The organism is Planctomycetia bacterium, assembly GCA_021413845.1.
Taxonomy (GTDB): Bacteria; Planctomycetota; Planctomycetia; order Pirellulales; family PNKZ01; genus PNKZ01.
Genome location: JAIOPP010000166.1, coordinates 1 through 53,132, shown reverse-complemented (window position 1 = coordinate 53,132; position 53,132 = coordinate 1). Strand labels below are relative to the sequence as shown.

General features: G+C 61.0%; 41 protein-coding genes. 24 read left to right on the top strand and 17 right to left on the bottom strand.

Annotated features, from left to right (window positions below):
• A partial coding sequence (locus K8U03_27085) for a hypothetical protein (protein MCE9608567.1) occupies nt 1–1,252 on the top strand: 1,252 nt, incomplete at its 5' end.
• Nucleotides 1,253–1,297: 45 nt separating this feature from the next.
• Here K8U03_27085 and K8U03_27080 read toward each other — a convergent pair.
• The gene (locus tag K8U03_27080) at nt 1,298–4,378 is read right to left on the bottom strand and encodes a CHAT domain-containing protein (protein MCE9608566.1); all 3,081 of its coding nucleotides are present in this window, start codon (nt 4,376–4,378) and stop codon (nt 1,298–1,300) included.
• Nucleotides 4,379–4,567: 189 nt separating this feature from the next.
• On the opposite strand from K8U03_27080, the gene K8U03_27075 reads away from it, so the two are divergent.
• Both K8U03_27075 and K8U03_27070 read left to right on the top strand, forming a co-directional pair.
• Nucleotides 4,568–5,428 carry a transglutaminase family protein gene (locus tag K8U03_27075; protein ID MCE9608565.1) on the top strand — a complete coding sequence of 287 codons (861 nt, stop codon included), beginning with the start codon at nt 4,568–4,570 and terminating at the stop codon, nt 5,426–5,428.
• 12 nt (nt 5,429–5,440) lie between these two features.
• A complete protein-coding gene (locus K8U03_27070; GenBank protein ID MCE9608564.1) occupies nt 5,441–6,307 on the top strand; it encodes a transglutaminase family protein in 867 nt (288 codons plus the stop codon).
• Nucleotides 6,308–6,310: 3 nt separating this feature from the next.
• On the opposite strand, the gene K8U03_27065 is transcribed toward K8U03_27070, so the two are convergent.
• A complete protein-coding gene (locus tag K8U03_27065) occupies nt 6,311–10,354 on the bottom strand; it encodes a hypothetical protein (protein ID MCE9608563.1) in 4,044 nt (1,347 codons plus the stop codon).
• Nucleotides 10,355–10,474: 120 nt separating this feature from the next.
• Between K8U03_27065 and K8U03_27060 the strand changes: the two genes are divergently transcribed.
• From K8U03_27060 to K8U03_27035, 6 genes are all read left to right on the top strand, one after another.
• Nucleotides 10,475–12,847, top strand: coding sequence for a DUF1592 domain-containing protein (locus tag K8U03_27060; protein ID MCE9608562.1), 2,373 nt, complete (start codon nt 10,475–10,477; stop codon nt 12,845–12,847).
• Nucleotides 12,848–12,880: 33 nt separating this feature from the next.
• Nucleotides 12,881–14,137 (top strand): DUF1552 domain-containing protein, encoded by a 1,257-nt coding sequence (locus K8U03_27055; protein MCE9608561.1) that lies wholly within the window; start codon nt 12,881–12,883, stop codon nt 14,135–14,137.
• Nucleotides 14,138–14,295: 158 nt separating this feature from the next.
• Complete coding sequence (locus tag K8U03_27050; protein ID MCE9608560.1) at nt 14,296–14,712, top strand: transposase; 417 nt, start codon at nt 14,296–14,298, stop codon at nt 14,710–14,712.
• Nucleotides 14,637–15,035 (top strand): transposase, encoded by a 399-nt coding sequence (locus K8U03_27045; protein MCE9608559.1) that lies wholly within the window; start codon nt 14,637–14,639, stop codon nt 15,033–15,035. Before K8U03_27050 ends, K8U03_27045 begins: the two co-directional genes overlap by 76 nt.
• A complete protein-coding gene (locus tag K8U03_27040) occupies nt 15,032–16,492 on the top strand; it encodes a response regulator (GenBank protein ID MCE9608558.1) in 1,461 nt (486 codons plus the stop codon). Before K8U03_27045 ends, K8U03_27040 begins: the two co-directional genes overlap by 4 nt.
• Before the next feature lie 121 nt (nt 16,493–16,613).
• Entirely contained in the window at nt 16,614–18,932 is a 2,319-nt protein-coding gene (locus K8U03_27035) for a hypothetical protein (protein ID MCE9608557.1), read from the top strand.
• A gap of 87 nt (nt 18,933–19,019) precedes the next feature.
• On the opposite strand, the gene K8U03_27030 is transcribed toward K8U03_27035, so the two are convergent.
• Nucleotides 19,020–19,718, bottom strand: coding sequence for a response regulator transcription factor (locus K8U03_27030; GenBank protein ID MCE9608556.1), 699 nt, complete (start codon nt 19,716–19,718; stop codon nt 19,020–19,022).
• A 346-nt stretch (nt 19,719–20,064) separates the two neighbouring features.
• Here K8U03_27030 and K8U03_27025 point away from each other — a divergent pair, with 346 nt between their 5' ends.
• The 4 genes from K8U03_27025 to K8U03_27010 all read left to right on the top strand — a co-directional run bounded on the left by K8U03_27025 (nt 20,065) and on the right by K8U03_27010 (nt 23,878).
• A complete protein-coding gene (locus tag K8U03_27025; GenBank protein MCE9608555.1) occupies nt 20,065–20,580 on the top strand; it encodes a DUF421 domain-containing protein in 516 nt (171 codons plus the stop codon).
• Nucleotides 20,581–20,769: 189 nt separating this feature from the next.
• Nucleotides 20,770–22,104 carry a DUF1501 domain-containing protein gene (locus tag K8U03_27020; GenBank protein ID MCE9608554.1) on the top strand — a complete coding sequence of 445 codons (1,335 nt, stop codon included), beginning with the start codon at nt 20,770–20,772 and terminating at the stop codon, nt 22,102–22,104.
• An 83-nt stretch (nt 22,105–22,187) separates the two neighbouring features.
• The gene (locus K8U03_27015; GenBank protein ID MCE9608553.1) at nt 22,188–22,598 is read left to right on the top strand and encodes a hypothetical protein; all 411 of its coding nucleotides are present in this window, start codon (nt 22,188–22,190) and stop codon (nt 22,596–22,598) included.
• Nucleotides 22,599–22,870: 272 nt separating this feature from the next.
• The gene (locus K8U03_27010; GenBank protein ID MCE9608552.1) at nt 22,871–23,878 is read left to right on the top strand and encodes a hypothetical protein; all 1,008 of its coding nucleotides are present in this window, start codon (nt 22,871–22,873) and stop codon (nt 23,876–23,878) included.
• Nucleotides 23,879–23,909: 31 nt separating this feature from the next.
• Here the strand turns inward: K8U03_27010 and K8U03_27005 are convergent, their stop codons facing one another.
• The 3 genes from K8U03_27005 to K8U03_26995 all read right to left on the bottom strand — a co-directional run bounded on the left by K8U03_27005 (nt 23,910) and on the right by K8U03_26995 (nt 27,032).
• Nucleotides 23,910–24,977: a lipid-binding SYLF domain-containing protein gene (locus tag K8U03_27005; GenBank protein MCE9608551.1), complete on the bottom strand. Its 1,068-nt coding sequence runs from the start codon at nt 24,975–24,977 to the stop codon at nt 23,910–23,912.
• 91 nt (nt 24,978–25,068) lie between these two features.
• Entirely contained in the window at nt 25,069–26,583 is a 1,515-nt protein-coding gene (locus K8U03_27000) for an ascorbate-dependent monooxygenase (protein MCE9608550.1), read from the bottom strand.
• Nucleotides 26,584–26,693: 110 nt separating this feature from the next.
• Nucleotides 26,694–27,032 (bottom strand): hypothetical protein, encoded by a 339-nt coding sequence (locus K8U03_26995; protein ID MCE9608549.1) that lies wholly within the window; start codon nt 27,030–27,032, stop codon nt 26,694–26,696.
• 277 nt (nt 27,033–27,309) lie between these two features.
• Between K8U03_26995 and K8U03_26990 the strand changes: the two genes are divergently transcribed.
• Nucleotides 27,310–28,329 (top strand): hypothetical protein, encoded by a 1,020-nt coding sequence (locus K8U03_26990; protein ID MCE9608548.1) that lies wholly within the window; start codon nt 27,310–27,312, stop codon nt 28,327–28,329.
• Between the two features lie 109 nt (nt 28,330–28,438).
• Nucleotides 28,439–29,185: an LssY C-terminal domain-containing protein gene (locus tag K8U03_26985; GenBank protein MCE9608547.1), complete on the top strand. Its 747-nt coding sequence runs from the start codon at nt 28,439–28,441 to the stop codon at nt 29,183–29,185.
• A gap of 15 nt (nt 29,186–29,200) precedes the next feature.
• On the opposite strand, the gene K8U03_26980 is transcribed toward K8U03_26985, so the two are convergent.
• Both K8U03_26980 and K8U03_26975 read right to left on the bottom strand, forming a co-directional pair.
• A complete protein-coding gene (locus K8U03_26980) occupies nt 29,201–30,280 on the bottom strand; it encodes an alpha/beta hydrolase (protein MCE9608546.1) in 1,080 nt (359 codons plus the stop codon).
• A gap of 186 nt (nt 30,281–30,466) precedes the next feature.
• Entirely contained in the window at nt 30,467–30,892 is a 426-nt protein-coding gene (locus tag K8U03_26975; GenBank protein ID MCE9608545.1) for a DoxX family protein, read from the bottom strand.
• Between the two features lie 244 nt (nt 30,893–31,136).
• On the opposite strand from K8U03_26975, the gene K8U03_26970 reads away from it, so the two are divergent.
• From K8U03_26970 to K8U03_26960, 3 genes are all read left to right on the top strand, one after another.
• Nucleotides 31,137–31,913, top strand: a complete 777-nt coding sequence (locus K8U03_26970) for a methyltransferase domain-containing protein (GenBank protein ID MCE9608544.1) — start codon at nt 31,137–31,139, stop codon at nt 31,911–31,913.
• A gap of 598 nt (nt 31,914–32,511) precedes the next feature.
• The gene (kdsA, locus tag K8U03_26965; protein ID MCE9608543.1) at nt 32,512–33,390 is read left to right on the top strand and encodes a 3-deoxy-8-phosphooctulonate synthase; all 879 of its coding nucleotides are present in this window, start codon (nt 32,512–32,514) and stop codon (nt 33,388–33,390) included.
• A 53-nt stretch (nt 33,391–33,443) separates the two neighbouring features.
• A complete protein-coding gene (locus K8U03_26960) occupies nt 33,444–35,054 on the top strand; it encodes a hypothetical protein (GenBank protein ID MCE9608542.1) in 1,611 nt (536 codons plus the stop codon).
• A gap of 15 nt (nt 35,055–35,069) precedes the next feature.
• Here K8U03_26960 and K8U03_26955 read toward each other — a convergent pair whose 3' ends face one another.
• From K8U03_26955 to K8U03_26930, 6 genes are all read right to left on the bottom strand, one after another.
• On the bottom strand, nt 35,070–36,257 hold the full coding sequence (locus tag K8U03_26955; GenBank protein MCE9608541.1) for a hypothetical protein: 1,188 nt from the start codon (nt 36,255–36,257) through the stop codon (nt 35,070–35,072).
• Between the two features lie 7 nt (nt 36,258–36,264).
• The gene (locus tag K8U03_26950; GenBank protein MCE9608540.1) at nt 36,265–37,122 is read right to left on the bottom strand and encodes a hypothetical protein; all 858 of its coding nucleotides are present in this window, start codon (nt 37,120–37,122) and stop codon (nt 36,265–36,267) included.
• Between the two features lie 61 nt (nt 37,123–37,183).
• Entirely contained in the window at nt 37,184–37,885 is a 702-nt protein-coding gene (locus K8U03_26945; protein MCE9608539.1) for a DUF4190 domain-containing protein, read from the bottom strand.
• Nucleotides 37,886–38,032: 147 nt separating this feature from the next.
• On the bottom strand, nt 38,033–39,316 hold the full coding sequence (locus K8U03_26940) for a hypothetical protein (protein ID MCE9608538.1): 1,284 nt from the start codon (nt 39,314–39,316) through the stop codon (nt 38,033–38,035).
• A gap of 66 nt (nt 39,317–39,382) precedes the next feature.
• On the bottom strand, nt 39,383–40,897 hold the full coding sequence (locus K8U03_26935) for an ABC transporter permease (protein ID MCE9608537.1): 1,515 nt from the start codon (nt 40,895–40,897) through the stop codon (nt 39,383–39,385).
• A 118-nt stretch (nt 40,898–41,015) separates the two neighbouring features.
• A complete protein-coding gene (locus tag K8U03_26930; protein MCE9608536.1) occupies nt 41,016–41,696 on the bottom strand; it encodes an ABC transporter ATP-binding protein in 681 nt (226 codons plus the stop codon).
• A gap of 242 nt (nt 41,697–41,938) precedes the next feature.
• On the opposite strand from K8U03_26930, the gene K8U03_26925 reads away from it, so the two are divergent.
• Entirely contained in the window at nt 41,939–43,009 is a 1,071-nt protein-coding gene (locus tag K8U03_26925; protein MCE9608535.1) for a tartrate dehydrogenase, read from the top strand.
• Between the two features lie 28 nt (nt 43,010–43,037).
• Here K8U03_26925 and K8U03_26920 read toward each other — a convergent pair whose 3' ends face one another.
• Together K8U03_26920 and K8U03_26915 are read right to left on the bottom strand one after the other, a co-directional pair.
• The gene (locus K8U03_26920; protein ID MCE9608534.1) at nt 43,038–44,084 is read right to left on the bottom strand and encodes a transglutaminase-like domain-containing protein; all 1,047 of its coding nucleotides are present in this window, start codon (nt 44,082–44,084) and stop codon (nt 43,038–43,040) included.
• 32 nt (nt 44,085–44,116) lie between these two features.
• Nucleotides 44,117–45,943, bottom strand: a complete 1,827-nt coding sequence (locus K8U03_26915; protein MCE9608533.1) for an ABC-F family ATP-binding cassette domain-containing protein — start codon at nt 45,941–45,943, stop codon at nt 44,117–44,119.
• Nucleotides 45,944–46,138: 195 nt separating this feature from the next.
• Here K8U03_26915 and K8U03_26910 point away from each other — a divergent pair, with 195 nt between their 5' ends.
• The 5 genes from K8U03_26910 to K8U03_26890 all read left to right on the top strand — a co-directional run bounded on the left by K8U03_26910 (nt 46,139) and on the right by K8U03_26890 (nt 51,811).
• Complete coding sequence (locus K8U03_26910) at nt 46,139–47,656, top strand: sulfatase (GenBank protein ID MCE9608532.1); 1,518 nt, start codon at nt 46,139–46,141, stop codon at nt 47,654–47,656.
• A 175-nt stretch (nt 47,657–47,831) separates the two neighbouring features.
• Entirely contained in the window at nt 47,832–49,001 is a 1,170-nt protein-coding gene (locus K8U03_26905; protein MCE9608531.1) for a sugar phosphate isomerase/epimerase, read from the top strand.
• Between the two features lie 220 nt (nt 49,002–49,221).
• Nucleotides 49,222–50,289 (top strand): deoxyhypusine synthase, encoded by a 1,068-nt coding sequence (locus tag K8U03_26900; GenBank protein ID MCE9608530.1) that lies wholly within the window; start codon nt 49,222–49,224, stop codon nt 50,287–50,289.
• A gap of 420 nt (nt 50,290–50,709) precedes the next feature.
• The gene (locus K8U03_26895; protein ID MCE9608529.1) at nt 50,710–51,069 is read left to right on the top strand and encodes a four helix bundle protein; all 360 of its coding nucleotides are present in this window, start codon (nt 50,710–50,712) and stop codon (nt 51,067–51,069) included.
• A 139-nt stretch (nt 51,070–51,208) separates the two neighbouring features.
• Nucleotides 51,209–51,811, top strand: coding sequence for a hypothetical protein (locus K8U03_26890; protein ID MCE9608528.1), 603 nt, complete (start codon nt 51,209–51,211; stop codon nt 51,809–51,811).
• Nucleotides 51,812–52,270: 459 nt separating this feature from the next.
• On the opposite strand, the gene K8U03_26885 is transcribed toward K8U03_26890, so the two are convergent.
• Nucleotides 52,271–53,132: DUF4976 domain-containing protein (locus K8U03_26885; GenBank protein ID MCE9608527.1), on the bottom strand; the 862-nt coding region annotated here is incomplete at its 5' end.

The window sequence follows — 53,132 nt, the reverse complement described above, 5'->3', positions numbered from 1 at the left end:
TTGGCCGGCCGCGTTCCCGCGCTACGCCAAGAGCGGCGACGAAACGCTCGCCGGACTCGGCGCGAAGAGCGTCAAGGCCTTGGAAAACACGGCGGCTCAGAGCGCCGCCGGCGACGCCTGGTGGGACGCCGCGCAAGCCGCGAAGGCGCCGCAGAAGCCGGAGCTCCTCGCCGCGGCGAACTATTGGTACGGCCGCGCCGCACCGCTGCTCAGCGGATTGCAGAAGACCCGCATCGAAAAACGGCTCGCCGAAACGGCCTTGTCGCTGCCGACCCGCAAGATCGCCCCTTCGACGCTCCCCGGCCTGAAAATCGACCTCTCGGCCGTGCCGGCAGTCGGTACCGTACCGGCAAGCACCGATCGTGTGATGCCCAACCGCACCTTCGGCGAACCCGCGACGACCAGCGGCTCTCCTAAGCCGCGCAGCAACGTGCCCGCGCCGGCAGTCGGCGACGAGCGCCAACTCGTGCAATACATTCAATCGCTGGGCGGCAGCGCGAGTTTGCAGATTGCTAACACGTCCAATTTCGTGCAACTATCGGCTGGATCTCCGCTGCCCACCGAAAAGTTCACGATCTTCGGTGTGCATCTTTCCAATCGAAAGAACGTCGGCGATGACGAATTGCTTCCCTTGCGGGGCTTGAAAGAGTTGCGGGTGCTGTTGCTCAACGGCACCTCGATCAGCAATCAAGGCTTGGTCCCCTTGCAAGGGATGAGCATCCATCAATTGAATCTGACGGGCATGCCTCATCTCACGGACGAAATCATCGTCTCCTTGCGGGGGCTCCCGGAGCTTCGATTGTTGTCGCTCAACGATGCCCGCATCACCGACGCAGGCTTAGCTCAACTTAAGGATTGCACGAATCTCCATACTTTGGATCTTGCCGGAACGCAGGTCACCGGCGCCGGTCTTTCGCAATTCACCGAGCTCACGAAACTCGACTCCGTTCAGTTCTCGAACACACCGCTCGACGACGCCGGATTGGATAACTTGCTTCGCTTTCGCGCGCTCCGTAATCTGACGATCGCGCGAACCCAGATCACGGATCGCGGCTTGAGAAAGCTTCAGGACCTAGAGAAACTGGTCACGATCGATCTGACGCTGACGAACACGTCGGACGCGCCGCTGCGCCTCCTGGAGAAATTGCCGAACCTGACCAGCGTTCGAGTCGGCGTCCAAGCGACCTCGAACGGCATGCAATCGCTGCAGAACGCTTTGCCGAAATGCAGAGTCGAGCAGCGCACCAATTAGCGGCGATCCCGCTTGGGCAAGTCGGTGTTCGAACGACGGTCGCGCCTACCGCCAATCGCCCGATAGCGTGAACGCCGCCCAATAACGCGGGCTCGCGCGGAGGTTCGTTTCCTCGGGAGCATCGCTTCCCCGCAGCGCTTCGGGATGATTGAGAATGTAGAGCTGCGCTTCGCGAAGAGCGTCGAGGCGCGGCATCTCTTTGTCCCAGAGGTTGCGGTAGAAGCGTTCCATCAAGAGTCGGGTCACGAGATCGTCGACCTTCCAAAAGCTCGCGACGGTCGTGCGCGCGCCGGCGATCTGAAACGCGCGCTGCACGCCGAGCAACCCTTCGCCGCCGGCCGTTTCGCCGAGACCGGTATCGCAAGCGCTCAGCACGACGGTATCGACGCCGCTCAAGTCGAGCACGCCGATTTCTTGCGCCGTGAGAATTCCATCGTCGCCGTCCGAAGTCGGTTCTCGATTCGCCCCTGCGAGTGCGAGGCCCGAGAGAATGCCCGGATTGTTCCCTACGAGCGGCGTCTCGCGACTGCCGAGCATCGCGCGGTCGCGCCCGGTGCGCGTGTCGGCTGCTTGCGCGATCGAGGCATGTTCGGCGCCGGCGAAAAAGCCGTGGGTCGCAAGGTGCAGATGCCGATAGCGAGGCGCAAGCGCGCGGAAGCGGCCTTCCCCGGCTTCTTGTCGCACGAGCGTGCGAGGATCGTCGACCTTCGTTTCGAACAAGCCGGCGTAAAGCGTTTGGATCGCCGCGATCTCGCCGGCGGTGTTGGCGAGCGGATCGAACAATCGTCCGTCGGCCGGGGCCCGATTCTCGCCGGGGCGACGGGGCTGCTTCTTCTTCGCGGGAGCCGCACCAGGCCCGGAAGCCGCATCGTAGTCGACATCGCCGAGCAGCAAGAGCTCTTGCGACAGCTTCCGCTTTCCCGCGGCGTTGACCAACGTCGGCAACAGTTGCGGCACCGGCAGCATTGCGAGGCGATGTTCTTCCAAGAGATACTTGCCGGGCTCACGGCCCGGCAGAGCGCCGAGCGGCAACCGGCCCAGCGCGCCGTCGGTCGAAACGAGAATCGTCTTCGCGCCGGCGATCGATTTCAGCAACGGTTCCCAGATCACGGTGCGCAATCGATTGCCGGCCTGCATCCCTGCTGGATCCATGCCGAACGCTTTGCGCCAAGCATCGATCGCCGAGGCGATCGGCTCGGCGGGGCCAAGCGCGTGCATCGTCACTTGACCGTCGGGATGTTCCGCATGGCGTACCGTGAAGGCTACCCATTGCCGTTCGTAAGTCGGCGGCTTGTCTTTTTCGCGCGGCGGTGTGCTACGCGTGAATTCCAAGAAATCGACGAGCACGGTATCCGGCGGCAACGCCGCCAAGAGATCGTCGAGCGTCACCTCGTTCGTCGCTAAGCGAAACGCGGCGCTCTTGGCGCTGAGTTCCGCTTCCAGCCGCTCCTTCTCGGCCGAGAGTTCGACGATCCTCTCGCGCCACCCGACCTGCCGCTCGGCCGTTTCCGGATAGGCCCGACTCAACGACGAGAGTTGCCCGGTCGTGGCTTGCAGCTTCGCGAAATGCTCGGCGATCGTGGGATCATCGGCCGCGAGCCGCATTCCGCGCTGCCGCACCAACGTCGCTCCTTTCCAAGTGAGTACGTTGCCGAAGATGTTTCGCGCGAACCGGCCCGAGTTCACCCCGAGCGAAACGTAGTTGTCGAGCTGATAGCGCAGGCTCTGACCCATCGCCAGTTGTTGCCGCTCCGATTGGATCGCGGCGGTCGTTTCCAAAGAACGGCGCGAGATGGCGAGTGCCTCTCGATAGAGAGGGTCGGCCTTCGCCGGCTCGCCGATGGTCGCATAGAGAAACGCGAGCAAGTTCACATTCAACGCATATTCCGGGTGCCGCTCGCTGAGCGCGACCTTGCGAATCTCGCGGGCTTCGAGATAGAGCGCTTCGCAGCGAGCGTAGTCGCCGCGGCTGTAATACAGCGCCCCGAGAGCGGCTATGCTGCGCGCGTAGTTCGGATCGAGTCCGCCGAGCGTGTGCTTCCGGATGTCGCGAGACTCGATGAACATCGGCTCCGCTTTAGCGTATTCTCCGCGACAATAGGAAAGCATTCCGAGAAAATACTGGCTCTGCGCATAATCGGGCGAGAGGTTGCTCGTCGTGCGGCGAAAGACGTCGCGCGCCTCGACGCCGAGCGACTCCGCGCGCCCGATGTCGCCGACGCTGAAATACATCGCCGCCAGCGCGATCACGCTGCGCGCGTATTCCTGATGATTTTCACCCAGCGTGCGTTTCTTGATCTCGCACGCGCGCAGATACAACGGCTCGGCTCGAGCGTAGTCTCCCATGGTTTCGTAGAGACCAGCCAGATTGTGCAGCGTTTGTGCATATGCGGGATGATTCTCACCGACGAGCTGCCGATAGATTTCACGCGCTTCGAGGTACAGCGGTTCGGCAAGCGGTAAGTTGCCTAAGAGAAAGTGCAGCAAAGCCAAATTGTTCAGGCTCGTCGCATACAACGAGTGCTTCTCGCCGAGAATCCGCTTGCGAATCTCGCGCACCTGCTCCGCTTTCGCCAGCGTGACGGTCAGGTTTTCCAGTTCGTATTGCAAACCGATGCGGGTCGCGTAATGGAGCTCCTGTCGTTCGCGCGCCGTGAGAGAGCGAAGCTTGTGCAGATATTCCAAGCCGAGTCGAGCATCGGTCGTTTGCCAATGCTCGGCCCCTCGATGTTGCTTGAGCCATCGTAAAATTTCCTCGCGCAGATCCTCGGCCTCCGGCCATTCTTCGGCGAGCTCATGAATTTCGGCCAACCACACAACCACGATCAATGTGTTTTCGTTGGTCACCGGAATCGCCGCGCGAAACGCGGCCAAGGTTCGCTTCCCGACGACGGCGGCCTCGGCATATTTGCCGGCTCCGCGGAGCTGATTTGCTTCGTAAAAAAGCTGGCCGACCGCGACTGCCTGCTCGTTGACCCCGGGATTCGCGGGGGCCGGTGCCGGCGTTTGCGTCGACTGTGCCGATGCGATCTGCGCCGATGCGATCGGGGCGCAGACCAGCCAGCAGGCCGCTAGTCGACCGACTTGATTCAAGATGAACCGAAGCATTTGCGCTGGTCGACTCATGGCATCGGCTCCGATCGATGAGGCCTGCGGATTCGGTACGGAAGTCGCGGGCAATTCCAATATGAGATACCTTGCGGCGCGGGTCAATCCGATGCTCGAAACGGGCAATCGGCCGGCGGCGGCACTCCGTTTGCTAAGCTGTACGCACCACTTGGAAACTCCGCGTTTTTACATGATCGCAAAACTTTTATGGCTCTCCGCTTTCACGTCTCCTGCCGGATCGACTACGACGTCGCGTTCCCTTCGACGTTGATCTTCAATATCCACCCCCAGCGGAATTCGGCGCAAACGATCATCGAAGAGAAGCTGACGATCGAGCCGCGCGTCAAGGCGGAAGAGATCTCGATCGACGGCGGCGAGAATCGGTTCCTTCGCCTGCGCACCGGCAACAAAAAGAAAATCTCCCTCACGTACGAAGGGACGGTCGACTGCAACTATCGTTTTCACGACGCCGAGGAAATCGATACTACTTCGGTCGCGGAAATGGATCAGTCGGCGATCACGTTCTTGTTTCCAAGCCGCTATTGCCAGTCCGATCGTTTGAGCCGGCTCGCTTGGGACCTGTTCGGCAAAATCACGAATCCCTACGACCAAGTCGTGGCGATCGCCGATTGGATTCACGCGAATGTCGAATACGTTCGGGGGAGCACCAATTCGGAAACTTCGGCCTACGACACCGTCACGCAGCGGACGGGCGTCTGTCGCGACTTCGCCCACTTAGGCATCGCCTTCTGTCGTGCGCTCACGATTCCCGCCCGCTACTTCTCCGGCTACGCCTACCAATTGCAACCACCGGATTTTCACGCCTGCTTCGAGGCATACATCGGCGGCCGCTGGCTGATCTTCGACGCGACGCGCTTGGCCCATGTCAACGGACTCGTCCGCATCGGCACGGCGCGCGATGCCGCCGACGCGGCCGTGGTGAGCATTTTCGGGCGTGTCTCGTCGACCAATATTCAAGTCGATTGCCGGCTTGCGGAAGGCCAAAAATACGCTCCTTTGTCGAAGAAGCAACTGAAGCACCGAGGCGTATCGCTCGATGCACGGTAAAATACCTTCGTCATGAGCACCCTGCGGATCGAACATCATACGGTTTATCGCTATGCCCGACCGATCGAGTTCGGGCAGCATCGGCTCGTGCTCCGTCCGCGCGAAGGACACGATCTGCATGTCGCGCGGATGACGCTCGATATTTTTCCCAAGCACCGCTTGAACTGGTCGCGCGATGTGTTCGGCAACTCGGTCGTGATCGTTGATTTTCTCGAAGAGGCCGATCGCTTGGAGTTTCGCAGCGAGGTTCTCGTCGAGCGCTCGCTTCCGCTCTCGGCCGAAGAGCCTCATAAGAGTCCTCAGGTGGCGTTTCCCGTCGAATACGACACGCTCGAAACGGTCGTCGTCGGGGCGTATCAAACCGCGTCTTATTCCGAAGACCGCACCGCTCTGCAATCGTGGCTCGACCAAGCTCTTCCCGCACGCGATGCCGATGCCGAGTCGCTCGCCGCGGCCCTCAATCTGTTAGTCCATCGGCAAATCAAGTACTTTCGTCGCAACGAACGAGGCGTGCAATCGCCGGCGGAAACGCTCGCGCTCGGGAGCGGAAGCTGCCGCGACATGGCAACCTTGTTGATGGACGCGGCGCGAGTTCTCGGCTTCGCAACCCGATTCGCGAGCGGCTATCTCGACTGCGCCGCTTCGCTCGCAGGCCGCGCGTCGACGCATGCTTGGATCGAAGTCTATCTGCCGCTACTCGGCTGGCGCGGCTTCGACCCGACGCTCGGTGAGCCGACCTCGCTCAAGCATGTCGTAACCGGGGTGAGCAATCATCCCCGCGGAGTCATGCCGATCTCCGGATCGTTCAACGGCACCTCGGCCGACTATCTCGGCATGAACGTCGCCGTGACGACCGAGCGCGTTACTGCGAGCCCTTGAACGTTACTTTCCTTTTGCCGCCGGCGCTTCTATCCGAATCGTTGCGATCGGCAGCGCGCCTTCCTTCGTCCGGCATTCGAGCTTCCCGTCGAAAGGGGCGAGCAACACCGTCGTGGCGTCGAACTCCGCCGGGCTGGTCGGCACCATGAAGCGGTTCGGGTTGAAGGTCTGCGTACGCCCGAAAGGAACCTTCACGTCGATGTAGCGCGGCTGGCTCGAGATGCGGAGATCATCGATCGCGAACGCCGCTCCGGGCGGCGCTTTGATCACAAACTTCTTTAGCCACGGCTGCTTCGTCGTAAAGCTTTGCGGGCGATCGCCGTAGCCGGCCCAATAGATGCTGCGATAGTTGCCGTGATCGACACCGTTCACATAGACCGCCACGATGACTTGCTCCGGATCATCGGCGAGCGGAAACCAATCGATCGCCACATGGGCCCATTCGTCGAGCGGCACATGCTTCGGCATCGTCACATAGATCGAGCCGGCGTACAGGATCGTCGTCACCGGCACTTGCTGCAGGCGCTCATCGACCAAGCGACGAACCCAAAAGTCGATCGAGCCCTGCCGCTGATCGGAGAGGCGCCGCTGCGAGCCATCGGCCGTGGTGATTTCGTCGGGAATCTCGAACTCGTTCTTTCCGGCGACGTAGAGCCCTTTGCCGAAACGCCCCGTCGTGAACGCTTCATCGACTTCGAGCGCCGGCTTGCGGCGCGCTTCCAGCAACTTCGCGGGCATCGGCGGCAGCTCGATTTTGCGATCTGTCGGTCGTTGCGGCGTCACCCAGCATTCGGCGTCGGGCAGATCGGCGATGCGAAACCAATGCGCCTGCCCGTCGGTTGCTTCGATCGTAATCAAATCCGCCTTCGGGAGCTGCCCGAACGATACGATCAGGCGATTCTTTTCGATTCGCGTCAACAACGGCGGCCCCTCGCGCGACACTCTTAATAGGCCGGGGCGAGCCGTCTCGATCGTAAGTTCCTCAACGTTGCTCGTCCTTTGCCAATACCAGCGCTCGCGCGGCGCGATCTCCACCGGCTCGCCCGCCCAACACCAGACCTTGTTAAGACCATCGGCGAGTTCCAAGATGCCGGTCTCCAACTTCGGCGACAGATACAACCAACGCTCGTTCATAGACTCTTCGGAAGTGAATTCCGTGCGAAAGACTTGAAATCCGGCGAGGCTTCGATCGAAGGGTTGCCGATGCGAGCGGAGAATGCCGACGCTTGTCTTCGCGCGCGCGATTCCGTGGACGTCGTAAACCTCGACCGCGGGATCCCAGCCCCACAACGTGCCGCGGAACGTGGAATTCACCCGCGCGGCGATGAGCGTTCGCTGCGGTTCGAGCGCCGAAGTAGGCGGGCTCGAACTGCCGTAGGGCTGCGCTTCTTCGATGATTCCGATCAACCGCGGCACGGCCGCCAGCGCCGCGATCGGTGCATACGGATTATAAATTCGCTGCCCCAAGTCTTCCGGCTTCGCGAGCGGCTCGGCGTTCGGCAGCAGTTTGTCGAGCTCGTGCTTCGCGGCAATGATGGCCCGCGGATCGCGCGTAAAGTGCCAGGCCCAAGCGATCTGGTTGTTCGAGTAAATGCCGACATCGCCGCCGTAAGGATCGGCATCGAGGCACGCAGTGAAATACTTTTTCAGCACGTCGGGCATGCGCGGATCGCCCGAAGCGCGGGCATACTTCCAAAGTGCCGGAGCCCAAAAGTGCGCCAGTAGCGGGCTATCGGCGTTCGCCGGCAAGCGGTGGTCTTGGCATTGCCACACGCCGTTGGGGTTCTCCGGTTGGATGAAGGCCGCGGCATACTCGTCGAGCACTTGGCGAATCGTCGGGTCCCAGGTGTGTTCGTACATCGTCGAGAGATTGAAGAACAAGGTCTGCTGATGCCGCGAGCCGGATTGAAACGGCGCGTAGTCGCGAAGCATCTCGGCCCAGCTCTTCGTCGGCGCTCCGGCAGCAGTCGGCACCCACCACATCTGATCTTTATGCCAAGGCTTGGCGGCGGCGGAATCGCTACGAATGCCGGCGAGCGCGCCCCAATACGCTTTCCAAAAGTCGACGACGTCGTTGTAACGCTCGTCGCCGGTCAAGTAGTAAGCGAGCGTCGTCGTTTCGAGCGTCCGATGATACGTTGCCCAATACTGCGAAGCGCTCCGCAGCCAGGCTTCGCCGGTGTCGTGGTGACGAACGTAATGCAGAGGGCTATCGATGCTCCAATCGCCGGCCGGATAGTGGAGTTGGGCCTCACCGGCTTTTCCGCCGCGCCATTCGGTCGAATACATCGTCGGCGTATGCGCGACCGCGATATCGACCCAATGGTTTTCCGACGGCAAGCACCAATCGTAGAACTTGCGCTCGCCCGAGCGGAAATACGTCCACCAGAGTTGCGTTTCGCGCTGATAAGTGTGGTACTCGAAGCGTCGCGGGTCGGCGTAATGTTTTTTGGTTTCCGGATCCCATTGGTAGCTATAGTGCGGCCCGGCGCCGAACAGAAACCAGCCATAGTCGCCGAAATCGTCTTGCGCCGTCCGTTCGAGATCGAAGATCCGATCGACGATCGCTTCATATCGGTTATCAGAAAGCGGCTTGCTCGGTCGCGCGGCCAACGGCCCGAACACGCCGGTGTCGACGTTCCACTTGCCGGTTGCGAGGCAGAGAGGTTGCTGGTCCGCCAGCGCGCCATATTCGCGACCCGCGGCTTGATCGGCTGCCAAGCCGAAGTGGTACCAAATCTCGTGATGCTTGTTGATGCCGAGGCCGTCCGCGCCATCGCGCTTCAAGGCATGCCGGCCGGCGTAGTAGAAGAAGTCGGAGATCGGCGAACTGCCGCCGTTGGCTTTCCAATCGAGCAGATACTTCGCGCCGGCCGGCCCGAAGAATTTCTTCAGGCCTGTTTCGCCGAAGTCGAGCGGCTCGGCGCGCGGACTTTGCAGATGGAGCGTGAGTTGATTCTTTTCGTATTGCCACTCTTTAGGAAACTGCTGCGACAAGTTGCGCAGCGAACCGGTGATCGCCGCCCGCCCATCGACGACTTGCATCCAAGGCCCGACTCGTTGCGAATCGTGCGTGGTTCGCTCTCCCTTCTCGCTCGACTCGACGACCGACGCCTTGCAAAGCGGGTTGCCGTAATGCCGATACGTTTCTTGAACCGCAGAGACTTCGTACGTCGGTGGTTTACCGAACACCCCCTCGGCAGTCGCGACGGTTCGCTTGTCGCCGGCGAGATCGAGCGCGAGCGGCAACGCAATTTCGTGGAATTGTACATCGCGGGTCGAGCCGACGATGCGGAACTCGTCGATCGCCTTCATCAGCGACAGGCCGGCGAAAAGATGATAGCGCGTCCGATAAGCGACGATCCGCCGGCCGCCGGACCCGGTGTACCAGCCATCGACACGGACGCAGGCCCGAACCGGCCCGGTCGCTTCGACGACGACCTGACGATCGGCTCCGTCGCGTGTTCCGGTCGAAGCGTGGTTATTTTGATCGACGAACTTGTGATCGCCGGCGGTCGGGCCCGATGCGATCCGCTCGCTCGGCCCGATCTTGCCGTCGCCGTCGAGATCGAAACGTACCGACCCGAGCACAGCCGGACCTTGGCGCGAGAACTCGACTTCCAGCGCTCCGGTTGCAACGACGACATCGTCGCGATCGACGATGCCGATCACGGGCGGGAATTCTTTTCGTCGCACATCAGGACCGAACTCCAGCGCATACTTTCGTCCGGGCCGTGCGATGAAATCGATCGTGAGCCAGCGAATGCTCGAACGGGCGGCGTCCCACGTCGCGGCGGCTTTCGCTTGCAGCGGCTGCTCGGCACCGGTGTCGTCGACGAGGCGACACCGTCGTTCATCGGTAAGGGCTCGAAGCGGAAACGGCACGCCGGTCGTGACGGGCCATGCCACGGTTCGTGCGTGCGTCGCCTCATCGACGACGAGCTCGATGCGCGTAGCCGCCGCTGCGGCGCCGGCACAGGTCGATAGCAACAAAACGGAAAGCGACGACGTAAAGAATCGGCGGCCAATGGCCGTGAGGAGCAACATGCGAGGCCTCCGAGGTGGGCGGGAATCGGGGCGGCGGGGGGCTTGCAGTATAGCCGCGGCAAAGGCCGACGACAGCAGGCGGCAGCTACGCGACGAGCCGTGCCGTGCTAAGATGGCGGGATGCAGCGAAATCATCTCTTTAGCCGTGTCGTCCTCTCAGCCGTCGTGGCATGCTTCGCCGGCCTCGACTTGTATCCGGCACGCGTGACGGGAGCGGAGCCTTCGCAAGAGTTCCAAGAGCAGCTCGGCCTGTTCTTTAAGAAACATTGCCTCGATTGCCACGACGCGGAATCGAAGCAAGGTCGCTTAAGTTTAGAGAAGCCCGACTTCGCCATGCATGGTCGCGCGCAGACCGATCTTTGGACCCGGATCTACGATCGCGTGGCGCGCGGCGAGATGCCGCCGGCCGATAGTCCTAAGCCTGCGCGTGCCGAGGTCGAATCGTTTCTCGGCGTGCTTCGTCCTACTCTGGCCGCGGCGGATCGGGCTCAGCGCGAAGTCGTCGAGCGGCGCTTGAATCGGATCGAATATCAAAACACGATCCACGATCTGCTGGCCGTCGATATCGAACTTCAGAATCTTCTGCCCGAAGATCAACAAGCGGGCGGCTTCGACAACAACGGCGAAGCGCTCGCCGTGTCGACCGAGCAGATGCAAGGCTACTTGGAAGCCGCGAGGGGGACCATCGATGCGGCGATCACGCTCGGCGAGCGACCGAAAACGGAGACGTTCCAAGTCGATGCGATCGACGAAGTGAAACAGTATTTCGGCCAAGGCACATACGACTTCGTCGACGAGCGAATCGTGATCCATACGAGCTCCGACAATTCGGAATACTCGAAGGTCTCGACGCGCAGCAAACGAGTGCCGACGCGCGGCAAGTACCGCTTTCGCTTTCAAGCGGCGACTTTCGCCTCGCCGAGCCCGTTGTGCTTTACGGTGACGGCGTCGACGTTCGATGCGCACGGCGTGACGCAGCGGAACCTCGGCTACTTCGAAGTCGGCGCGGAGCCGAAGACGTTCGAGATCGAAACGACGATGGATGCCAAGGGAGCAATCCAATTCTTCCCGCTCGGGCTTCCGACCTGGTTGAATAAGAAACCGGGCGTCGTATACGCGGGGGTCGGATTCGGCGAGGTTGAAGTGACGGGGCCGATCATCGAAGCTTGGCCGCCGGAATGTCATACGCGATTGCTCGGTACGACGGATTTGAAGACCGGCACGCTCGACGACGCGAAGCGGATCTTACGAAGCTTCGTGCCGCGCGCATTTCGACGCGCCGCGAGCGACGAAGAAGTCGCACGCTACACCGATTTAGTCGCCACGCGATTGGCATCGGGCCGGACGTTTCACGAGAGCTTGCGGGCCGCATTAATCGGCGTGTTGTGCTCGCCTCATTTTCTTTATCTCAACGAAGACAAACCCGCCGGCGATAGCGACCGCGTCTCCGATACGGAACTCGCCGCGCGCTTGGCGTATTTTCTCTGGAGCGCGCCGCCCGATCGAGAACTCCTCGATCTCGCTGCCGAGAAGCGGTTGCACACGCCCGAGGTGTTGAAAGCGCAAGTGGAGCGAATGCTCAAGAGCCCGAAGAGCGAAGCATTCGTGAAGAATTTCACCGGCCAATGGCTCCACTTGCGGCAACTAGGCGAGACCACGCCCGACGTGAAGCTCTATCCGAAATTCGATGAGCTGCTGCAAGAGAGCATGGCGTGGGAGAGCGAGGGCTTCTTTCGGGAAATGCTGCGCGAAGACATCTCGATCGATGACGTTCTCGATTCCGATTGGGCCATGCTCAACGAGCGTTTGGCGCGGCACTACGAGATCGACGGTGTCGCAGGATTGGCGCTACGCAAGGTCTCGTTGCCGACGGGAAGCGTGCGCGGCGGCGTGCTCACGCAAGCCGCGGTGCTCAAAGTGACGGCCAACGGCACGACGACATCGCCCGTCACGCGCGGCGTCTGGGTGCTGGAAAACATCCTCGGCCGGCCGACTCCGCCGCCGCCGCCGAACACCGCGGGCATAGAGCCCGACATTCGGGGCGCGGTCACGGTGCGCGAGCAATTGGCGAAGCATCGCAACGTCGAAAGTTGCAACGTCTGCCATAAGTCGATCGATCCCCCGGGCTTCGCTTTGGAGAGCTTCGACCCGACGGGAGCGTTTCGGGAAAACTATCTCCGTTGGCATGTGACGAACGTCGAACACAATTGGGGGCGGGTAGAAAAAGCCGCGAAGGTCGACACCGCCGGCGAGACGGAAAGCGGCGAGCGCTTCGCCGACATTCGTGACTTCAAGAAGCTGTTGCTCACGAAGCGCGACGACTTTGCGCACTGTCTCACGGAAAAGATTCTGTCGTACGCGCTGGGTCGCGAGATGGGCTTCGGCGATCGGGAATCGATCTCCGAAATCACGACACGGACGCGCGCCGACGGCAACGGCCTACGGACGTTGATCCACGCGATCGTCAGCAGCAAAACCTTCGCTACGCGTTAACCACGAACTCGAAACCATCGCGCATCCCGAACTATGAACGCTCTTTCACGCCGCACGTTTTTGCGAGGGACCGGGGTTGCCGTGGCGTTGCCGCTGTTGGACGCGATGCAGCCCGTTCGGTTGCGGGCCGCTCCGGCCGAGGCGTCGCCGGCGCGATTCGTGGCGATCAACGTTCCGCTCGGCTTCATTCCGGAGAAGTTCTTTCCGGAGCAAGCCGGCGCGGGCTACGCGATGACGAGCTACTTGCAACCCGGCGAAGCGCTGCGCGACAAGTTCACGGTCTTTTCCGGCACGAGCCATCCGGGCGTCGACGGCGGGCATGCGGCGGAGAAATCATTCCTCACGGCTGCCCCTTCGCCGGGTGCGCGGACTTTCAAAAACACGATTTCGCTCGATCAATATCTCGCCGACAAGATCGGCGAGAAGACCCGCTTTGCATCGCTCACGCTCGGCGAGAAGACCCTCTCGTGGTCGGCCAACGGCGTGGCGATTCCTCCGGAGCAGTCGCCGGGCAAGGCGTTCGCGAAGTTGTTCTTAACCGGTTCACCGCGCGAAGTCGCCGGCTTGGAACGCGATCTGGAAGACGGCCGGAGCATCTTAGACACGGTGCTAAGCGACGCGAAATCGATGGAGCGCCGCATCGGCCCGGCCGATCGCGATAAGCTCGATCAGTTCTTAACCGCCGTGCGCGAGACGGAACGGCGCCTCGCGAAGGCCGAGACCTGGAATCGGACGCCGAAGCCGATCGTGAAAGCGAAGCCGCCGGGCGAGTTGCCCGGTGCCGATCTCGTCGGCCGGCTGCGTGGACATTTCGACATTATCCGCCTCGCGCTGGAAAACGATAGCTCGCGCCTCATCACGCTCGGCGGCACCGGCTTCGGCACGGTCCCGTTGATCTCCGGCGTGCAACTCGGCTACCACGGCCTCTCGCACCACGGGAAGAATCCCGATATGCTTCGCCAACTCGAGCTCATCGAGCTCGCCACAATGAAAGCTTTTTTCGAGTTTCTCACAGGCCTTCAGCAGAGCATGGAAAACGGTTCGAGCTTGCTCGACCGAACTCAAGTGTTGCTCGGCAGCAATCTCGGCAACGCGAGCGGCCACCTCACGACGAATCTCCCGGTGCTTCTCGCCGGCGGCGGCTTCAAGCATGGCAACCATCTCGCATTCGATGCCCGCAACAATTACCCGTTGCCTAAATTGTTCGTGAGCATCGCGCAACGCTTGGGAGTCGAAACCGACTCGTTCGCCGGAACGACCGGCACGATGCAAGGGCTCGACGTCCGGTAGCCAAACGATGCGGCATCGATCACGGAGCGAATGAGCAAAGGGCCAGAAAACGCCTGGATGTTCGTTCGAGAAAAGCCGCGCGCAGTTTGCGGGTTTCCCCGTGATGGTGCGAAGTCGAACCATCCGATAACGCCGATAAGCGGTGCCGGCTTCGGTCTTTGATCTCCGATCTGTTCGTCGATCCCGCCCCCGATCCGCGCGGCGGTCGACCGCGGGCCGACGCGCGACGCTGCGTCGAAGGGATTCTCTGGATCCTCAGGACCGGCGCGCGTTGGAAGGATTTGCCGCGCTCGTTCCCGTCGTACGTCACCTGTTGGCGCCGCTTCGAGCAGTGGTCGAATGACGGCGTCTGGGATCGCGCCTGGCGGCGACTGATCTTGAAGCTCGATCGGCAAGGCGACGTCGCATGGGACGAAGGTTTCGCCGACGGCACGTTCGCCGCGGCTAAAAAGGGGGCGATTATCACGGCCCGACCAAGTGCGGCAAGGGCTCGAAGCTCATGCTGCTGGTCGACGGCACCGGCTTGCCGCTCTCGATCGACGTCGACAGCGCTCGTCCCGGCGAAGTCACTCTGATCGAGCCGCTGCTCGAGCAAGCGGTCGTCGCGCGTTTGCCGAAGCGGCTGATCTACGATCGGGCCGCCGACAGCGATCCGCTCCGCGCACGCTTGGCCGATCGCGGCGTCGAGCTCATCTGTCCGCACCGTCGCGGCCGCAAACGACCGGCCACTCAAGACGGCCGACCGCTCCGGCGTTATCGTAAACGCTGGATCGTCGAGCGCACGATCGGCTGGCTCAAAGCCTTCCGACGACTCGTCACCCGCTACGAGTTCTACGCCTTCCTCTTCCATGGCTTCGCCAAGCTCGCTTGTCTCATGATCGTCCTGAGGCGGTTTTGAAACTGCCTCTAGGAAAACTCAACGCTACGCTGGAAGAGCGCGTCGCCGAACGAACCGCGGCTGCCGAACTGCGTGCGACGGAGTTGGCGATCTCGAATACGGAACTAGGCCGAACTGCGAAAGAACTACGCCGCGCCGAAGAGCAATTGCGTCTCGCGAAAGACGTGGCTGAAGCAGCCAACGCGGCGAAGAGTCGCTTCTTGGCGACGATGAGCCATGAGATTCGCACCCCGATGCACGGCATTCTCGGAATGACCGATCTCACGCTCCGCACCGGGCTCACGGCCCAACAGAGAACCTATCTCGGCATCGTTCGCCAATCGGGCGACACGCTCTTGCATTTGCTGAACGATATCCTCGATCTGTCGAAGATCGAGGCCGGCAAGATGGTGCTGGAAAAGATCGCCGCGAATCCACATAGCGTCATTTCCGATGCGATGCGGCTCATGGGAAGCCATGCGGCGCAGAAGCGACTGGAACTGATTCATCGAATCTCGCCGGCCTTGCCGACGCAACTCGCTTGCGATCCCGGTCGGATTCGGCAGGTGATCGTCAATCTCGTCGGCAACGCGATTAAGTTCACCGAGTCGGGCGAGGTGTTCGTCGATACAAACGTCGAACGCGGCGGCGACGGACGAGAGTACGTGCATGTCTCGGTCGCCGACGATGGGCCCGGCATTTCCCCAGACAAACGGGTGTTGATCTTCGACGCCTTCGAGCAAAGCGACAGCTCGACGACGCGACGCTACGGCGGCACCGGTCTGGGCCTTTCCATCTCGGCGCAGTTGGTCGACCTGATGGGAGGCCGCATCTGGGTCGAAAGCGAACTAGGTGTCGGAAGCGTGTTCCATTTTACGATTCCTCTCGAATGCATTCCCGGCGCACCCGATCGGATTCGGCAGCAACCGTTGGCAGGGCGGCACGTGCTGCTTTGTTGCGACAGCGCCCGAGCTCGAGGCACATACCATGAAGCGCTGCTCGAAGCCGGAGCGGTTTGCAGCCCGATTCCGAACGGCGAGGAAGGCTGGCGCCTGGTCGAGCAACTACAGGCGAACGGCAACGACGATCTTGTGGTTCTCGCCGACGATCTGAGCGTAAACCAAGCCGTCGCGATCGGAATCGTCGAAGCGCTGGGACATCGATGCACGGTCGTGAGCTCCGGCCGAGAAGCGATCGACGCTTTTCACGGCGAACGGTTCGATGCGATTTTCATGGACATGGAAATGCCCGACCTCGATGGGCTCGAAGCGACGAAGCGGATTCGCGAGCTCGAGCGCAAGCAGGGAGGCCATACGCCGATCGTCGCGATGACCGCGAACGCGTTCGCCGAAGCTCGGCAGAAATGCTTCCAAGCCGGGATGGACGATTACGTTTCGAAGCCGATCCAGCTCGAAGCCGTAAGCGAGGCACTCGAGCGAATACTAAACGGAGTTCTTGAGCACGCCGACGTACGCTAACGGCGCCGGCGACTTTTTCGGCGGCAGCTAGGATCGGCTCTCGTCCGTGGTTATGATGCCGACTCTCGCGGTTCGCCACGCGAGTTCGTCCACGCCACGCCGCCTTGCCGGAGTTCATCTTATGTCGCGCTTTTGCTTCCGTTTCGGTCTCGTTTTCTCCAGCTTGTTCCTGCCGCTCATCACAACTTATGCGCAGGGAGCCGAGGCCGTCTCGGTGGTTCGGCCTCTCGGCGAGTTCGGCGACACCGGGCCTCAGAAGCTTGTCGAGACGTATCAAAAAGCGATGTCCGAAATGCGCACAACCGGCGGCGTGCTCGAGATTCCCGCGGCGGCTTGGAGTCAATTGACGAACAAGGTCGTGCCGCTGCAAGGTCTGATTCGTACGCCCGACGCTCCGGCCGAAACGAAGCGCTGGACGACCGGTCAAGGAGTAACCCTCATTTCGCACGACGGCAAGAGCGTCGTCGTGCAAGTGCCACCGCTGAGCGGCATGCACATCCAGCGCGATCTGCGCCTCGCCGAAGGGGATAGCCTGCCGCATTGGGGTACGCATCCGGCGATTACGCTCGAAAGCAATCTCGTCTACGGTGCGATCAGCTATCTCGATTGGCTCCAAGCGCCGGTGAAGAAGGGGAAGGATCAGCGCTTCTATCTCCCGACCGTTCGCGGCATTCGGCCCGGCCAGTTTCTCAACGTCCATGGCGGGCCGGGCTACGGCGGCGGCGTTACGCGCGCGTTGGTCAAGTCGATCGGCTATGACGCCGAGAAGAACTTGAACTATCTCGTCGCCGATACCGACCTCGACCACGTCGCCGGCGCGATCTTGCACAACAAGAGCAACACCGGCCTGCTGCATATGCTGCAAACCAGCAACAACGACAATCAAACGTACGACGTGAAGGTGATTCGCAATCAATACGCGCACGGCGACACCTACATCTACTACTGCGACTTCAACTACATGAGCAACGTCCATTCGGCGGCCGGCGACGAAAACGGCAACTGCTATGCGGCCTTCATTCGTTCGCAAGACAACAACTTCCGGAGCACGGTCGAGTCCGTGGATTGGGCGCAATCGAAGCTCGTCTTTTCGAACTCCGCCAGCAATGTGCAAACGCTCGGCGACTCGCGGCCGCTCATCAATCTCAATCCCAAGAAGCACCTCACGGCAGGCAAAGTACTGATCGTCGCCGGTCGGACCGACTACGACTTGCCGGACCCGAAGATGAGCAAGTTCAACGGCCAGGATTACACGACCGGCCTAGTGACGAGCCCGATTACGAAGTCGATCGAGCGCAAGTTCGGCGGGCTCATTCGGGGCGATCAAGCTTGCGATTGGACCCCCGCGGTCGTCGGCCGCTTCTTCGCCGTCAACGAACCGACCGAGAAAACTCCCGAGGGGAATTTCCGTTGGTATCTGATTACGAAATTCATCGCCAACGCCGACGGCACGAAGGATATCGAGATTCAGCGTTTCTGGTGGGGAGCGAAAAGCGCCGGCAGCCCGACGTTGTATCGCACCGAAAACTATACCTGGGACGAGCATATCCGGCCGCTCGGTTATGTGATCGCGCCGGGAACGTATGTGAACGACGTCTCGCGTGCTCTGCCGGGGGGCGATCGGGGCGGACAGCGAACGCTCGGCGTCGCACCGCACGCAGGAATCGGCACGAAGTCCGACTTCGAAAAGGGGGACGCGGTCGAACAGGCGATCGGGCCCGATCCGTTTAAGCCGCAAGCTTTTCGCGTCTGGATGTGGGAAGACGTGCCGGGGCAGTTTCCGGCTGCGGTGATGGACGTCGCGAACAACGGCGCGGCTTCGCGCTACTCGGTCATCAGCATAGCAGGCGGACCGGCTAACTTGGACGACGTCGAAAAACGCCAAGAACAAAAGCCGGCCTGGGACAACCTGATCGTCGCGAACAGTGCGGCGACGATCGGACTCAACTTCAAAGCCGACTTCGCCAAGGCCGCGATCTTGTTCCAACAACCCCATCATGTTCAGCCGATTCAATGGTTCTACGGCCACTCCGACCCGGACGATGCCGCGAACACAAAGACCGGCATTACGCGGGGCGTAACCCTGCCCGCGACGACTCAGAAGGTGGCTTCGCTTACGGTGAGCCGTGAGAGCGGCGCGTTCGAGTTCGTCGGCGGCGGCATTCAAGCCGGCGGCGCGGTTACGAGCGTGGCCGGTCTTTCAGGCGACGACAAGCCGGCGCGCAACTTGCGCGGCAAGAACGTCGCAGTGGCGAATGCCGAGACCAGCGTGCGGATCAAGTTCGCAACTGCCGAGGCCGACGGAGACTATGCCGTGTTCGTCGAGCAATCGTGGCTCGGCAACCGTGCGATCTCGGAAAAAGGGCCCGAGGGATTCACCGTAACCTTCGACAAGCCGGCTCCGGCAAATGCCACGCTGGATTGGATGCTCGTGCGCTAAGAGACCGTCCTTGCGCCAAATAGTGAAAACCGGTCGTTGCGCAAGCAAGAGGGTGGAATTTTTACCAGTTCCTGAGGCGCCGATGCGCTATAGCGATTTATCGCGGTTCGGCGACGCTTCGTAGAGCACCCATTCCACGGCGGTACGCACCAGCTCCGTACGGCTCGGTAGATTGAGCTTCTGTTTAATCCGGGCCCGATAGGTCTCGACGGTCTTGATACTTAAATTCATCCGTTCGGAAATGCGCTGCATGTCGCAACCTTGACCGATGAGCTGAAACACTTGCAGCTCACGGTCGGAAAATTCCTCGACGAGCGAAGTGCTTGCGGAAGGCTCTCTCTTCTTAGCGGCTGCGCGGCTATCGAGCTTTTCCAGCAGCTGCTCGGAGGCATACATTCCGCCGTCGCGCACTTTCCGAATCGCGGCGATAACCCGATCGGTCGCTTCTTCCTTATTGATGTATCCTTGCGCTCCGGCGCGCAGAGCTCGCTCGGCATAGAGCAGGCCGTCGAACATCGACCACACCAAGCAGCGGGTCGAGTTTCCCTCGGCTTTGATCTTCTTCACAAGGTCGAGACCATTCCCTTTTTTCAGCGAGATATCGATAATGACGATCTCCGGCTCAACTCGCTCGATCAACGCCCACGCCTCGTCGACATCTGCCGCTTCGCCGGCGACTTGCATGTCGGGCTGGCGCGAGATGCGTAGCGCAAGCCCTTCGCGGACAGCCGGATGGTTGTCGACGATCAAGATGCCGATTTTATTCCCCGGCAGATCTTGAGACATGGATCGAACTCCACTCAAAACAAACGACAACAGCGTGCCGCCTTCAGCGGCGGTCGATGCAAAACACGGCATTTCGCAGTCCGGCTCGTAGCGCATAGGCTTAAGGCCGGAGCAGGTTCTTGGATATTCTTGAAGCAATTCCGGTGCCATCGCCGCTGATTTTCGGGTCGATTTCCGTCGGCCGTAAGAGGCAGAATCTCGATCGTCTTTGCTTGTCCGTGATTCAATGCATTCACGATCGCTGCCGGCGCGATGGAGCGCTTGCTGTGATCTTGCAAAGTGCGGTACATGAATCACAGAATCTCCATCGCTAACCCTGTCGTAAAACTTCGACCGTACGGGATCTATGCTCACTAAAATCTTCGAGGTCGTATTCGGGGGGAATGAGCCGCACGGGTCGTTGGAGATCTACCAAGTCGCGGCCCGCGCGATCGTGGTTTATATCTCCGGCATTCTCATCGTGCGGATCGGCAAGAGTCGTGTGATCGGGCGTGTGACGTCGCTCGATATCATCCTCGGCTTCATTCTCGGCTCGCTCTTAAGCCGCGGAATCACCGGCCATGCGCCGATCTCCGACACGCTCATCGCTTCGGCTGCGCTCGTGGCGACGCATTGGTTGCTCACGATCATTGCTTGTCGCTCGCATCGAGCGGGAGTCGTGTTGAAGGGAAGCCCGATCTTACTGATCGAGCACGGCAAGGTGCTCTTAGCTGCGATGCGTGAGGCGCATATCTCGGGCCATGATCTGGAAGAAGGCTTGCGATTGAACGGCATCGAAAACTTCGCCGAGGTAAAGTATGCGTATAAAGAGCGAAACGGCGAAATCAGCGTGATCAAAACCAAGCCGGACGGCGAAGAATAAGAATTCCTTGCGGCGGCGAACGCGAGTCGAGCTAGATACATGCTTGCTGCTGCTTAGGTTTGTCGCGATACTATTAGTGCTGCGTAAAAATCTGCGCAGGCAGAGGTACGGCTCGCGGCGATTTCCCGACTTCGCAACGGTTCGGCAGGTGAAGCCATGACCTACGACTTGCGCGTTTCGCGACGGCGAATGATCCAACTCGGCGGCCTCGGCTATTGCGGCCTGAACTTGCCGGAGTTGCTGCGCTCCGAAACGGAATCATCACTTTCGCCCGGCGGCATTCGCGCGAAGGCCGACGCTTGCATCTTGATCTACCTCAACGGTGGGCCGAGCCACATCGATATGTGGGACATGAAGCCCGACGCTCCCGAGGGGATTCGGGGTGAGTTTAAGCCGATCGCCACGAGCGTTCCCGGCGTGAACGTGTGTGAGCATTTGCCGAAGCTCGCGACGCGCATGCAACATTTTTCGCTCGTCCGCTCGTTGCATCACACGGTGAACAACTCGCATGCCGCGGCTGTGTATACCAGCATCACCGGCCACGATCGGGGCGATGCGACGATCTTGCTCGGCGGCTCGGAGCGCGACTATCCGACGCCGGGCTCCGTGCTCGGCATGCTTCGGCCGCCGGAGCGACTCGTCGTGGCGAACGTCGTGCTGCCGTATCAAACGAAAGAAGGAGCGAAAGGACCGCCGCAGCCCGGCTTCTGGGGTGGGCTGCTCGGGCGAGGGCACGATCCGCTCTTCATCTTAAACGATCCCAACGCCGCCGGCTTCGGCGTGCCGGAGCTGACGCCGACCGAAGATATCTCGCTCGACCGGATGGCCGCGCGCCGTGCGTTGCTCACGTCGATCGGGGCTCGACTGCCGTCGGAAGTACGCGCGGGTCCGGAAGCGGTCGATGCGTTTCGCTCGCGCGCGCTCGACTTGCTGACGTCGCAAGCCGCGCGGCACGCAATCGATTTGCAAAGCGAAAAGCCGGCGGTGCGCGACGCGTACGGTCGCAACATCTACGGGCAGAGCGTGCTGCTGGCGCGGCGCTTAGTCGAAGCCGGCACCCGCATGGTGACGATCTCTTGGGCACCCGATGCGAACGCCACTTGGGACACGCACGGCAGCAACTTCCGCAAGCTCCGCGAGACGCTGCTGCCGCAGTTCGACTCGGCCTGTTCGACATTGGTCGACGAGTTGGTCGAGCGCGGGATGTGGGACCGGACGATCGTCGCGGTGCTCGGCGATTTCGGGCGGACGCCGCGCGTGAACAACAAAGACGGCGGCCGCGATCATTGGAATTATTGCTACACCGTGATGCTCGGCGGCGGGGGCTTTCGAGGCGGCTTCGTTTACGGCGCGAGCGACAAGACCGGAGCGTTTCCGGCTCGCGATGCGCTCGGCCCCGGCGACATCACGGCTTCGATGTACCAACTGCTCGGCCTCTCGCCGGATCGATTGCTGCACGACCCTCACGGGCGACCGCATCGGCTCGTGGCTGCGGGGAATCCGATTCCGCAGTTGTTTGCGTGACGTATTGACAGTGATGCCATGAACCACGACATCCCAGCGCGACACGGCAACCTCATGTACGGCAACTGCGCGCATCGATCATGATGCCCGGCGCCGTTTTTCAACCCGGCTTTCGCATCTCGGTCGTCGATCGCTTGGTGATCGTCGTCGGCGCGGCGGCTGCGATCGCGCTCTGGTCGATCGCGTGGTGGCTGGGATTCATCGTCGCTTACGTCGTGATGCATTTTTTCTTGTTCTGCAACATCTTTCGGGTCGCTCGCGCGCCGGAACTGGTTTGGAGCGGCCTCTTCATCGGGCTGACGTATGGCACGCTCACGTTCGGCGTTCCTTCCTGGGCAATCACGATAGGCGTGTCGTTAGCAGCGACGGCGCTGATCGTCGCGCTGGAGATGCGGAAGCCTTCGTATCACGGAGTACTATGGCAGCGGATCAACCCCGGCTTGCCGCAGTGGTGGGCGAAACGAAGCGCCGCCAAAACGGAAGCGCACGAATAGTTTGAGATTATGGTCGTTAATTAGTGTTTTTTTGTTCACTACATTTATCGAAGTCAGGCGCCATAAATTCCTGACAAAAATGCAATTTATTCCGCTACGTACATCGAATTGCGGGGTTGGATGGTGAGTGGAGCTCATGCGGCTGGCTCACCTTGCTACCGATGATAAGTAATACTTATCATGAGGGAGTAGCAACATTTCACTTCCATTCGGAGTTCCGTGCCATGCGGCCTGCGCTAACTTCCCAACGTCGACCAGCGGCGATAATTGCCTTGGGTTCGTCCGTGCTCCTGCTCGTCGTCGCCGTGATTTCGGTCGCTAGCGCCGCGGATCGGCAATGGACCGACGCCAGCGGATCGTTTTCCGTGAAGGCCGAACTCGTCGAAGTCAAAGACGGGAACGTGCATCTCAAGAAAACCGACGGCGAAGTCATCGTCGTTGCCGTGAACAAGTTGAGCGCTGCCGACAGGAACTACCTGAGTTCGCGTCCCGCCGGTAAGCCGGTCGCGAACAAGCCGGCCGATTCGAAGTCGACGGATACGAAACCGTCAGATGCCCCGCCTACCGACACGAGCGATGAAGATAAGTCGGGCCTCATGAAGTTGGCCGACAGCAGCGGCGACGGCAAGATTTCGCGCGCCGAATGGACGAAGCTCGCGCAAGGCTTTCGCGACTACGACATCGACAAAGACAACGCGCTCGACGAAAAGGAGCTCGAAGCAACGGCCGCAGCCGCGCAATTGCTGAGCATTGCCGATGTCGACAGCGATAAAAAAATCACCCGCGCCGAATGGGCCCAACTTTCGCAAGGGTTCGCACGTCTCGATAAGAACCGGGATGCCTCGATCGATGCGCCTGAATTGCGCGGGGCCGCCGATTCGAGCCTAGCCCGCGCGAGCGGCACGGCCACGCTGCCGGGCAACAAAGCGAAGGTCGAGGCCGGCCCGACCGTTTGGCGAGGGATGATCGAAGGACGTTCGCAGATCGAACTCGTCGTCAACGGCAATGAGATCGTGGGTCGCGAAATCGGCGGTGGCGGTCAGGGCCGAGGACTCGGAACCGGGACGTTCACCATGACCGGCGACGGAAAAATGGGGAACATGGACGCCGTCTATTCGGACGGGCCGCAGCGTGGCGAACTTTGCCTCGGCATTTATCAAATGGAAGGAGACACGCTCCGCTGGTGCGTCTCCAACCGGCCGGGCCAACGTCCGAGCGATTTTACCGGCGGTCGCGGCAACTGGCCGATGGTTTTGACTCGCGTCACGACTCCGGAATAACGCCGTTATAGCGGACCCGCTTGCAGTCGCATTATTGCGGCGGCGGTGGCGGGAGCGTCATCGCCGGCCGCGGAAGCGCGACGATCAGTTGTTGCAACAGTCGCAACGTCTCGGCGAACTCGGGCCGTGCGACGAGGGCTCCGTACTGAGGGTCGCCGGCCACGGCTTGAAACCGCCCGACGGCCTGCGTGAGCGCTTCGATGCTCGGCGCTTGCGCCACGCCGTATGTTTCCGGCGGGAGCGCGAGATAGCCTTTCCATTGTGCATCGACGATGGCGCCTAAGCGTTGCGAAGCGGCGGCTAAGTTTTGCTGAATGGTGCGCGGATCGGTTGCCGCCGCGCCTGCGGGCTGCGCGCCGATCGGTGCCGAAGCTATGCCGACACCAGGCTTCGTGTACTTGTTGATTTCTTCGATCAGCCGCACGGCCGACGGCGGGGCCGGCAGCGGCTGGCCCGGCGCCACGGCGACGCGCGGCTGATAGTAGGCGCCCGTGATGTCGTTATCCATGCGCAAAGCCGAGCCGTCGAGCGATACGCCGGCGAACAATCCGCGACTGCGCGAATAGGAATAAATCTCAGCCTTGAAGGTGCCGTCGGTGGAAGCCGAAGCTTCGCGTCCGACCGGTCCGGCGGCGGCGGCGGCATCTGCGCCGATCGTGAACTTACCGCTGAGCAATCCCTGCACGCTCTTCTTCGTGCGGAACACGAGCACGAGATCGATCGCTTGAATACCGGCCTGCCAGCCGACGCTCGCGCCGTTGATCGTTACGAATTGCGGCAGTTGCCAGCCGAGGGTCGGATCGCGCACCAGCACCACGCCGCGACCATGCTTCGCGCCGATCACGAAGCCCCCTTTGATCATGTCGGGAATAATCACGAGCCCTTGCGCGTCGGCCAAGAGCGCGGTCGGAATTCCTTTGCCGGGAATGCCCATGATCTCATTGATCACTTGCGCCGAATTGTCGACGATGGCCGACTCGATCGACATCGGTTGCACCGGGATCACGCCCGCAACGCCTTGGGCTCGGAGCGCCGTCGGAGCGGCAAGCAACATCGTGATAGTGAGCGCAATCGCAGCGGCGCAGTTCGTGATCTTCATGGCGAGTCCTCGAGGAAGGGTATGTCTCGCCGGCAAGTCTACTGCTAGCAGCCGGAAACCTCCTAGACGAGTCTGAGGACCAGTCGCCTATTTATGGTTGCAGCACGCGCAACGCCGAGGCGGTTTCCGTGAGGTTGAGTTCGCGGTCGCCGTCGTTATCGAAGGGGGTTAATAGCTTTTCGACCGTTTCCTTCGGGTGCTTGTTCCCGACCGCGGCGAAGACCTCGGGGAAGCTCAAGCGGCCGTTGCCGTCGAGGTCGATCTTCTTGATCGCGGCTCGGGCGCGCTCCGTGTAGTCGGCCGGTTTGGCGTCGTTTTTCGGCTTCATCGCCAAGTCGCTCGCAGTTCCACCGCCGCCGCCGACCGGCTCGAGATTCAAAAACGCGAGCGACATCTCATCGTAAGTTTGCTCCCCCCAGCGCACGCGCACCGGCGGATTGTTGGGGTTCTGCGGATTGTCGGTCGAGTTGTCGTGGACGGCATCGAACGTGAGCTTCGTGCCGCGCGGCAAGAGAATCGGCTTGGCATATTCATACGCGTCTTGCCAATTGAAATCCCAATCATCGATCAAGAACAACGTCTCTTGGCGACCGTCGGGATACGTGGCCGCAATTTTGATTTCCTTACCGATCACATGCATGTGCGGAAAGATGGAGACCAGCTTCGCGTCTGCCGGTAACACCTTTTCGTCGTGCGTCCGGAAGTTCTTCTCGCCCGGCGCGATGTCGATCTTGCGATCGATCAACATCAGATCGACCAAGGTTCGCTTCGGGGCAACGTCGGTAAAGTAAACGCCGAGGGTCGAAAGCTCCGTCTCCGGTTTACCGCTCGGGTGCAAATGGAGATTCAACACCAGATCGGCTTTGTCGGGCCAGGCCATGGCAAGCCCGTCGCCGAGCGGCAGCGGGTTGCGACCCGGCGTCCAGATGGCGAGCGTGCCGGGAAGAAACTTGCCCGGAGGAGATCCGGCGCGAAAGCCGAGGGCGGGATCCGCGGCATCGTGCTCGCGCGCCTTGCCGCTCGTGTCGTAGAACAACACGGCATGATGCACGATGCGGCGATTGCCGGGATGAAATTCGATGGCGCGAACATATTTGCCGGTTGGCACTTTGAGCGGTAACAACACATTGAGATAGATATCGCGGCCATCGGCCGGAATCTTCGCCGCTTCGGGCATCGCTAAGATGAGGTCCGGTTTGCCGAGTTGCCAGCCTTCGGCGAATTTCGGCAGCGGAGGCAAGTCTTTCGCGGCTCCCTCAGGCGCGCCGGCTTGAGCCCAACGACGGATGAGCCCGACCTCAGCGTCGGTGAGCCGTCGGCCGTTGGAGAAGGGAGGAAGCTCGGCGACCGGCTTCCAAGGGGGCATCGCATGCCGCGCAACGACCTCGGCGATCAGCTCGGCCCGCTTGGCTGTGTCTTGATACGACGTCAATGAAAACGGCGCGACCTCTCCCGGCCGATGACACTTCACGCAATGCGCCCACACGATCGAAGCGACATGCTTGTTGAACGTGATCTCTTCGGCCGCGCCGGCGGAGGCCACGACCGACATCATGCAGGCGGCAACGATCGCGAGCACCGAGCGGTTTATCAACATTCGACTCATGATGGTCTCGATAAGAATTTCCACGAAGCGGCAGCTTCGTATTCTAACCCGCCGGCAGGGCGAAAGTTTCGTCGCCATCGCTATTTATCGAGCTCCATGCGCTCTGCAGCTTAGCGCATCTCATACATTCCGTGGCCGGAATACCGGAGCTTTTTCTGTTCGACGAGCGCGTCCCACACCGCTTTCGGATACTGGTCGGGTGGTTCGATTCCGGCGATCTTCGTGCTGCCGGAGCTGGTAGGCGCACGCCCGACGCGCGAGTCGTGGTCGAGTTGCTTGATCTTGAGCCGCTTCTTAAACGCCTTGTAAGCGGCCTTGAGCGTTTCCTCGGAAGGGGCCGCAGCGGCAGACGCAGCGGCCGGTGCCGCAGCCGCCGGGGGAGTCGCGGCGGCTGGGATTTCGCGGCCGGTGCCGTCTTGGTTTCCGTTTTCCGGAGGCGTTTCGTCCATAACATCCATCGGCATCAAGTCCCGGTTAGTTCGAAAATCCGCGGAATTTGCATAGGCATCGCGGCTCTCTTCAATCTACGGCCTCGCCAATCGCAGTTCCACCGGTTCCTTGGATCTTCCTGGAGGGAATCCGTTTCGGGGGGTGGAAACCGCTGACTATAGTGGAATTTCCGCCGGTCGCACTCGCCCCGCTTCTTCCCGCTTGCACCAGCCCCGAGCCACAACGATGTCGCGCTACCTTTGCCGTCTCGCACCGTTCGTCTTTGCGCTCTCGGCCTTGCTTTCGGCACAGCGGCTCTACGCCCTCGACGAAGCCCCGCCGGCCTACGACGATCCGGCTCCGCAGCGCTACGAGCTCAAGGCGCGCGCCTCGGAAGTCGATTCGCGCACGCGAGAGCACCCTGAGATCGACTTTGTCTTCACGAAAAACGATAAGCCGGTCGACATCGAAAACGCCATCGTCGACACCGGCGTCGTTCCGCGCGGCAAGCTCGTCATCTGGCTGATGGGGCATAGCCCAGCCCTTTTCGAACGGGTGGCCGACTATGGTTTTCATGCGATTCAAATTCACTATGCCAACGGCTGGTTCGGCAAGCTCTCGAAGCTTGCGCCGCCGGGCGACGATAAGTATCTCGGCCGAATTCGGCTCGAAGCGGCGATCGGGGAAGACGTGAGCGATGCGGTCGATATTCCGAAGCCCGACAGCATCATGAGCCGCTCGTTCCGGTTCGTAAAATGGCTCGCCAAGGAGAACCCGCAAGGACGTTGGGATTATTTCATCACGGACGACGGCACGAACCTCCGTTGGGACCGCGTGATTCTCGCCGGCAGTTCGCACGGCTCGACCACGGCGGCCCGTTTCGCGATCTATCAACGGGTCGATCGGGTCGTCATGTTCTGCGGCCCGCGCGACAACTTCGACACTTGGCAAGCGCTCCCTTCGGCGACGCATGCGAATCGATTTTTCGGCTTCAGCCATGTGCTCGACGGCGGCTGGTCGGCCGATCACTACTGCCGCTCGTGGGAACTCTTGGGCCTGCACCGCTTCGGCCCGATCGTCGACGTCGAGCATGCGAAACCGCCGTACGGCAACACGCGCCGGCTCGTTACCAAGGCCGACGTCGGGGGCGACGCCGGTCGCGCGCATAGCGCCGTCACGCCGGGCAGCGCGGCAGTGAAAGACAGTTCGGGCAAGTTTCTTCACGAACCCGTTTGGCTCTATCTTTTCACGCATCCGGTCGACGCCGTCGGCAAGTCGACCCTACCCGACCCCGACTGCTTGATCGACCAACGCTAGGGCGCGAATCGATCGCCGTATCGACGACTCGATGCTATTCTAAACGTCGCGATCGTCGAACTTACTTCTTTGTCGAACTACTCCGATTTCGCCTTCGCCACGAACCACTATGAGCACCGTTTCCGAAATCTCCACGAAGCCGGCGGACGTGATCCCGCATGAAAGCGTGCGACGTCGCGCCGGCCTGACGTTGGCCGCACTGTTGGGTTTCTATTTCGTGGTCGCGTATCTCATGATGCCGGCCCTTTGGGAGCATTACGTTCACGCGCATCCGCTGCTCGAAGACGTGCCGACGATCGTGTACACCACGACCGGCATTCCCGGCGACCCGCTCAACGTCGCACTCATCGGCACCGAGACGGAAGTGAAGAAGATCATCCTGAAGGCCGGTTGGTATCCTGCCGATCCGCTCACGCTCAAAAGCTGCCTCGAGATCGCCGAGGCGACCGTGCTCAAACGCTCGTACGACGAGGCGCCGGTCAGTAGTCTGTACTACGAAAAGCGCAAAGAAGATCTCGCTTTCGAGCAACCGGTCGGGCCCGACCCGCGCGAGCGACATCATGTCCGCTTTTGGCGGACGACGAAGCACGACACCGACGGCCGGCCGGTTTGGATCGGTTCGGCGACGTTCGATCGCCGTGTCGGGCTGAGCCACACGACGGGCGAGATCACGCATCACATTGCGGCCGACGTCGATGCCGAGCGCGACCACCTCATGGCGAACCTTCAAGCCACCGGTGACTTAGAGAAGCTCTATTCGATCCCGAATTTCCACAAGGTAAAAAGCGGTCGCAACGGCGGCGGCGACCCGTGGCACACCGACGGCGCCTTGCGCGTCGGCATCGTTAAGCCGTAAGCGCTACTTCGCCGCTTACGGCAATTCCGCCACGAAGCGCATAAGTCGGCCGTAGTAGTCGCTCGGCTGGGGGTCGTTGTGATCCCCGTTGGCGACGCGGAAGAATTCTTTGCTCCCCTTGGCCGCGAGGAACAGATCCTCGCCGGAGGAAAACGGAATCGTGCGGTCTCGATCGCCGTGGCTTTGGAGGAGCGGGCCGTCGTAGTTTGCGAGCAGCGCGGCCGAGTCGAACTTGTCGGCAGGGACGATCGACGCGAGCTTGGGATAGTGATGTTCGGCCACGGCCTTCAGCGACGAGAACGTGCTTTCGAGCACTAATCCGCGCGGTCGAACATCGCCCGTCAGTTGCACGGCGACCGCTCCGCCGAGCGAGCGCCCGATCAACACGATCTGCGACTCGGGCACGCCGGCCTGGTGCGCTAGCCAAGCTCGCGCCGCGCGGGCATCGGCCACGACTCCTTCGGCGGTCGCTCGACCTTCGCTCCGACCGTAACCGCGATAGTCGAAGGCGAGCGTCGTCGCTTGAAGATACTTCTGAAAGAACCGCAACACCGGAGCATCGTAGCTGAGGTTGCCGCCGTTCCCATGACAGTACAGGATCACGGCCGCGGGCTTGTCGACGGGACAATACCAACCGTGTAATCGGGTGCCGTCGGCCGAGGGAAACCACGCATCGTCGACCCGCAAACCGGTCGGCTGCCAATTTCCCTCGGGATACTTCACGGGAAAAAACAGGAGCCGTTCGTCGAGCGAAGGGCCGTCCGATTGCGCCGATTTCGGAGAAGTCAACTTCGGCGACGTCGACGACGCCGATGCAGGGAGGATGCTTGCCAAACCTTTGCGACGTGCAGGCTCCGATGCCGACTTCGTCTTATCGCTCGGCTCGCCGGTCGCAGCGACTTGCACTTCCGATGGAGGCGCTGCCAAGCCATCCGCATTCGTCGGCAATTGCTCCGACGGGACACTTACCCGTCCGATCGCCGGCAGCGAGGCGGGCTCCGCGATCACGGTCGTGTGGACTTCGTCCTTCGTCGTGCAACCGAGCGCCGCGCAAACCAACGCCGCGCCGAAATAGAGCTGTTTACGAGCGCTCATTCGATCTTCCTTTACGAAGAAATCGATTCAAGATCGACCGAGATCGATGCGTTCGTTGAGAGCGCTCTCGGCGTGAAGTGACGACGCGGCCGTCTTGATTTCGCCCGCGCGCAAAAGAATGTTAGGCGCGCCGACGAAACTTTCCACTTCACGCCGCATCCGAACTTAGCCGGCGCGCGAGCCTCGTTAGACGACGATCGTCACTTTGCGTCGATCGACGCTCCCTGCGCCGGAGCCGTTGGCGATGATGAAGAAGAGCGCGCCCATGATGGACGAATTCTTGATGAAGTTTCCCATTTCGGTCTTAAACTCAGTCGAGTCTTGAGCGAAGGTCCAAAAGTCGTGGAAGTAGTAAGTCGCCATGCCGAGAAACACCGCCAGCAGCAGCGCACCGACGCGGGCCTTATAACCGAGCATGACCGATAAGCTGCCGATAATCAGAAATGCGATGGCACCCATCAACATATAACGAGCGTTCGGAATTCCTTCCTCGGTCATCTTCTCGACCACGGCGTTGAACTGCGGAATCTTATTGGCGACGGCACTCATCAAGAAAATGCCGACGAGCATGATTCGGCCGAGAGCGGAAATGAGACCTTGGATAGCGGACATGGCGAATTCCTTCTGATAACGGGCAGCGAAAACGAGGGGCTGCGGTGCTCACCCCCACGGCTTCCGGCCATTGTCGCTCGTTTCGACGAAATCGAACAAGATCAATCAAACAGGGTCGATCAAAGCAGAGCGATAGCATGCTCGGAGCGCGAACCGACCGATCGTAAAGAGGCTCTCTAGCTCCCGGATGGTTAAACTCGCGTAATATCCAGATCTTTCCTGACGCCGAATCCAAGGAACACGTATGGCTGCCGACGCCGGTAAGTCGTGGGATGCTCGACTCTATGACGACAAGCACGCTTTCGTTTGGAAGCATGGCGCCTCGCTCGTCGAGCTCTTGGAGCCGCGCGCCGGCGAGCGGATCCTCGACCTCGGTTGCGGTACCGGACACCTCACGGCACAGCTCGCCCAAGTCGGGGCCGAGGTGATCGGCATCGATCAAGACGGGGCGATGATCGACGAAGCGCGCCGTAATTATCCGCAGCTTCGTTTCGAGGTCGCCGACGCGCGCGACTTCTCGTTTCCGGAACCGTTCGACGGGGTGTTCTCCAATGCCGTGCTGCATTGGGTTCGCCCGCCCGAAGCCGCGGTGCGATGCATTCGCAACGTGCTGAAGCCCGGCGGTCGGTTCGTCGCCGAGTTCGGAGGCCAGGGGAACGTCGGGCGCATCGTCGACGCGCTCCGAAGGCTGATCGGACGCTATGCGGGAGCAGGAGCCGAACGTTTGCTCCCTGCTTGGTACTACCCGAGCATCGCGGAATATACCGGGCTGCTCGAGCGCGAAGGCTTAGAACCGACCAACGCGATTCTCTTCCCGCGCCGCACGTTGCTCGAAGGTGCCGCGGGATTGCGCAACTGGGTAACGATGTTCGTGCGCGAGGGAGTGGCGGCGATTCCCGGCGAACGACGCGAGGCGTTCTTCAGCGCACTCGAAGACGAGCTCCGCAATGAGCTCTGGAGCGAAGGAGCTTGGTACGCCGACTATCGCCGGTTGCGAGTCGTGGCCGTGCGTACTACTTAAACCACCGCAGCGAACCTAACTGAGATAAGAAGCTCAAAGAAAAAACCGGGGCCTCCGACGGCCCTTTTCCGCAGTGGCTAACCGAACAACTAGGGGCAAGTTAGTCATCCGGCTAAAAATCGTCGGAGGCCCCACGGGCCAGTCATGGATTGTGAGAAACGGCTGAATCTCCGCTCCATGACTCCTTCTATTGCACTACCTATGCCAAAGCCGTTTCCGCGCTCCTCAAGGTGCGGTAAAGACTTACTCTTGCAACGTTTAACACATCGAGTCTCATTTTGATCCTGGCCGCACCGGCACAGCGCGGCGAAGCGGTTTCGGGCACAATCGAGCAACGGCTAGTTCGATCCTGCCTATTGGTCTCGGAATGAGACGTCGCCTCGTTGTTCGATTTGTCTCATTACGGGATAAATAACCACCTCGGATCGGATTCGAGAAGCAGGCGAGAGAGTCGCAGACCCAGCGGCCGACTTACCGTGCCCGTCGCTTGCAAGAACCGCTTGCGTTAGCCCTTCGTGAGCGATGGTTACGCGGTCGGCAAGCGATCGGTATATTTCCCGGTCGTAGGGCGATCGCGCTCCGCTTTGCTCGTTGCCGTATGATTCGTTTTCGACCGTCGGTATGGAAGGAACCTCGTTTGCCGAACAATCCCGCTCAGATCGGCCCTTATCTCGTCGGCCGTGGTCGGCCGTTGTTGCTGATCGCCGGCCCTTGCGTGCTGGAGACCGAAGACCTGGCGCTCGCGATCGCGCATCGGCTCGCCGAGATCGCCGCTCGTCACGAGGTCTCCTTGGTCTTCAAGGCGTCGTTCGATAAAGCCAATCGGACCAGCGGCGATTCCTTTCGTGGGCTCGGGCTCGAGGCCGGCCTTGCGATGCTCGACGCCGTGCGCCGTTCCACCGGCCTCCCCGTAACGACCGACATTCATGAAGCGAATCAAGCCGCGCCGGCGGCCGAGGTTTGCGAGGTCTTGCAGATCCCGGCGTTTCTCGCGCGTCAAACCGATCTCTTAGCCGCCGCCGCCGCGACGGGACGCGCCGTGCATGTGAAGAAGGGACAGTTCATGGCCCCCGGCGACATGCGGCACGTCGTCGCCAAACTCGAAAGCTCCGGCTGTAGTAACATGATGTTGTGCGAACGGGGCACCTTCTTCGGCTACGGCCGGCTCGTCAACGATATGCAGGCGATTCCGCTGATGCAGGCCTTGGGCGCTCCTGTCGTGTTCGATGCTACGCATAGCGTGCAGCAGCCCGGCGGCCTCGGCAACACGACCGGCGGCAATCGTGCCATGATCGAACCGTTGGCACGCGCCGCTGTAGCGATCGGTTGCGACGGTTTGTTTTTCGAAACGCATCCCGATCCCGCGAGCTCGCCGAGCGACGGCCCGAACATGGTGCCGCTCGACCAATTCGAGTCGCTGTTGGAACGGTTGCTGACGATTCGTCGCTGCGTCGAACGCTTCGCCGTCGCTCCTTAAATTCGATGCTTGAAAGTCGAACTTCGCAAAGCCCCCTTTAACCGAGAATAGCCGTGTCGTCGATTTCGCAATTCGCCTGGGATGTGGTTCGCCGGTTTTCGTTCGTCGGAATATCCGTGCTGCTATGCACCGTCGTTTCATCGCTTGCCGGCTGCAACGATCCGGGCGGCTCCACGGCGCCGCGCGTCGAACCTCTCGCGACCGAACAAGCCGAACGGGAACAAATGGGTCGCCGGTTGCTGACGAGCGCTTCCGACATGCTCAACGATCTCGACAACTTCGACGAAGGGAACATCGAGACGGCGCTGCGGCAACTGATCCGTCGATTGAACGAAGGCCTCGCCACGCTTCCGGCGAGCGCCGATCGACCCGGTCCGATGACGATCGAAGACGGCCGGATCTTGCGTGAGATGGTTTGGCTGCGCGACACGGCGCGGTTCGCCGTCGGCGACGAAACCGATCCGCTTCGTCGAGCCGAACGGCTCTTCGATTGGACGATTCGGAATCTGCAACTCGTTCCCGCGGAAACGCCCGAGGCGAAATTGCCGTTTCTTCCCTGGCACACCTTCCTCCTCGGACGGGCGACGGAACTCGATCGGGCCTGGATTTTTCAGCTGCTCGCGCGGCAGCAAGGGCTCGATGTCGTCTTGCTGGCTTATCCCGATCCGACTCCCGGCATCAAGCCGAACCAACTTCGGCGCTGGTGCGCCGCGCTCTTGCTCGACAAGCAACTTTATCTCTTCGATGCGCGCATCGGGGCGCCGATCCGAACCAAAGACGGCAAGCAAACCGCCACGCTCGCGCAAGCCACGGCCGACGACGGATTGCTCCGAGCGCTCGACTTGGCCGGCAAGCCGGCGTATCCCGCGCGCGCTTCTGAGATCGCGCGCCTGGTCGCGATCATCGACGTTTCGTCGTCGTACGTCGAACCCCGCTTCGCGCAGTTCGAAAAGGCCTTGGGAGGCCGCGACAAATTGGTCCTCTCGATCGATCCGGCGGCGCTCACCGCGCAGCTGAAGCAATGCCCCGGCATCGTCGAAGTAGTCGCTTGGCCGCTGCGCGACGAGCGCTACGCCGCCAGTCGTGAAAGCGAGAAGGAAAATTTCGCGCAGCTGAAGGCGCTGTTGTCTCCCTACAATCTGCCGCGCCACAACCTTCGCCCCGGAACGGTGTCGCCGCTGCTGAAGGCCCGCATCCGTCACTTTTCCGGCAAGTATTACGAGAACCCGCAAGAGACCGATCCGGCACTGATGAATCTGTCGATCAATCGCTATTACCAAGGTGCGCGACCCGCCGAAGAAGATCTCGCCGAGATTCAATTGCAACGCGACGCGCAAGCCTGGGCCCTGGCGCATCGAATCAAACAGAACGCGACTTACTGGCTCGGGCTCGTCGCCTACGACTTGCGCAACTTCGAGACGGCCCGCTCTTATTTCGAGCTGGTATTGAAAGAGAAGACGAGCGCCGATTGGACGACCGGAGCCCGCTACAATCTCGGCCGAACTTATGAAGCGGAATCCGAGGCCGCGACCGATTCGACACGCAAGCAAGCGCTCCTCAAGCAAGCGATCGAAACCTATCGAGCGACGTTTCTCGACCTCGCGCCCGACGACCAAGCGCTCGAACGCGCCAAGTTCATCGAAGGGCCGGCAGCGGCGAAGTAAGCGACCTTCGGCGACTCACGACCGCTCGCCGACCCCGAGCGTCGACCAGTGGTGCAGAGCTTCCTCGCTTCGCTTAGGGTAGCCCGATTTGAGCTTGCGCAGCGCCGGCTTCGCCGCCGGCAACGGATCGACCAGCAAGTAGCCGACGACGGCCCGATCGAGAGCCGGATCGTCTCCCGGGGAATCGACGAAGAGCTTCATCGCTCGTTCGATATGGTTCCAAGCTTGGTGTCGGGTCAGGTCTCCGAGCGCTTCGGGTGCGGTCGCCGGTCGATCGAGCAACAGGACGACGCTGCGCAACAACCGCTCAGCCGGAATCGCGCGGCCGTACTGCAAATAGAACCGAAGCGCGGCCTGCGCATGACGCACGTCTCCCTCGCCGGCCTGAGGGTTCGCAAGGAACCGCGTATCGATCAGATCGAGCGCAGCGGTTCCTTCGGCGAGCAGAAAGCCCGCCAGAATGCCGTCGAACCCGGCGCGAAAATCGTTCGCTTCGGCGCGCACGAGCTCGTCGAGCAGCCGGCGGTTCGCCGTGCGCTCCGTTTCATCGCGCGCCAGGCCGAGCGCGAGGCCGTAGAATCCTTTGCGCCGGCCGGGCACATTCACATCCGTCAGCGCGCGACGGAGTCTTTCATACGGCAGCGTGCTTTCCGTCGCTGCGACCGCGTCGAACGGGGCGCGGCCGAATTCCCAGAACGCATCTTCGGCAACCTGAGAGTCGGCATGTTCTAGATACTTCGCGAAGTACGGCAGCCGCTCCGCAGCCGGTTTGCTGACGGCCGGCGCGCGCAGATAGTACACCAACGCCGCTTCTTCGACGCCGATCGCATCCCACGCCCAACCGGCAGGCGACTTGACGCGACTGCCGAGCAACAACGCTAAGCCGCCGGCCGCAACGTCGGGTGCCGAGCAGGAGATCCGCTCGACTTTGCCGAGCGCTTCGGCACCTTGAATCGTTTGGCGCACGACGAATGTCCGCAACGCCGATTTCGCCGGTTGCTCGTCGGCCACGGCTTCGCCGAGCACAAGCGCCGCGCAAGCGGCACGGCGCTCGGCGAACGACGGTTCGACCGCGTTGCAAAAAGGGCACGCCGCCGACGCCGAAGAAGTGAACGCGAGCGAGCATGACACGGCGACGAAGAGGCCGGCGACCTTATGACGCACGCCGACGAAGCACACTCGGCTCGACGTCGAAACGCTCACGATGTGCTTACTCCACCGAGTCGGCTTCGAGATGGAAGATCGACGTCGGGCGGTCGCCGAGGTCGCGATATTCGCGATACGTCAACACTCCTTCGACGGCGATCGGACGGACGGAGAAATTCGTCGTCTTGCCCGGCACCATGTCGACGATGATGTTGTCGTAGAGCAGGGCCCCCGGCCCGAAGCAGCAGCCTTGGTCGTCGCGAACGAGGACGAACCGCTTCGCTCCCTTTTCCACCAACATCGAGGCCGGATGGATGTAGCCGCGAATCTTGATCTTCTTTTCGAAGAGCGCTCGTACTGCGTCGGTGAGCATCGTCGGCGAGAAATAATCGGTCGGTTTCATCTCGAACATCAGATTGTCGAACGTCACTCCGAGCGCGCCTCCCGAGGTTTCCGGTGCCGCAAGTACCCGGGTGCGCGGAGGGGGAACTCCCGGCTTCGACGGACGAACGGGCGAGCGCGGCGAACGTGCTTCGGCCGAGGCCGTCGGCAAGGCCCGCTGCATCGCCGGGCGAAGGTAACGATCGCCGGTCGCCGATGCGGAAGCTGTGGGAACAGGACCGAGAGCAGGACCGGCCGTGGCCGACGCCACCGGCACAGTTGCCGAAGGGGTCGGCGTGCCGGTCGGCTTCAAAGAATTCGCCGCGGCAAGCGCTGCTTTGCGACGGGCTTCTTCTTGAATGCTCGCTACGGTCACGCGCTGAAACGTCTTACTGTCGGCGTCGTCTTTGATGTCGGGAACAACCGCGACCGCTGCTTTGGGCCGTTTCTCTTCGGCCTTTTCCGTCGGCCGATAACAACCGCCGACGAACGACAGCGCCGCAGCGCAACCACCGACGACGAGCGAGCGGAAAAGACGCATGAGCAAGTCCCGAATAAGGCGAGCGATCGGCGAACGAGAGCCGACGCAGTAAGACTAGGTCTTACTTAATGTAATCGGCTTCGAGCTGATAAAGAACGTCTTTATTTACGTCCGAAGAATGCGAACCGGCCACATGGAAAATGCCGGCGACGTGACGAATCTTGGTGGTGAAGGTCGCTTGGAGCGGCGTTTTCAATTGGATAAACACCATGTCCGATGGAGGCGGCTGCCCCCCGAAACAGCAATCGCCGTTGTCGCGGCAAAGCACGAAACGCGTCAGCCCTTTGTCGTGCGCCGTCGGGAACATGAAGCCCTTCAAGAAGACCTTCTTGCCTTCGAGTGCTTGCGCCGCCGGCGAAACGGAATTCTTTCGCGACTCCTCCGGATGCTTCAACATCGTGTAGTCGATGCGCTGGTAGCCTTCGGGCACTTCGACGGCATATGAATAGCCCGACCATGCCGAGCCGGCGAACAGCAAGAACGCCGACACGCCGACCCCCGCCAGCGCAACGTTGCGGCCCGAGAGTTCGTCGGGCTGGCGACGGATGGTGCGTAGCGCTCCCAGCCCGGCCACGATTCCCAAGATCGGCACGACCTTCAAGATCCAGAAGTCGAGCAGCGACACGACCGAGACGATGCCGAGAATTAAGCTGACGACGGCCGAACCGGAGAGGGCCCGATAGTGCTCGAAGCCTTCGTCGGAGGTCGCCGACGAATCGGCAGGGATGGCGGAAGCAGCGAGCGAAGTTTCGAGAGACGACATGGGCATGGCATCGGCCGAGTTCGACGGACCGCGACCCCCGAGGTCTTGATTCCGTACGATGAATTCTATCCGGCCAAGACCGCGCGACATGTTAGAAATTCGTTCTTTACGATTTGCGACACAAGAGTGGGGGCTATGAACGACGACTTACGAGCCGGCCCCGGGATTCGTCGGGGGAACGGTCGTGGCCGGGGTTGCCGCTTCCGTGGTTTTCGGCGTACCGGTCGCCGAGGCATCGGCTGCCGGAGTCGGATAGTAGTTCATCGCGCGCTTGACCACTTCCGGGTCGAGCTTCGCCAACTCTTCCAAACGGACCTTCGCTTCCGGCAGCGGACAGGCTCGCAGGTAGTTGATGACCGGCAAGCGGATCCAAGCCGAATCGGGATCGGCGTCTTTGAACAACTTCACGAGCCGATCCATGACCGTCCAATCTTCCCAACGGGTCAGGTCGGGAACGATCAGGTCGGCCAACTTCGGTTGGTCGAGCATGTGCCGCATTCCTTCTTTCAACCGCTCGCGCGAGATGACGTCGCTCTCTTGGCCGATGAACCGCAAGGCCATGATCGCAGAATAGGTGTCGGTGTATTCCGACTTCGAATTCTTCAAGAACAAGTCTTCGATGAGCGGCATCCCTTCCGGACCTTTCAGAGCCAAGTAGCTGCCGATCATCGCGTCGAGCGCGGTGCGGATTTGGCGGTCGGTGTTCCTAATCATCGCTTCGAGAAACGCGACGTCGTCCGCTTTACCGCAAACGCTGATCATGCAGAGATACAGCCGGCGGCGGCTCGTGCTTACCGCCGGGTCTTTGATCCAGGCGATCAGCTTGTCGTGCTGCATCCGATCTTTCAGCCCCTTGAGATCGGCATAGGGAGCCTTGGCGAATTCGTCGTAGCTGTCGGCGGCGAGCAGCGAATCGGCGTCTTCGAAATAGTCTTGGAAAAACGCCAGTCGTTGCGGGCCGCCGGCGGGAAGGCCCGGCAGCTTCGCGACATACGCGATCGCCCGCTCGCTCAACAGGGTCGGCGTTCCCCAAGCGAGATTCATCGGGTTGATGCCGAACGCCAAGAACTTCGAGCCGATCGGCTGCTCGCCGAAGTACAGAATTTTGATCTTCTTGGGGTCGGCCTGCTTCGCCATGACCTCTCCCCCCTTGATCGTCTGAATAATTTCAAAGGTGCATTGGCTCGCTTCGGGCGGGGCATCGGCGGCTTGCTCAGGCGGACGCGCCACGAGCTTGCAGATCACGGCGACATCGTTGGCTTTGATGTCTTCCGAGAGGGTCATCTGGGCTGCGCTGCAAAACGGACAAGCCGCGGCTTGCCGCAATCCGAAAGTGTCGACCAACAGCGCCGCCACGACCGCGCCGAGCACGGCCCGTTTCAACCAGGCGCCGCACCGAACCGACTTCGATGTTTTCGATGTTCGCAGCATGGAAATCCGCCCTTGGAAAATTTGGAAAGTGGAAGCGACGTCGCGACGTATCGGCTCAGCGGAAGATCAGTTGGAGTTGCTCAGCGCGCGCGAGACGTCGGTCTTGTAGGCTGCTCGCGCGGGAAAGTATCCGACGAGCCCGGCCAAGAGAATCAGCCCCGGCAGCAATACTAATTCTATCGGCACGATCAAGGCCCCGCTCTCCAAGGGTATCTCAAAGGTAGGAAACTGCAAGAAACCGAGTTCCACGCCGGTTTGAGCTACGAGATACGGGCTGGACAGTCCGACGAGCAGATGCCCGAGCAAAAAGCCGCCGATTCCGCCGCAAAGTGCCAATAGCAGCGATTCCAGCATGACGACCGCCAGCACCGTCGACCGGCCCGCCCCGAGCGACCGCATGATCGCGATTTCCCGCCGGCGCTCGTTCATCGAGTTGTAGATGCTGACGATGATGCCGATGCCGGCAACGATCACGATCATCACCGCCACCAACAGTAGCACGATCATCACCGGCCGGACGATCATCTTGAACAGCGTCGCCACTTCCAGCAGCGGTAGCGCGGCCTGCGCGATCTGGCCTTCGTTAATCACGTTCTTGAGCGTGATCCCGGCGGTCGGATGATCCGGGCTCGTCTTGATGAGGATCGCCGTCACTTCGCGATCTTCTTCCGGCAGCGGCCCGTCGTGATGATGCTCGCCCGACTTCGAGTGTCCTTCGAGCAAGAAAAACCCTTCGATGTTCATGAAGATCGCTTGGTCGTTGGGCGTGCCGGTCGGACGAAGAATGCCGACGACCGTGATCGGATCGTGTTGATGGCCTTGCTCCGCTTCGGTCGTGATGCCGTGCGTCGGCTGAAACGTGCTGCCGACTTTCAAACCGGTGTTGCGCGCCACGATCGAACCGATCACCGCTTCATTGAAGTGCGGCGGAGCATGATGATCGTGCCCTTCGTGGGCATGCTCGTGAACGATGTCATCGTCGTCGATCGCGACGGTGCGCGGCTTCCACGGCGCCGTGGCCGTGGCGCTCGCTACCGGCTTCGCAGGCCCGTGGTCGTGCGCCGCGTGGTCGTGTCCGGCGTGGCTATGGGAATCGTGCGCGTGTCCGTGGCCGTCGTCGGGTTCGCCGGCGGCGTGGGCCGCTTCCGCGCCGAAGTTGCGTCCCGCCGAGAATTCATACGGCTTGCCTTGCGCATACTCGAGCGTCGTGAACATCTCGGGCGTCGTCGCTACGACTCGATATCCTTCGTAGTTGTCTCCCATGCAGTAGGGAATCGCCGATTCGACGAGCGAAGCATACGTGCCGCCGGGCTTAAACTCTTTGTAATACGTCCAAGGGATATTCTCGATCGGCCGGCCGATGTGGTACACCGTGTTGAGCGTGAGCTGGAGCGAGCCCCCTTTCGCACCGACGATCAATTCGTAGCCGCTGGCCGTATTGCGAAACGACTGATCGACGACGCCGTACACGACCATCACGGCCACGATCAGCGCAACGCCGAGCGCCATCGACAACATCGTCAACGCCGACGCAGTGCCGCGCTGCTGAATGCTCCGCCACGCCATTTTCCAGAGACTCATGTTGTCCGTCGTCCGTTGTCAGTTGTCCGTTGCAGTCGTAAACAGCGACGCAAACCCTTCATCCGAGACCGTACTTCGCTTGCGGTTTCGCGGGCTCAACGTTACTCCAGGCTCACCGTTAAACCGGCGTCGCCGCACTCGCCGCTCGATTGATCTCTTCCAAGCGTTCGATCCGCTCGAACTGTTCGGCCACTTGCGGCGCGTGAGTCACCAGCACTAAGGCCACGCCCTCTTCGCGGCAGGTCTCGCGAATCAGCTCGAGCACCTGCTGCTGATGCCGCGCGTCGATACTCGCCGTCGGCTCGTCGGCCAAGAGCAGCTTCGGTTTGTTCACCAAGGCCCGAGCGACCGCCGTGCGCTGTTGCTCGCCGACGGAAAGCATCGCCGGTTTGTGCGTCAGGCGTTTGCCGAGGCCGACCCGTTCGAGCAAGTGCTTCGCTCGAGCTTCGTCGACCTTCAAACCGCTGAAGCTCATCCCCAGCAGCACGTTTTCGAGCGCGGTAAAACCGGGAAGCAGGTTGAATGTTTGAAAGATGTAACCGATGTTCTGCGCCCGGAACCGATCGCGGCCGGCTTCGGCCAAGGTCGTGATCTCCGTGCCGCCGATCTTCACACTTCCCGAATCGGGCCGAGCGATTCCGGCGATCACATGCAGCAGCGTCGTCTTGCCTCCGCCGCTTTGGCCGGCCAGCACCATCTGTTCGCCGGCGGCCACCTCGAATCGGGGCACATCGAGGATCGGCAACGGCGAGCCGTCGGGCTGGCGAAACGACTTCTTCACGTTCAAGACGGATAACATGCCGACGAACTCAAGGGGCAAGCGAAGTACGAAACCGCAGACGAAGCACGGCGTAAACAGGCCCCGCATTTTCGCGAATCTGCAACAGGATTGCAAGTAGGAAACAATTGTAAACCGGCACGAACCGGACCTTCGCGGCATCTCGATTCGCAAGCATGCTTTACGACCGGATGACTCCCGGCTCGAACGAGAGTATTCTGATCCGTTCCGCACGTTCCCCCACCGCCGGAGACCTTCGTTCGATGAAGACCTACAAGATTGCCCTCTATCCCGGCGACGGCATCGGGCCGGAAGTGATCGACGAAGCGGTGCGCGTGCTCGACGCCGTGCAACGGCGGGCCGATTTCAAGCTCCAATACGAGCGGCTCCCCTGGGGTTACGACTACTGGCGCGAGCATGGCCGCGTGGTGCCGGAAAACTTTCTCGACGTGCTTCGCCCGCAGGATGCGATCTTGCTCGGCGCGGTCGGCTGGCCGGAAAAGATTCCCGACCACGAAACGCTGGCGCCGCTCGTAAGGATCCGGCAGACGTTCGATCAATACGCCTGCGTGCGGCCGGCGAAGCTCCCGCGCGGCGTGCCGAGCGTGCTTGCACAAAAGGGTTCCAAGGAAATCGACCTCGTCGTCGTGCGCGAGAATTCGGAAGGGGAGTACATCGATTCCGGGAGCCGGTTCCATGTCGGCCGCGAAGATGAGTTCGCTTTGCAAACGGCGATTCATACGCGCAAAGGGGTCGAGCGTATTCTGCGCTTCGGCTTCGAGCTCGCTCGCAAGCGCCGCAAGCGAATGACGATGATTACGAAATCGAACGCGATGCGCTACTCTTACGTGATGTGGGACGAAATCCTCGAACGCATCCGAGGCGAGTATCCCGACGTCGAGAGCGACAAACAACACTGCGACTCGGCGGCGATGGACTTCGTGCGCCGTCCGGAGCGCTACGACGTCGTCGTGGCGTCGAACCTCTTCGGCGACTTATTGACCGATCTCGGCGGCATCATCGGCGGCGGGCTCGGCTTGGCACCGAGTACCAATACCAATCCCGAACGGAATTTTCCTTCGATGTTCGAGCCCGTGCATGGGTCGGCACCCGACATCGCAGGGAAGGGGATCGCGAACCCCGTCGCGGCGATTCTCAGCGCGGCGATGATGCTCGATTGGATCGGCCCGAGCGCCGCAACCGAGGCTGCCGCGGCCGTGATTCGCCGAGCCGTCGATCAGGCGTTGGCCGCCGGCGCTGCGACGACGGATCTCGGCGGGAAGCTCTCGACGCGGCAAATGGGCGACGCCGTAATCGCGGCTCTCGAAGCTTAGCCGCCGTATCGACGATTCGCCAAGGCCGTTACTCGACGACCCAGCCGATCGTTTGCTTCGTGTTCTTGACGTTCCCTTTACCTTGCACGTAGTAGTGGTACTGCTGGAGCCAGTTGATCGACTTGATGCCGGTACTGCCTGTGTCGAGCTTGAGTTCGGGATCGACGTGCATCGTGATGAAGTCTCCTCGGTCGTGGCCGAAATAGGTCAGGCCCTCGGGCTCTTTTTCATAAGACACGGCCGACGAGAGGTCGAGCGGCACCCAACCGACCCCTTCGAGATAAAACTCCCCCTTGATGTGGGCCTGATAGTATCGGATGCCTCCGAGCATGGCGTCGGCCTTGGCCGACTTCGCCCAGCAGCCGGCCAACACGCGCGCGGGAATCTCGTTGGCCCGCATCACCGAGACGAACAGAATGGAGAGCCCCCCGCAGTCGCTTTTTCCCGCTTCGCAGACATGCGACGCGACCCGATCCATATCAGCCTTGTATTCGTAGGTCAGTGTGTTTTTCAGATGGATAAACACCCGCCGTGCGAAGTGCAGCTCCGACTCGCTTTTGCGGCGCCAAAGCTTCTCTTCGTCGAGCCAATCGGTGAACGCCTCGGATTCGAAATCAAAAATCGGCGTCGCTCTGAGATTGAATTCACGACTCGCGGACGTGAGCTCGTCGGCCGGGCCGTAAGTCTTTTCTTCTTCGCGCACGACCAGATGGCGCGCCACGAGCGAGGCCTCGAACACCGCGTGTCCTTCGAATTTTTTCGCGTTCTTCGTGCCGCTCACCGGCACTTGCGCGCGAAGTATCTTGCGGCTGCGTGGGCTCAGCTCCCGATACTCCTTGCCGTCCGGTTCGAAGCTCGCCTTAATGGCGTGTTGGCTCGGCAACACCGGCGGTAGCGGGGTGAATATGATCCAATTCGTCGCCTCGATCTCGGGTGCATCGATCCGAAACGTCAACGTCGCTTTGATGTGCTTCGACGGCGTCTTGACGATCGCATGCGTCGGCTCGGCCGCCGACGAGCGAGCCGCACCGGCCGCCAGGAAGACGAGCATCGCGAAGACTCGAATCGTTTTCATGCGGCCTCGCTCCCTGCGACATAGTTCGAATTTTATGAACTCGCGCCGCTGCGCAACATTTCCAATTCTTCCCAACGATGAAATAGGTCTTCGACCAACTTCGTCGCGGCGTTGAGTTCGTTACTCTTCACGGTGAGTTGTTTGTAGTCGGTGCCGGTATTCGCCAGCAAGCCGACTTCCTCATGCAGCTTCTCGACCTGCGCCTCGGCCTCGGCGATCTTATCTTGAATCGCGTCGTATTCCCGCTGCTGCTGGTACGACAACTTCACGGGCTTCGCTTTTTCACGCGTCGAGGAAGCCGCCTGTTTCTTAGGCTTTTCCGCTTCGGCGTCGGTCGCCTCCCGGGCTCTGTCGGCGGCGAGCCATTGCGTGTAATCCGCGTAGAGATTGCCGTTGCCGCGACCGTCGAGCCCGAGCACTTCGGTCGACAGTCGATCCAGCAGATAGCGATCGTGCGTGATCAAGATGATCGCGCCGGGGAACTGCGACAGACTTTCCTCTAGCACTTCGAGCGACGGAATATCGAGGTCGTTCGTCGGTTCGTCGAGCAGCAAGATATCGGCCGGTTGCAACATTAGGTTGGCAATGAGAATTCGGGCTTGTTCGCCGCCGGAGAGCTTGCCGACGACCGTATCGAGCTGTTCCTTGCGAAAGAGAAATCGCTGCGCCCAGGCCGACACATGGACGACGTTACCTTGATAAACGACCGAATCCCCTTGCGTGCAGAGCGCCTCGCGCAGCGTAACCTCGCGGTTGATCTGCTCGCGCTTCTGATCGAACCAGACGAGCGATAACCGTCGGGCCTGTTTGATCTCGCCGGCATGCGGCTCGAGTTGGCCCATCAACAAGCGAATGAGCGTGGTCTTGCCGCTGCCGTTGGCGCCGAGCAGCCCGAGCCGGTCGCCGGGCGCAAGCGTGAAGTTCAGTTTGCGGAACAGCTTTCGGTCGCCGAAGCCCATTTCGAGGTCGCGTACGGTGAGCAGCTTATTCGCGTTGCGGCCGGTATCGCTGAACTCGATCTCGACGGCTTTATTCTGCGAGTTCCGCTCTTTCAGATCTTTTAGTCCGGCGATCATGTTGCCGGCCCGATCGATGCGCGACTGGCTCTTGGTCGTCCGCGCTTGCGGCCCGCGACGGAGCCATTCGACTTCGCGCTTAACGAGATTCTGCAACGTCTCTTGCTGCCGCGCTTGCGCTTCGAGAAACTCTTCGCGCTTGACGAGAAACTCGCTGTAGTTGCCGGCCGCGCGGAAGTAACCTTGCGGATAAGCGCGGCTCAGCTCGACGACCCGGTTCGCGGCGTTCTCCAGCAAGTAGCGATCGTGGCTCACGACGACCACGGCGAACTGCGCGTTCTTCAGCAACTTCTCGAGCCACAAGATTCCTTCGAGATCCAAATGGTTCGTCGGCTCGTCGAGCAACAGCACGTCGGGCTCTTGAATCAACTCCCGCGCCAGCGCCAATCGCTTGCGCCACCCCCCCGACAACGTTTCGGCGAGTGCCGTACGATCGGCGAACTCGAACCGGCTGACCATCGCGGCCACGCGATGATCGCGCTCGTAGTCTTCCAACGAATGCTCGGCGAGCGCGGCTTGCAGCACTTGCTCGATCGTGAAGCCCGAGGGAAAAACGTCTTCTTGCGGCAGATAGCCGGTTCGTAAACCTTTGCGGCGCGAGCAAGTCCCGAGGTCGGGCTCCAGCGCTCCGGCCAAGATCTTGAGCAATGTCGACTTCCCCGAGCCGTTGGGGCCGATGAGCCCCAGGCGTTCTCCTTCGCCCACCTCGAGCGCAATATCTTCGAACAGCGTTCTTGCTCCGAACGACTTACTCAATCCCTGCCCGCTCAACAAAATCGCCATACCGCAATCGCTCGCACTTACTCGATGAACTCGCTTGGCAAACCCTGCCCGCCGCTTGACAACGCAAGCTAGCGGATGTGAAGGAGATCGCGAATTCTTAGCGTTGAAACTCTATTTCACGCAGCGCGATAGACCTATGATGCAAGTCGGATCGCGCTTCGTACTCCCCGTCATCTTATCGCGAGTACCCACCTCATGAACACGCCCTCTACGCCGATCTCCCGGCTTCCTCGATTCTTTGCGTCGAATGTGAGCCGGTTATTCGCGATGATTTTCGTCGTTGCGACGGCGACGATCGCCGAAGCGCAGGTCGTGCAGCAGCCCGCGACGGCGGCGACTGCCGTTCGACCAAACGTCCTCTTTATCATGGCCGACGACCTTCGTGCCGAACTCGGCACCGCCGAAGTGCCGGCGAAGACGCCGAACCTCGATCGACTCGCGTCGCGCGGCGTCGTGTTTCAACGGGCTTATTGCCAGCAAGCGCTATGCAATCCGTCGCGCTCGTCGCTGCTCACCGGACTTCGACCCGACACGCTCGGGCTCTGGAACAACAAGACGCACTTCCGCGAGTTGAAGCCCGAAGTCGTGACGCTGCCCGAGGCCTTTAAGAACGCCGGCTATGCGACCCGCAACGTCGGCAAGATCTTTCACAACGCACATACGGCGGTGCATGGCGATCGGCAGTCGTGGAGCTCGCCGGAGTTTCTTTATTACGCAAAACATGGGGACGACAAGCCGAAGGTCGACGGCGAGCCGCCGTTGGATGTCGCCAAAGCGCCGAACTGCGAACGCCGTGATGCGCCCGACAATGCGTACTACGACGGGCAAGTGGCCGACGAAGCGATTCGCGTCCTCGGCGAAATTCAGAACGGGCCGTTCTTCTTAGCGGTCGGTTTCTGGAAGCCGCACGCTCCGTTCAACGCGCCGACGAAATACTGGGGGATGTACGATCGCGACTTACTTCTGAAAGTCGACCCCACTTGGCCGACGAAGTCGCCGGGCATCGCCTCACATGACAGCCGCGAACTACTCGGCATTCCGCCGAAACAACTGACGCTCACTCCGGAGCAGATCGCGGAGATGCGCCATGGCTACTTCGCGAATACGAGCTACATGGATGCGCAAGTCGGCAAGGTGCTGGCGGCCCTCGACGCGAGCCCCGCGGCCCGATCGACGATCGTCGTCTTCTGCGCCGACCACGGCTATCACATCGGCGAGCATGGCCTGTGGGGGAAGACGTCGTGCTTCGAGCTCGATGCCCGCGTGCCGCTCATCATCTCGGTGCCGGGCTCGGCGCGGGCCGGGGCACGCACGACGTCGCTCGTCGAGCTCGTCGATTTGTACCCGACGCTCGCGGCTCTGTGCGGCGTCACCGCGCCGGCAGCGCTCGAGGGGACAAACCTCGGGCCGCTCTTATCGGCCGATCCGGCCGGGGCGTTGAAGTCGGCTGCCTTCACGCAGCATCCCCGCCCGGCCTACTACGACCGGACCGAAAAGGGGACGCCCGACGCGATGGGCTACAGTGTCCGAACGGAGCGGGTGCGCTACACGGAATGGCGCGAATGGCCGAGCGGTAAGGTCATTGCCCGCGAACTTTACGACCACGAACGAGACGTGAAGGAACTGCATAACGTGATCGACAATGTGGAGCTTCAGGCCACGGCCGATGAAGCCGCCAAGCTCGTAAGAAAGCAGTTTCCGGTGCAGCCGTAAGGCTGCCGACTTGCAAACCGCCTACAGGCGGGTAAAACAGCGACGCTGCGGTTCGAGCGCGCGCTCCGTGAGACTCGCGAACCCGCAAGCGGGGCGGCGGCCTCGTCCGCACGACGCTCGGCACTTCTGCAAGAAAATCATTCGACGCCAAACACGACAAAGGTAATCGCCTCCCATGGGACACCACCAGACGAAATCGCATCGCGCGGGCAAGCATTCGCACCATCAGATCGGGCTCGTGCGTGGGCAGTTCGGCAATGTGCCCGAAGACCAGTGGCTCGACTGGATCGCGTCGACCGGCTTCGACGGCTGGGAGGAAGCATCTTGGGAACTCGACCTCGGGCGCTGCGGCGACGACGCCGGTGCGGAAGCCTACGCGAAAGAGCGCGTCGCCAAGGCCCAGAAGCGCGGCTTGCAGATCTTCTCGCTCGCGGCCCACTTACAAGGCCAGGTGCTCGGCGACGAACCGAGCGCGAAGACGTTGCAGTTCATCGGCGGAGAGAGCGTCGAGGCGTATAAGGCTTGGCGCGGGAAGGGGAACAACCCGCCGCGCACGAACCCGCTGTACGTGCCGGAAGAAATCGGCGCAATCGCGCAGAAGCAAGCGGCGACGGCGCTGGTGAACACCGTCCGCCTTGCCCACTTCATCGGCAAACTGCAAGACCGCACCGTCCCGGTCTCGGGCTTCGTCGGTTCGCCGGCGCATTGCTGGAGCCATTGGTTCCTCTTCCCGCCGGTGCCGAAGTCGCTCGGTGGATACGACATTCCGGACGTGTTTGCGGTGAGCCTCGAGCTGTTGGTCGAACGGTTCAAGCCGGTCTTCGATGCCTGCCTGAAGTACGGCACCACCTACGATCTCGAATGCCATCCGAGCGAGCGCGCAATGGGCGACATCGCCAGCGCCGGCGACTACCTCGCCGCTTGCGATAAGGCCGGCTACGCCAAGGCCGTCGGCTTCAACTTCGATTGCTCGCACATGGAATGGCAAGGGGTGTCGGGCGTCGAATTCATTCGCACCTACGGCGACCGGATTCACTGCGCGCACATCAAAGGTGTGCAAGTCATCGACGGCTACACGCGCAACGGTCGCCTCGGCGGCCACAAGCCGATGGGGGATAAACATAACGGCTGGAACTTCGTAACCGCCGGCACCGCCCGCGACGCCGCGCCGGTCGAAGAACTGTTCGTCGAGCTCAACCGCTCGGGCTTCAGCGGCGCCGTTTCGATCGAATGGGAAGACAACGACGTCGAGCAACACGCCGGCGCGAAGTCCGCCTTAGCAAATGTCCACCGCGCCGATCAACCGCCGAGCGGCATGCGGCACGATGAGCAGCTGAAGGCTTAACGCAATCTGAACAAAGCCTGCGGAAACGATAAATGCTAAGTGATAAGTGATAAATGCCGGAGGATTTCTCTCCCATTTATCATTGAGCACTTAGCATTTATCATTCTCCGACACGCCGCCGCCTCTCGACTCTCGCCCCCCCTCGCGATACAAATAATGGCGTCGAATTTTCGACGCCGTTTTCTTTTTCGCTTCGTAATTTTCCGAGGGTAGCAGCACGATGAGTGAATCCGTTCGTCCGACGCGCGAAGAACTTCTTTCGCGCCCGATCAAGCACTTCGACATGACCAAGGTCGATGTCACGCCGATCGTCGAACAGATGCGCGAGATGGCCTTCTCGTCCCGCGACTTGGCCCGAGCCGCCGAGATCTACCACCGGATGCTCGACGACAAAGAATGCGGCGTGATCCTCTGCTTGGCCGGCTCGCTCATCAGCGCCGGGCTCAAGCAGATCATCGTCGACATGGTTCGCCACAACATGGTGGACGCGATCGTCAGCACCGGGGCGAACATCGTCGATCAAGATTTCTTCGAAGCCCTCGGCTACGAACACTACATCGCCGACGACCGCTACAAGTCGGGCCTCGACGACCACATCCTGCGCGACCTGCACATCGACCGGATCTACGATACGTTCATCGACGAAGACGCGCTGCGCATCTGCGACGACGTGACGAAGCAGATCGCCGATGAGCTGCCGCCGCGACCGCATTCCTCGCGCGAGTTCATTCGCGAAATGGGTGTGTATCTCAAAGACAACGGCAAGACGCCGAACTCGATCGTCGCTGCGGCCTACGAGAACGACGTGCCGATCTTCTGCCCGGCCTTCTCCGATTGCTCGGCCGGCTTCGGGCTCGTCGCCCATCAACACTCCCGCGGCGACCAGCCGAAGGTGAGCATCGACAGCGCCAAAGACTTCTATGAATTGACGCAGTTGAAGATCCGCAATCCGGATACCGGCTTGCTGATGATCGGCGGCGGCGTGCCGAAGAACTTCGCGCAAGATATCGTCGTCGCGGCCGAGATCCTCGGCGTCGACGCTCCGATGCACAAGTACGCGATTCAAATCACCGTGGCCGACACGCGCGATGGCGCTCTCTCGGGCTCGACGTTGAAGGAAGCCTCGAGCTGGGGCAAGGTCGACGTCGTGTACGAGCAGATGGTGTTCAGCGAAGCGACGATCGCGATGCCGCTCGTCTGCGGCTATGCCTACCATCAAGGTGCCTGGAAGCGCCGCACCGCCAAGCGCTGGACGAAGCTGCTCGACGAAGTACCTGCGACGACCTAACATCGACCAATCGTCGAACCGAAGAATGTATTGCTCGGGGCGGCGAACCAATACGGTTCGCCGCCCCGACTTTTTCCGGCGACGCAGCGGATTCTTTCCGAGGCGAGCGGCCGGTGTGAACCGGCCGTTGGAAGCGGAGAAAAGCTCGAATCCCGGAAGAAAGCCGTTAGGCAGGATCAACGGAGGCATGACTGCCTCCGCTCGCCTCGGAATTGCGATTCGCCCATGGTTCCCGAAATGCCGACTGTAACGAATATTCCGGCAAGCCCTACGCCGCACGGCCTGTTCGCCGCTGCCAGCATGGCATTTCGCCCACTTCCTGCGATTCGCCGACGTTTCTCGAATCGCTCCCTATAATTGCTTCGTAGGTCGGCTCCTTTCCGCCGGCCCGGCAGGGAGAATCTTGCGGCAGGTGGTGCGGTGAAAAGCTTTCGTGAAATGAAGTTCTGGGATCGGACACATAAGCTCGTAGTGCGAGTTTACGAGGTCTCGCGCGGATTTCCGAAAGAAGAACTGATCAACCTGACCGCGACGATCCGCAAGTGCGCCACGTCGATCGGGTCGTTGCTCGTCGAAGGGGTCGCCGTCGCCGGGGAACGAGAACCGACGAGCCATGTGCAGAACGCCATCGCCGCGACCGGGCAATTGGAATACCTCGTGCTCCTCTCGCGCGATCTCGGCTACATGGACGAAGCGGTCTATCAAGAACTCACGACCGAAACACTTGAGCTCCGCCGACTGCTCCTCTCGCACTTGGTAAAGATTCGGACGCTGCGCTAATGTTGCAGGCACGTTCCACGTGCCGTAGCCGCATGTCGTACCTTAGCGCAAAACCGCCAATCGTTTGTTATCTTCACACTTAGGCGCACATGCATTCTGTGCGTGATAGGCCGACCCGCCTAACGATAAGTTGAATCCTGTGTCACGCCTCTTCGTTATTCCGGCACGCGATGAACCGGTCGCCGTTATTCTCCGGCGCGGACCGGCTCGTTGGTATCACGTCATCCTCTGGGATACTCGCCGCGACCATTTCACGAACGGAGCTTGGATCAAGGGCCGAATCTACGAAAACAAATGTGATCTGTCACCGGACGGGAAACTATTTGTTTACTTCGTGCATCAAGGCAGTCGCGGAAGTACTGACTTTACGCACGCATGGACTGCCGTTAGCCGCCCGCCCTGGCTTCACGCTCTGATACTTTGGCCGCAAGGCACTACCTATGGCGGTGGAGGACAGTTCAGCGCGCCACGAACACTTTGGGGCGTCTCGCGCGAAGGAACACATCCCGATTTCCCATTTACGGGACTTCAGCTTGCTGATGGCCCCCCGGAACCACGGCCCGCTCCGGAAATCGTTGCTGAAGCCGACTGGTCAGGCCACGATCAAGCCGGCAACATCATCTATTGCAAAGGGGATGCTTTGTTCCGACGGAAGAAGGGCAACGAAACCGTCATCGCCGATTTTTCAAGCCTGAAGCCCGATCCAAAGCCCGCACCCGATTGGGCAACGCGCCCTTTATGATGCAAGCAAGAGTCATTTAACAACTGCCAATTGTCGCAGAGCACGTCACAGGTGTAGCGACAACATCTTTATCCGCTCACGAGGATATGTTCGATGGGCGTTGATATTCGAGACATTCCAGTTGGAGCGATCGAGTCGCTGCCCGATCATCTACGCGAAAAAGGGTTCGACGTTTCCGTAACTATTAAGCCGAATGATTCGGGGACCGGTGGAACGGTCGTCCAAGTCACTTGTCGTCGCGGTAGGGAAACGCAGTGCCTCGCGTGGCCATCGATCGAACCACTCCCGGGCATACGTCGAATCGTCATTTTTAACCAACGCGGTTGGTTGTGGTGGGTTCGACGCCGCCGATTTCAACTGCAAGCCGACGTCACTGAGGCAATCGAAGAACACGGCGGCTTTTGGCCTTATCCCAAATAGCGATCTAGCGAATCGCTCTAGCGAAAGTGGCAGCAAACATCACTTAGCCGCGCGCATCGTCTCCGGCGGATCGTTCGCCGGCACTTGCAACTCGGCCCTTAAGCGCGCGAGTTCCTTTTCGAGTCGCTGTCGCTCTTGCACATAATTCGGATCGGCGTGCACGCTGCGCAGCTCTTTCGGATCGGCTTCGAGGTCGTACATTTCCCACTCCGCGATCTCCGGCTCGTAGAAATGAACGAGCTTGTAGCGCCGCTCCACGATGCCGTAATGTCGGCGCACGGAGTGTGGGCCCGGATATTCATAGTAGTGGTAATAGAAGCTGCGGCGCCAATCGGGCGGCGTCTTGCCGGCGAGCACCGGCACGATGCTGCGGCCTTGCATCTCGGCCGGCGCAGCCACGCCGGCGGCTTCGAGCAACGTCTGCGCGAAGTCGACGTTCGCGACCATCGCATCGCTCGTCGTGCCCGGCTTCACCGTTCCCGGCCAACGGACCAACAGCGGCGTCTTCACCGATTGCTCGTAGATCCAGCGCTTGTCGAACCAACCGTGTTCGCCGAGATAGAAACCTTGATCCGAGGCATACACGACGATCGTGTTGTCGCGCAAACCTTCCGCGTCGAGGTAGTCGAGCACTCGGCCGATGTTCTCATCGACCGCATCGATGCAGCGGAGATAGTCTTTGATGTAGCGCTGATATCGCCAACGGACGAGGTCGGCCCCTTTCGGGTCGGCTCTGCGAAACGCCTCGTTTTCGGCGTTATAAGCGGCGTCCCAGGCAGCCTTTTGCTCGGGCGTCAGGTTCTTCGGAAACTCGAACTTCAAGTCGGTCGCGGTCATCGTCTTCGCGATGGTCATGTCTTGCGTATGCGCCGGTTTGCCCCGACCGGCGTAATCGTCGAAC

What these genes read in the sequence shown, in the direction of transcription:
- K8U03_27020 (MCE9608554.1), top strand. Translation starts at nt 20,770, where the DNA reads ATGATCCAACTCGGCGGCCTCGGCTATTGCGGCCTGAACTTGCCGGAG.
- K8U03_26950 (MCE9608540.1), bottom strand. Translation starts at nt 37,122, where the DNA reads ATGCGTCTTTTCCGCTCGCTCGTCGTCGGTGGTTGCGCTGCGGCGCTG.
- K8U03_27000 (MCE9608550.1), bottom strand. Translation starts at nt 26,583, where the DNA reads ATGAGTCGAATGTTGATAAACCGCTCGGTGCTCGCGATCGTTGCCGCC.
- K8U03_26975 (MCE9608545.1), bottom strand. Translation starts at nt 30,892, where the DNA reads ATGTCCGCTATCCAAGGTCTCATTTCCGCTCTCGGCCGAATCATGCTC.
- K8U03_27025 (MCE9608555.1), top strand. Translation starts at nt 20,065, where the DNA reads ATGCTCACTAAAATCTTCGAGGTCGTATTCGGGGGGAATGAGCCGCAC.
- K8U03_27030 (MCE9608556.1), bottom strand. Translation starts at nt 19,718, where the DNA reads ATGTCTCAAGATCTGCCGGGGAATAAAATCGGCATCTTGATCGTCGAC.
- K8U03_26940 (MCE9608538.1), bottom strand. Translation starts at nt 39,316, where the DNA reads ATGCTGCGAACATCGAAAACATCGAAGTCGGTTCGGTGCGGCGCCTGG.
- K8U03_26900 (MCE9608530.1), top strand. Translation starts at nt 49,222, where the DNA reads ATGAGTGAATCCGTTCGTCCGACGCGCGAAGAACTTCTTTCGCGCCCG.
- K8U03_27070 (MCE9608564.1), top strand. Translation starts at nt 5,441, where the DNA reads ATGAGCACCCTGCGGATCGAACATCATACGGTTTATCGCTATGCCCGA.
- K8U03_26935 (MCE9608537.1), bottom strand. Translation starts at nt 40,897, where the DNA reads ATGAGTCTCTGGAAAATGGCGTGGCGGAGCATTCAGCAGCGCGGCACT.
- K8U03_26970 (MCE9608544.1), top strand. Translation starts at nt 31,137, where the DNA reads ATGGCTGCCGACGCCGGTAAGTCGTGGGATGCTCGACTCTATGACGAC.
- K8U03_27045 (MCE9608559.1), top strand. Translation starts at nt 14,637, where the DNA reads ATGCTGCTGGTCGACGGCACCGGCTTGCCGCTCTCGATCGACGTCGAC.
- K8U03_27065 (MCE9608563.1), bottom strand. Translation starts at nt 10,354, where the DNA reads ATGTTGCTCCTCACGGCCATTGGCCGCCGATTCTTTACGTCGTCGCTT.
- K8U03_26930 (MCE9608536.1), bottom strand. Translation starts at nt 41,696, where the DNA reads ATGTTATCCGTCTTGAACGTGAAGAAGTCGTTTCGCCAGCCCGACGGC.
- K8U03_27080 (MCE9608566.1), bottom strand. Translation starts at nt 4,378, where the DNA reads ATGAGTCGACCAGCGCAAATGCTTCGGTTCATCTTGAATCAAGTCGGT.
- kdsA (MCE9608543.1), top strand. Translation starts at nt 32,512, where the DNA reads ATGATTCGTTTTCGACCGTCGGTATGGAAGGAACCTCGTTTGCCGAAC.
- K8U03_26945 (MCE9608539.1), bottom strand. Translation starts at nt 37,885, where the DNA reads ATGTCGTCTCTCGAAACTTCGCTCGCTGCTTCCGCCATCCCTGCCGAT.
- K8U03_26995 (MCE9608549.1), bottom strand. Translation starts at nt 27,032, where the DNA reads ATGGACGAAACGCCTCCGGAAAACGGAAACCAAGACGGCACCGGCCGC.
- K8U03_26980 (MCE9608546.1), bottom strand. Translation starts at nt 30,280, where the DNA reads ATGAGCGCTCGTAAACAGCTCTATTTCGGCGCGGCGTTGGTTTGCGCG.
- K8U03_27035 (MCE9608557.1), top strand. Translation starts at nt 16,614, where the DNA reads ATGTCGCGCTTTTGCTTCCGTTTCGGTCTCGTTTTCTCCAGCTTGTTC.
- K8U03_27005 (MCE9608551.1), bottom strand. Translation starts at nt 24,977, where the DNA reads ATGAAGATCACGAACTGCGCCGCTGCGATTGCGCTCACTATCACGATG.
- K8U03_26985 (MCE9608547.1), top strand. Translation starts at nt 28,439, where the DNA reads ATGAGCACCGTTTCCGAAATCTCCACGAAGCCGGCGGACGTGATCCCG.
- K8U03_27075 (MCE9608565.1), top strand. Translation starts at nt 4,568, where the DNA reads ATGGCTCTCCGCTTTCACGTCTCCTGCCGGATCGACTACGACGTCGCG.
- K8U03_26920 (MCE9608534.1), bottom strand. Translation starts at nt 44,084, where the DNA reads ATGAAAACGATTCGAGTCTTCGCGATGCTCGTCTTCCTGGCGGCCGGT.
- K8U03_26910 (MCE9608532.1), top strand. Translation starts at nt 46,139, where the DNA reads ATGAACACGCCCTCTACGCCGATCTCCCGGCTTCCTCGATTCTTTGCG.
- K8U03_26905 (MCE9608531.1), top strand. Translation starts at nt 47,832, where the DNA reads ATGGGACACCACCAGACGAAATCGCATCGCGCGGGCAAGCATTCGCAC.
- K8U03_27055 (MCE9608561.1), top strand. Translation starts at nt 12,881, where the DNA reads ATGAACGCTCTTTCACGCCGCACGTTTTTGCGAGGGACCGGGGTTGCC.
- K8U03_27060 (MCE9608562.1), top strand. Translation starts at nt 10,475, where the DNA reads ATGCAGCGAAATCATCTCTTTAGCCGTGTCGTCCTCTCAGCCGTCGTG.
- K8U03_26915 (MCE9608533.1), bottom strand. Translation starts at nt 45,943, where the DNA reads ATGGCGATTTTGTTGAGCGGGCAGGGATTGAGTAAGTCGTTCGGAGCA.
- K8U03_27015 (MCE9608553.1), top strand. Translation starts at nt 22,188, where the DNA reads ATGCCCGGCGCCGTTTTTCAACCCGGCTTTCGCATCTCGGTCGTCGAT.
- K8U03_26925 (MCE9608535.1), top strand. Translation starts at nt 41,939, where the DNA reads ATGAAGACCTACAAGATTGCCCTCTATCCCGGCGACGGCATCGGGCCG.